The organism is Christiangramia lutea (assembly GCF_022489035.1).
Taxonomy (GTDB): domain Bacteria; phylum Bacteroidota; class Bacteroidia; order Flavobacteriales; family Flavobacteriaceae; genus Christiangramia; species Christiangramia lutea.
In genome coordinates this window covers 1-57,671 of record NZ_JAKVTV010000006.1, presented here as the reverse complement: position 1 = coordinate 57,671, position 57,671 = coordinate 1, and the positions used below count along the sequence as shown (strand labels likewise).

The 57,671-nt window shown below is 38.1% G+C and carries 54 protein-coding genes and 1 tRNA gene (1 of these 55 running past the window's edge); 18 read left to right on the top strand and 37 right to left on the bottom strand.

From position 1 onward, the window contains the following. Positions 1 to 2,245: the 5' portion of a heavy metal translocating P-type ATPase gene (locus tag ML462_RS14915; protein ID WP_240714631.1), read on the bottom strand. The gene continues 176 nt to the left of window position 1, outside the view; the window shows 2,245 of its 2,421 coding nt (coding positions 1-2,245); its start codon is at positions 2,243 to 2,245; its stop codon lies off the left edge, out of view. 200 nt (positions 2,246 to 2,445) lie between these two features. Between ML462_RS14915 and ML462_RS14910 the strand changes: the two genes are divergently transcribed. From ML462_RS14910 to ML462_RS14885, 6 genes are all read left to right on the top strand, one after another. Next, on the top strand, positions 2,446 to 3,024 hold the full coding sequence (locus ML462_RS14910) for a YceI family protein (protein ID WP_240714630.1): 579 nt from the start codon (positions 2,446 to 2,448) through the stop codon (positions 3,022 to 3,024). 23 nt (positions 3,025 to 3,047) lie between these two features. Next, the gene (locus ML462_RS14905; RefSeq protein ID WP_240714629.1) at positions 3,048 to 4,316 is read left to right on the top strand and encodes a hypothetical protein; all 1,269 of its coding nucleotides are present in this window, start codon (positions 3,048 to 3,050) and stop codon (positions 4,314 to 4,316) included. A gap of 92 nt (positions 4,317 to 4,408) precedes the next feature. Next, entirely contained in the window at positions 4,409 to 4,975 is a 567-nt protein-coding gene (locus tag ML462_RS14900) for a YceI family protein (RefSeq protein ID WP_240714628.1), read from the top strand. Positions 4,976 to 5,026: 51 nt separating this feature from the next. Further along, on the top strand, positions 5,027 to 6,304 hold the full coding sequence (locus ML462_RS14895; protein WP_240714627.1) for an acetyl-CoA hydrolase/transferase family protein: 1,278 nt from the start codon (positions 5,027 to 5,029) through the stop codon (positions 6,302 to 6,304). 100 nt (positions 6,305 to 6,404) lie between these two features. Continuing rightward, a complete protein-coding gene (locus tag ML462_RS14890; RefSeq protein WP_240714626.1) occupies positions 6,405 to 6,689 on the top strand; it encodes a hypothetical protein in 285 nt (94 codons plus the stop codon). Continuing rightward, positions 6,690 to 7,085 carry a group III truncated hemoglobin gene (locus tag ML462_RS14885; protein ID WP_240714625.1) on the top strand — a complete coding sequence of 132 codons (396 nt, stop codon included), beginning with the start codon at positions 6,690 to 6,692 and terminating at the stop codon, positions 7,083 to 7,085. Positions 7,086 to 7,166: 81 nt separating this feature from the next. Here ML462_RS14885 and ML462_RS14880 read toward each other — a convergent pair whose 3' ends face one another. The 4 genes from ML462_RS14880 to ML462_RS14865 all read right to left on the bottom strand — a co-directional run bounded on the left by ML462_RS14880 (position 7,167) and on the right by ML462_RS14865 (position 10,561). Continuing rightward, positions 7,167 to 7,934 carry a universal stress protein gene (locus ML462_RS14880; protein WP_240714624.1) on the bottom strand — a complete coding sequence of 256 codons (768 nt, stop codon included), beginning with the start codon at positions 7,932 to 7,934 and terminating at the stop codon, positions 7,167 to 7,169. A 90-nt stretch (positions 7,935 to 8,024) separates the two neighbouring features. Continuing rightward, the gene (locus tag ML462_RS14875; protein ID WP_240714623.1) at positions 8,025 to 9,065 is read right to left on the bottom strand and encodes a response regulator; all 1,041 of its coding nucleotides are present in this window, start codon (positions 9,063 to 9,065) and stop codon (positions 8,025 to 8,027) included. Positions 9,066 to 9,092: 27 nt separating this feature from the next. After that, a complete protein-coding gene (locus ML462_RS14870; RefSeq protein WP_240714622.1) occupies positions 9,093 to 10,343 on the bottom strand; it encodes a PAS domain-containing sensor histidine kinase in 1,251 nt (416 codons plus the stop codon). Between the two features lie 65 nt (positions 10,344 to 10,408). Continuing rightward, on the bottom strand, positions 10,409 to 10,561 hold the full coding sequence (locus tag ML462_RS14865) for a hypothetical protein (protein WP_341481592.1): 153 nt from the start codon (positions 10,559 to 10,561) through the stop codon (positions 10,409 to 10,411). A 222-nt stretch (positions 10,562 to 10,783) separates the two neighbouring features. On the opposite strand from ML462_RS14865, the gene ML462_RS14860 reads away from it, so the two are divergent. The 3 genes from ML462_RS14860 to ML462_RS14850 are packed head-to-tail and all read left to right on the top strand — an operon-like array spanning position 10,784 to position 13,075. Continuing rightward, complete coding sequence (locus ML462_RS14860) at positions 10,784 to 11,080, top strand: HPF/RaiA family ribosome-associated protein (RefSeq protein WP_240714620.1); 297 nt, start codon at positions 10,784 to 10,786, stop codon at positions 11,078 to 11,080. A 19-nt stretch (positions 11,081 to 11,099) separates the two neighbouring features. After that, positions 11,100 to 11,936, top strand: coding sequence for a universal stress protein (locus tag ML462_RS14855; protein WP_240714619.1), 837 nt, complete (start codon positions 11,100 to 11,102; stop codon positions 11,934 to 11,936). 50 nt (positions 11,937 to 11,986) lie between these two features. Continuing rightward, positions 11,987 to 13,075, top strand: coding sequence for a DUF6544 family protein (locus tag ML462_RS14850; protein WP_240714618.1), 1,089 nt, complete (start codon positions 11,987 to 11,989; stop codon positions 13,073 to 13,075). Here ML462_RS14850 and deoD read toward each other — a convergent pair. Genes deoD through hemN form a run of 3 tightly spaced genes read right to left on the bottom strand, consistent with a single transcriptional unit; the run spans position 13,062 to position 15,826 of the window. Continuing rightward, complete coding sequence (deoD, locus tag ML462_RS14845; protein WP_240714617.1) at positions 13,062 to 13,760, bottom strand: purine-nucleoside phosphorylase; 699 nt, start codon at positions 13,758 to 13,760, stop codon at positions 13,062 to 13,064. The genes ML462_RS14850 and deoD overlap by 14 nt on opposite strands. 12 nt (positions 13,761 to 13,772) lie before the next feature. Next, the gene (gene deoC / locus ML462_RS14840) at positions 13,773 to 14,411 is read right to left on the bottom strand and encodes a deoxyribose-phosphate aldolase (protein ID WP_240714616.1); all 639 of its coding nucleotides are present in this window, start codon (positions 14,409 to 14,411) and stop codon (positions 13,773 to 13,775) included. Positions 14,412 to 14,458: 47 nt separating this feature from the next. Next, positions 14,459 to 15,826, bottom strand: coding sequence for an oxygen-independent coproporphyrinogen III oxidase (hemN, locus tag ML462_RS14835; RefSeq protein WP_240714615.1), 1,368 nt, complete (start codon positions 15,824 to 15,826; stop codon positions 14,459 to 14,461). A gap of 194 nt (positions 15,827 to 16,020) precedes the next feature. Here hemN and ML462_RS14830 point away from each other — a divergent pair, with 194 nt between their 5' ends. Next, a complete protein-coding gene (locus ML462_RS14830; RefSeq protein WP_240714614.1) occupies positions 16,021 to 16,782 on the top strand; it encodes a response regulator transcription factor in 762 nt (253 codons plus the stop codon). Positions 16,783 to 16,796: 14 nt separating this feature from the next. Here ML462_RS14830 and ML462_RS14825 read toward each other — a convergent pair whose 3' ends face one another. Further along, positions 16,797 to 17,423 (bottom strand): DUF4403 family protein, encoded by a 627-nt coding sequence (locus ML462_RS14825; protein ID WP_240714613.1) that lies wholly within the window; start codon positions 17,421 to 17,423, stop codon positions 16,797 to 16,799. A gap of 18 nt (positions 17,424 to 17,441) precedes the next feature. Further along, entirely contained in the window at positions 17,442 to 17,882 is a 441-nt protein-coding gene (locus ML462_RS14820) for an MgtC/SapB family protein (protein WP_240714612.1), read from the bottom strand. Positions 17,883 to 18,313: 431 nt separating this feature from the next. Between ML462_RS14820 and ML462_RS14815 the strand changes: the two genes are divergently transcribed. The 3 genes from ML462_RS14815 (at position 18,314) to ML462_RS14805 (ending at position 19,850) form a co-directional block, all read left to right on the top strand. Beyond that, positions 18,314 to 18,727: a hypothetical protein gene (locus tag ML462_RS14815; RefSeq protein ID WP_240714611.1), complete on the top strand. Its 414-nt coding sequence runs from the start codon at positions 18,314 to 18,316 to the stop codon at positions 18,725 to 18,727. Then, positions 18,724 to 18,921: a helix-turn-helix transcriptional regulator gene (locus tag ML462_RS14810; protein WP_240714610.1), complete on the top strand. Its 198-nt coding sequence runs from the start codon at positions 18,724 to 18,726 to the stop codon at positions 18,919 to 18,921. Before ML462_RS14815 ends, ML462_RS14810 begins: the two co-directional genes overlap by 4 nt. A 218-nt stretch (positions 18,922 to 19,139) precedes the next feature. Further along, positions 19,140 to 19,850, top strand: a complete 711-nt coding sequence (locus ML462_RS14805) for a CPBP family intramembrane glutamic endopeptidase (RefSeq protein WP_240714609.1) — start codon at positions 19,140 to 19,142, stop codon at positions 19,848 to 19,850. A 63-nt stretch (positions 19,851 to 19,913) separates the two neighbouring features. Here the strand turns inward: ML462_RS14805 and ML462_RS14800 are convergent, their stop codons facing one another. Beyond that, positions 19,914 to 21,461 (bottom strand): hypothetical protein, encoded by a 1,548-nt coding sequence (locus tag ML462_RS14800; RefSeq protein WP_240714608.1) that lies wholly within the window; start codon positions 21,459 to 21,461, stop codon positions 19,914 to 19,916. A 297-nt stretch (positions 21,462 to 21,758) separates the two neighbouring features. On the opposite strand from ML462_RS14800, the gene ML462_RS14795 reads away from it, so the two are divergent. After that, positions 21,759 to 22,358, top strand: a complete 600-nt coding sequence (locus ML462_RS14795) for a fasciclin domain-containing protein (protein ID WP_240714607.1) — start codon at positions 21,759 to 21,761, stop codon at positions 22,356 to 22,358. A 119-nt stretch (positions 22,359 to 22,477) separates the two neighbouring features. On the opposite strand, the gene ML462_RS14790 is transcribed toward ML462_RS14795, so the two are convergent. The 12 genes from ML462_RS14790 to ML462_RS14735 all read right to left on the bottom strand — a co-directional run bounded on the left by ML462_RS14790 (position 22,478) and on the right by ML462_RS14735 (position 35,384). Continuing rightward, on the bottom strand, positions 22,478 to 22,906 hold the full coding sequence (locus ML462_RS14790; protein ID WP_240714606.1) for a hypothetical protein: 429 nt from the start codon (positions 22,904 to 22,906) through the stop codon (positions 22,478 to 22,480). After that, on the bottom strand, positions 22,888 to 23,367 hold the full coding sequence (locus ML462_RS14785) for a hypothetical protein (protein WP_240714605.1): 480 nt from the start codon (positions 23,365 to 23,367) through the stop codon (positions 22,888 to 22,890). The genes ML462_RS14790 and ML462_RS14785 overlap by 19 nt, the downstream gene beginning before the upstream one ends. Positions 23,368 to 23,409: 42 nt before the next feature. Further along, a complete protein-coding gene (locus tag ML462_RS14780; protein ID WP_240714604.1) occupies positions 23,410 to 23,592 on the bottom strand; it encodes a hypothetical protein in 183 nt (60 codons plus the stop codon). 589 nt (positions 23,593 to 24,181) lie between these two features. Then, the gene (locus ML462_RS14775) at positions 24,182 to 24,670 is read right to left on the bottom strand and encodes an ASCH domain-containing protein (protein ID WP_240714603.1); all 489 of its coding nucleotides are present in this window, start codon (positions 24,668 to 24,670) and stop codon (positions 24,182 to 24,184) included. Then, positions 24,667 to 26,712, bottom strand: coding sequence for a hypothetical protein (locus ML462_RS14770; RefSeq protein WP_240714602.1), 2,046 nt, complete (start codon positions 26,710 to 26,712; stop codon positions 24,667 to 24,669). The genes ML462_RS14775 and ML462_RS14770 overlap by 4 nt, the downstream gene beginning before the upstream one ends. Positions 26,713 to 27,025: 313 nt before the next feature. Then, positions 27,026 to 27,098, bottom strand: a tRNA-Met gene (locus ML462_RS14765). Between the two features lie 57 nt (positions 27,099 to 27,155). After that, positions 27,156 to 27,509 carry a SpoIIAA family protein gene (locus ML462_RS14760; protein WP_240714601.1) on the bottom strand — a complete coding sequence of 118 codons (354 nt, stop codon included), beginning with the start codon at positions 27,507 to 27,509 and terminating at the stop codon, positions 27,156 to 27,158. A gap of 58 nt (positions 27,510 to 27,567) precedes the next feature. Beyond that, positions 27,568 to 27,750 (bottom strand): CPXCG motif-containing cysteine-rich protein, encoded by a 183-nt coding sequence (locus tag ML462_RS14755; RefSeq protein ID WP_240714600.1) that lies wholly within the window; start codon positions 27,748 to 27,750, stop codon positions 27,568 to 27,570. Positions 27,751 to 27,752: 2 nt separating this feature from the next. Then, complete coding sequence (locus ML462_RS14750; RefSeq protein WP_240714599.1) at positions 27,753 to 29,087, bottom strand: TolC family protein; 1,335 nt, start codon at positions 29,085 to 29,087, stop codon at positions 27,753 to 27,755. Further along, positions 29,071 to 32,274 (bottom strand): efflux RND transporter permease subunit, encoded by a 3,204-nt coding sequence (locus ML462_RS14745; protein WP_240714598.1) that lies wholly within the window; start codon positions 32,272 to 32,274, stop codon positions 29,071 to 29,073. The genes ML462_RS14750 and ML462_RS14745 overlap by 17 nt, the downstream gene beginning before the upstream one ends. Continuing rightward, complete coding sequence (locus ML462_RS14740) at positions 32,271 to 33,413, bottom strand: efflux RND transporter periplasmic adaptor subunit (RefSeq protein WP_240714597.1); 1,143 nt, start codon at positions 33,411 to 33,413, stop codon at positions 32,271 to 32,273. Before ML462_RS14740 ends, ML462_RS14745 begins: the two co-directional genes overlap by 4 nt. A 54-nt stretch (positions 33,414 to 33,467) precedes the next feature. Then, positions 33,468 to 35,384 carry an ABC-F family ATP-binding cassette domain-containing protein gene (locus ML462_RS14735; protein WP_240714596.1) on the bottom strand — a complete coding sequence of 639 codons (1,917 nt, stop codon included), beginning with the start codon at positions 35,382 to 35,384 and terminating at the stop codon, positions 33,468 to 33,470. Between the two features lie 68 nt (positions 35,385 to 35,452). Between ML462_RS14735 and ML462_RS14730 the strand changes: the two genes are divergently transcribed. Continuing rightward, on the top strand, positions 35,453 to 35,833 hold the full coding sequence (locus ML462_RS14730; protein WP_240714595.1) for a DUF983 domain-containing protein: 381 nt from the start codon (positions 35,453 to 35,455) through the stop codon (positions 35,831 to 35,833). Here ML462_RS14730 and ML462_RS14725 read toward each other — a convergent pair. The 8 genes from ML462_RS14725 to ML462_RS14690 form a co-directional block, all read right to left on the bottom strand. Beyond that, entirely contained in the window at positions 35,823 to 36,887 is a 1,065-nt protein-coding gene (locus ML462_RS14725; RefSeq protein ID WP_240714594.1) for an NAD(P)/FAD-dependent oxidoreductase, read from the bottom strand. The genes ML462_RS14730 and ML462_RS14725 overlap by 11 nt on opposite strands. A 97-nt stretch (positions 36,888 to 36,984) precedes the next feature. Then, the gene (gene porN, locus ML462_RS14720) at positions 36,985 to 37,878 is read right to left on the bottom strand and encodes a type IX secretion system ring subunit PorN/GldN (protein ID WP_240714593.1); all 894 of its coding nucleotides are present in this window, start codon (positions 37,876 to 37,878) and stop codon (positions 36,985 to 36,987) included. Between the two features lie 12 nt (positions 37,879 to 37,890). Further along, positions 37,891 to 39,432 carry a type IX secretion system motor protein PorM/GldM gene (gene porM / locus ML462_RS14715; protein WP_240714592.1) on the bottom strand — a complete coding sequence of 514 codons (1,542 nt, stop codon included), beginning with the start codon at positions 39,430 to 39,432 and terminating at the stop codon, positions 37,891 to 37,893. Positions 39,433 to 39,485: 53 nt separating this feature from the next. Further along, positions 39,486 to 40,133 carry a type IX secretion system motor protein PorL/GldL gene (porL, locus tag ML462_RS14710; RefSeq protein ID WP_240714591.1) on the bottom strand — a complete coding sequence of 216 codons (648 nt, stop codon included), beginning with the start codon at positions 40,131 to 40,133 and terminating at the stop codon, positions 39,486 to 39,488. A 58-nt stretch (positions 40,134 to 40,191) separates the two neighbouring features. Continuing rightward, positions 40,192 to 41,556, bottom strand: coding sequence for a T9SS ring complex lipoprotein PorK/GldK (gene porK, locus ML462_RS14705; protein ID WP_240714590.1), 1,365 nt, complete (start codon positions 41,554 to 41,556; stop codon positions 40,192 to 40,194). A gap of 116 nt (positions 41,557 to 41,672) precedes the next feature. Next, entirely contained in the window at positions 41,673 to 42,833 is a 1,161-nt protein-coding gene (locus tag ML462_RS14700; RefSeq protein WP_240714589.1) for a formimidoylglutamase, read from the bottom strand. Between the two features lie 3 nt (positions 42,834 to 42,836). Continuing rightward, entirely contained in the window at positions 42,837 to 45,353 is a 2,517-nt protein-coding gene (gene topA / locus ML462_RS14695; protein ID WP_240714588.1) for a type I DNA topoisomerase, read from the bottom strand. A gap of 161 nt (positions 45,354 to 45,514) precedes the next feature. Then, complete coding sequence (locus tag ML462_RS14690; protein WP_240714587.1) at positions 45,515 to 46,531, bottom strand: hypothetical protein; 1,017 nt, start codon at positions 46,529 to 46,531, stop codon at positions 45,515 to 45,517. A 134-nt stretch (positions 46,532 to 46,665) separates the two neighbouring features. Between ML462_RS14690 and ML462_RS14685 the strand changes: the two genes are divergently transcribed. The 3 genes from ML462_RS14685 (at position 46,666) to ML462_RS14675 (ending at position 48,260) form a co-directional block, all read left to right on the top strand. Beyond that, positions 46,666 to 47,397, top strand: a complete 732-nt coding sequence (locus ML462_RS14685) for an SDR family oxidoreductase (protein ID WP_240714586.1) — start codon at positions 46,666 to 46,668, stop codon at positions 47,395 to 47,397. A gap of 101 nt (positions 47,398 to 47,498) precedes the next feature. After that, positions 47,499 to 47,663, top strand: coding sequence for a hypothetical protein (locus tag ML462_RS14680; protein WP_240714585.1), 165 nt, complete (start codon positions 47,499 to 47,501; stop codon positions 47,661 to 47,663). Positions 47,664 to 47,753: 90 nt separating this feature from the next. Next, the gene (locus tag ML462_RS14675; RefSeq protein WP_240714584.1) at positions 47,754 to 48,260 is read left to right on the top strand and encodes a hypothetical protein; all 507 of its coding nucleotides are present in this window, start codon (positions 47,754 to 47,756) and stop codon (positions 48,258 to 48,260) included. Here the strand turns inward: ML462_RS14675 and ML462_RS14670 are convergent, their stop codons facing one another. The 6 genes from ML462_RS14670 to ML462_RS14645 all read right to left on the bottom strand — a co-directional run. After that, positions 48,261 to 50,294 carry a protein-disulfide reductase DsbD family protein gene (locus tag ML462_RS14670; protein WP_423738482.1) on the bottom strand — a complete coding sequence of 678 codons (2,034 nt, stop codon included), beginning with the start codon at positions 50,292 to 50,294 and terminating at the stop codon, positions 48,261 to 48,263. A gap of 647 nt (positions 50,295 to 50,941) precedes the next feature. Then, positions 50,942 to 53,320: a GumC family protein gene (locus ML462_RS14665; RefSeq protein ID WP_240714583.1), complete on the bottom strand. Its 2,379-nt coding sequence runs from the start codon at positions 53,318 to 53,320 to the stop codon at positions 50,942 to 50,944. Between the two features lie 4 nt (positions 53,321 to 53,324). Continuing rightward, positions 53,325 to 54,095 (bottom strand): polysaccharide biosynthesis/export family protein, encoded by a 771-nt coding sequence (locus tag ML462_RS14660; RefSeq protein ID WP_240714582.1) that lies wholly within the window; start codon positions 54,093 to 54,095, stop codon positions 53,325 to 53,327. A gap of 31 nt (positions 54,096 to 54,126) precedes the next feature. Then, on the bottom strand, positions 54,127 to 55,488 hold the full coding sequence (locus ML462_RS14655) for an exopolysaccharide biosynthesis polyprenyl glycosylphosphotransferase (RefSeq protein WP_240714581.1): 1,362 nt from the start codon (positions 55,486 to 55,488) through the stop codon (positions 54,127 to 54,129). A 34-nt stretch (positions 55,489 to 55,522) separates the two neighbouring features. After that, complete coding sequence (locus tag ML462_RS14650; protein WP_240714580.1) at positions 55,523 to 56,362, bottom strand: glycosyltransferase family 2 protein; 840 nt, start codon at positions 56,360 to 56,362, stop codon at positions 55,523 to 55,525. Between the two features lie 233 nt (positions 56,363 to 56,595). Continuing rightward, on the bottom strand, positions 56,596 to 57,671 hold a 1,076-nt coding region (locus ML462_RS14645; protein ID WP_240714579.1), incomplete at its 5' end, for an Ig-like domain-containing protein.

Sequence of the window (57,671 nt, the reverse complement as noted above, 5' to 3'; positions counted from 1 at the left end):
AACTGATCCTGATGATGGAGATCGATTTTTCTGAAAGCCTAAAAAATTTCCCTAATTCGCTGAACCTTCGAGCATCCAAAATACCATCACAAGCCGGAGAAAAAACATTGATATCCTCAGAGATCACTATTCCAACATCACTTTGAGCAAGGGCTCCGGCATCATTTAATCCGTCCCCTACCATCATCACCTTGCGGTTCTTTTCCTGGAGATCTTTGATAAATTGCAATTTGTTACCTGGTTTCTGATCGAAATACATTTTGGTATCTTTCGGAAGGATCTTCTTTAAACGATCTTTTTCCCCATCGTTATCTCCAGATAAAATAATTAGCTGCTTATTTTCTGAAAGCTCATTTAGCAGGTCTGAAAGTCCTTCACGGTAAGAATTGTGGAAACTAAAGCAACCTTTATACTGGTCATTGCAACTAATAAATACTGATGTTTTCTGTGGGTTTACCTGAGCCCGGGCTTCTGTATTAGTATTTTGAGAATTGGCCACGAAAGCATGAGAACCAATCTTTAGGTTTAGCTCCTTATATGAAGTTTCCAAACCCTTTCCGGTGTGCTCCTTAAAACTTTCCGGAGTAGAAATATTATTCCTATCCAGGATTTTATAAAGCGATCTACTTAAAGGATGGTTGGAAGCACGAAGACTACCTCCAAGTAATTGCTTTTCATCTTCAGTGAGTTCAAGGCCCTCATATTCAATACTGCCATTATCATTTGCAGTAATAGTGCCGGTCTTATCAAAAACCACCGTATCTACCTGGGCCATTTTTTCAATGATATTAGCATCTTTCAGGTATAAATGGTTTCTTCCGAAGATCCTGAGCATATTACCGAGGGTAAAAGGTGCTGCCAGAGCGATCGCACAAGGGCAGGCTATAATCAACACCGCTGTAAAAACATTCCAGGCTTTGGATGAATCATAGAACATCCAGAAAATTGCTGCAAGAATGGCTATACCTAAAACCGCATAGGTAAATCTCCTGCTTATCTGGTTGGTAAGGTTGTGAAATTGTGAATTTTTATCCTTGCTAAAGACCTCATCACTCCACAACTCGGTAAGGTAACTTTGCTGTACCGATCTTAAAGCTTCCAGTTCGATGATACCTCCCTGTTGCCTGCCACCGGCAAATACCTTATCTCCCATTTTTTTTGAAACCGGTTGAGCCTCCCCCGTTACGAAACTATAATCGATACTGGCATCTCCCTTAATGAGAATGGCATCCATCGGGATCAATTCTTCATTACGAATAATGATATGATCTCCTTTTTTTATGTTAAAGACCTGAACCTGTTCCTCTTTTGTCTGTCCATTTTCCATCGAAATTCGGGTTACAGCTATAGGGAAATAGGATTTATAATCCCTTTCAAAAGACAGGAAGGAATAAGTCTTCTGCTGAAAAAATTTACCCAGCAACAGGAAAAATACGAGGCCGCTAAGGCTATCAAAAAATCCTGTCCCCAGATCAAGGACAATCTCTGCAGTACTTCTTAAAAATAGCACAGTAATTCCTAATGCGATAGGAACATCAATATTCAGCAATCCAGATCTTAGTCCCTTGAAGGCTGAAATGAAATAATCCTTGCCAGAATAAAAAACTACCGGTAGCGAAAAGGCAAACATTAGCCAACGGAACAAATGCTTGAACTTTTCCAGCCAGAATTCGTTCATCTCAAAATATTCCGGAAAAGAAAGGAACATGATATTCCCAAAAGCAAAACCGGCTACACCAAGTTTATAGATAAGGCTTCGGTCTACACTAGTCTCCTTTTCCTCGTAATTTTCCAGGGAGATATTTGGTTCATACCCTATCCTGGCGAGCATTACTACCAGCTCCTTAAGGCTTAATTCTTCCGAAGAAAAACTTATCCTGATCTTTTTCCGTGGAAAATCTACCTGTGAACTTTTTACCCCTTTATGAAGCCTGCCCAAGTTTTCAAGAATCCAGATACAGGAACTACAATGAATGGAAGGTATAGTGAAGGAGGCTATCTGTGTTCCTTCATGATCGAACTCCAGAAGTTTCTCTGCAATTTCAGAATTATCCAGGTAACTGAACTTGCCTTCGCTCAGTTTTGGGGAGGTTCCGGGAGAGCTTTGCAGGTCATAATAATAAGAGAGATCATTGGAATTAAGGATCTCGTAAACAGTCTTACAACCAGAACAACAAAAAGACTTTTCGTCAAAATTTATTAGCTCTTCCTGGCAGTCTTCGCCGCAATGAAAGCATGATTCCATAACCCTGAATAAATATTAAGAAGCAAAGCTGTGAAATTGAAATTGGTAAAAATATGACGCTTATCAGGGATTGCATTTTTTCCAAACTATAACGTTTTCGGCATGTAAGCGGGATTCAAAATTTACCAAAAGCTGATTTTCATCATTATCTAACAAGTACTCCTACCGCAACTTTGTAATGAAATTAAAAATCAATCGATATGAAACCTTACAGCAATTATAGGATTTTGATAGTAGCCTTGCTCTTAAGCTTCGGGGTAAATGCACAATCCTACAAACTGAATAATGAAGCTTCCAGTTTATTAATAGATGGTACTTCCAATATTCATGACTGGACCATTGAAGCAGAAAATACCGGCGGTAATCTTACTGCGGATTTCAATGCAAGCGAATTAGAGAACATAAGTAAACTGGAGTTTACAGTAGTTGCGGAAAGTTTGATGAGCGGGAAAAGCGGAATGGACAAGAACACCTATAAAGCCCTGAACACAGATAAGCATAAGGAGATCACCTATAAGCTGAAAGACGTGAAAGGCATCGATAAGGTTTCTCCAGGTACATTTAAAGTAAAAACAACAGGAAGCCTGGAGATTGCTGGAACAACAAAGGACATCAATCTTGATTTCAATTTGAAATCAGGTTCAGACCAGATTGTTCTAACAGGGGAATATAAACTGAATATGACAAATTACGGGGTGGAAGCTCCAACCGCTATGTTCGGAACGATTAAAACCGGTGAAGACGTCGTCATCAAATTCGAATCTCATTTTAAAAAATAAAATCAACCTTAAACTAAATAAAAATGAAAACTATAACTCAATTTTTCGGAATAGCGATAATGATCCTGATGGCCCTCCCAACGATGGCACAAAATCAGAGAGATCTTGACAACTTCAGATATCGTGATCAAAGAGGTGTTAACCAGTTTGAAGCTCCTAAGGACACAGTATCTACTTTCGACGGACTTCATGTAAGAGTTGGAGGTGCTTCAACCATACAATTCCAGTCGTTGAGCCAGGAAAACGACGGCCCGGTAGAACTTGTGGATCTTGGTGGAAACTTCAACCTGGCAACAGCAAACCTTGACCTTGACGTTGCCCTTTATGATGGTGTTAGAATGCACCTTAGAACCTATCTTTCTTCTCAACACCACAATGAAGCCTATGTAAAAGGTGGTTATATCCAAATAGATAAACTGGATTTTATTAGTGAAGGTTTTGCAGAAGGTCTTATGGATCATATGAGAATCAAGATTGGTCATATGGAAAATAACTATGGTGACGGGCACTTTAGGAGAACCGATAACGCACAATCTATTTACAACCCATTTGTTGGTAACTATGTTATGGATGCTTTTACAACTGAAGTTGGAGCCGAGGTGTATTACTTTGGTGGTCCCTGGTTGGCAATGGCAGGTTTCACTAATGGAAAGCTGAACCAGAACGTTTCAGATAAAGATCAAACCAGCCCTTCATTCCTTGCCAAGTTTGGATATGACAATAGTTTTTCTGAAAAAACAAGGTTCCGTTTAACCGGTTCTGTGTATCACAGTGCTCATAACGATGCCAGGGGAGTTTATCTTTACAGGGGTGACCGTGCTGGATCACGTTATTACGAAGTGATTAGCGATGTTGAAGGTGGTGGAGACGGATTTAGAGGAGGTATGGTTGTTCCTGACTTCCGAAATAAAATGACCTCTTTTATGATCAACCCATTTGTAAAGTTTGGCGGCCTGGAGTTCTTTGGAATCATTGAAACTACTTCTGGAAAGGATAGTGGTGAATCTGATACAAGAACCTATAACCAGTTTTCCGGAGAGCTTCTGTACAGATTTGGAAAATATGAAGACTTCCATTTAGGTGCACGTTATAATACCGTAAGTGGAGAACTTAAGTCTGGAGAAGATATCGATGTAGATAGATTCCAACTTGCAGCAGGATGGTATATGACCAAGAACATCCTGATGAAATTAGAATATGTAACTCAAAACTACGACGGATATCCGCCGACAAGCTACCAGCACGAGGCTAAATTTGACGGACTCATGGTAGAAGCTGCCATTAGCTTCTAAATTGGAATAGCAATTTCGGGTAGCCTTCTTAAATTTAGTTTTAAGGTTCGCTACCCGAAATAATTTTAAGGTAATCGTAAAAATTCACCATCGTGAAAAAGCTATTTTTAATCGGTTTACTTCTAGGGGGATTTATTGTAAACGCCCAGGCAGACCTTAAAAGAGTAGACATTAAGATACTTCCTGAAAGTGAACTGATCATTGCCGGAAGTACCAATGTGAATAAGTTCGATTGTAAGTTCAATATGAACCTGATAAGCGACACACGTGAGGTAAAGTTTATCAGGGAAAATAAATATCTCACCTTTCAGGACCTGTTGCTTCAATTTGAAACCACGGGTTTCGATTGCGGCCATAAAAGAATGAATTCAGATTTCCAGGATCTTTTAATGTGTGATATATATCCAGTAATAGAGATACAAATAGACCGGGTAGAAACATTTCCGGGGGAATATAACAAGGCATTTATCACCGTTAAACTGGCCGGAAAAACTAATAAATATGATCTGCCGGTTAAGGTAGACCAGGAATATTTCAGCGGGAAATTTGCCATGAACATTCGGGATTTTGGTTTGGAACCCCCAAAAAAAGCCCTTGGTCTTATTAAAGTTGATGAAGAAATTGAAGTCCTGTTCGATTTAAAATTATCCCTGGAATAATATTTTGTTTTCATTAAATTATAAACGGAAACATTTAAGAATTTAAATGCTATGAAAAATTTTCAAGTTGTTTCAGCTCATGAAGCTGTAAGTATAGTAAAGTCTAACCAAAGAGTTTTTATCCAGGGAGCAGCCATGACCCCTAATGTCCTTATTGACGCTTTATGTGAAAGACATAGGGAACTGAAGAATGTAGAGTTCATCCAGATCCATACAGAAGGAAAAGCGCTTTATACACAACCTCCTTACCAGGATTCCTTCAGAACAAATAGTTGTTTTGTTGGAAAGAACGTAAGAGGGGCAGTAAATTCAGATTATGGAGCTTATATCCCTATATTTCTTAGTGATATTCATTTACTTTTCAGAAGGAATATTTTACCTCTAGACTGTGCATTTATCCAGGTATCTCCTCCAGACAAGCACGGATATTGTTCTTTGGGTGTTTCCGTAGATATCACCATTCCCGCGATCCAGAATGCTAAAAAAGTGATCGCCCAGGTAAACCCGCAGGTTCCCAGAACGCATGGTGATGGTGTTATCCATATTAGCAATATAGATGCGGCGATAGAAGTGGATATGCCTATACACTCCACTCTGCATGGTGAACCCACCGATATTGAAAAGCGAATTGGAAAGCATGTAGCCGAACTGGTGGAAGATGGAGCTACCCTGCAAATGGGAATTGGGGGAATTCCGAATGTTGTTCTAAGTAACCTCATGAATCATAAAAGGTTGGGTATTCATACAGAAATGTTTTCAGATGGTATTCTTCCCCTGGTTGAAAAAGGTATTATCACAGGAGAAGAAAAAGAGGTAAAAACCGGGAAACTAGTGACCTGTTTTGCCGTTGGATCTCCCAAACTGTACGATTATGTAGACGATAATCCACTGGTTCATTTCAAGGAAGCAGCATACACCAATGATACCGCGATCATCAGGAAAAACCCTAAGGTAACAGCCATAAATTCTGCAATTGAAATAGATCTCACCGGCCAGGTATGTGCAGATACTATTGGTAAGATCCAGTATTCAGGGGTTGGAGGGCAAATGGATTTTATAAGGGGGGCTACTCTTTCTGAAGGCGGTAAGGCGATCATCGCCATGCCTTCTGTCACCAAAAATGGTATTTCCAAGATAGTTCCATACCTGAAAACAGGTGCTGGAGTTACCACTACAAGGGCACACGTTCATTATATCGCAACAGAATACGGGGTAGTAAACCTATTTGGAAAAAACTTAAAACAGCGTGCAGAGGCTTTAATTTCTATCGCTCATCCAGATCACCGGGAAGAACTTTCCAGGCAGGCTTTTGAACGTTTGAATGCCTAGAATTATATTTTTTTCTGAATTCGCTGAAAGCTGAGATTCATCATATTTAATGAAGTATAACTGGTCTATTTTTGACCCTATAATCATAAAACAAAAAGCGATGAATATTTACCAAAAACAACTTTCAGAATTTACACGTGATTATTATGCCGGAGCCTCTACAGGAATACTTGTTTCCAGCTGTATGGGTGCAATCGCTGCTATGCTGATATTGATGAACGGTCATGGTCTTTCAGAAATGATACAACTTGGTCTTATTGTAGTTGTTTGTATGTGGTTCAACGCCTCTGTACTCGCACAATTAAAATCTAAATTTGTATTCAACTCTTTGATCATCAGTTTACTTGCAAGCAGTATTTTTATCCTGATCAATATACTTTCTTAAATGAAAGAAGATCTTAAGGATAGGGCCGATTTAAAACGACTGGTAATAAATTTTTATACTAAAGTCCGGAAGGACAAAGAAATAGGTTACTTTTTCAATAACAGTATTAAGAACTGGGAGCAACATTTTGAAAAGCTCACCGATTTTTGGGAAAGTAACCTGTTTTTTACCGGTAGTTTTAAAGGAAATCCTGCTCTAGCTCATATTAAAGTAGATAGTGACCATGACAATAGTATTTCCGAATATCACTTCGGAATCTGGCTAAACCTCTGGTTCCAATCCATAGACGAACTATATTCAGGAGAATTAGCCGAGAGGCTAAAGCAGAATGCCCGCAAAATGTCTACTCACCTCTTCCTGAGAATTTACCAGTCCCGCCAGGCGAAGAAAATCTGAATATAAAAGTTGAAATTGAATTAGATACAGCCGGATTCCCGGCTTTTTTTATTGGTCTAGATCCAATCTTGAAATTGGCTATTATCCATGATAGACAAAAATGGGGATATTGATATCCATTTTTACAGAAAACCCATATTGTGTGTGCAGTAACCTGTCACAAATACTAAGATTTTTACCGGCCACAAAAATGATATCGAACTCTTTCTGCAATTCCATGAAAAGTTTCTTAGTAAAAGGTACCGGGGTTTTAATGGGTTCATCTGAATGAGATAAACCAGAATATTCAATATCACCATCCTTTATTTCCAGGAAAGTAAAATCGAGAGGTTCTAGGTAATGCAGATCATTAGCGATCCCACTCTGGGCATTTGTAGAAAGGATCTCTGGATCTACCGGAAATACCGCTTTCTTAGGATCTTTATAGGTACAGCCGGCCGGAACTGCTATTATATTGCATTTTATCTTCCTAACCACCTCATAAGCATGATTTCCTAAAATTGGATGATCATGTTTCTCACGGCTTACCGCACCAATAAAGATGAGATCGATCTTCTTTTCTACCAGGGCTTTTCTAACAGCACTAATAAGACTTTCCGAAGAAAGTATCGTATTGAATTTATGTTGTTTATTCCTGGTATACGCTTTAAGTTCTTTTGTATCCTGCTGTAATTCATCCAGGGTAGACACAAGTTCATTCTCAAGTTTATCACCGGCAGACCTGCTGAAATTGAAATTATGGATATTCAGCAGGAAAAAGTTCGCCTGTTTTTTCTGAAGAAAATCAACGGCGTACCTTCCAGCATTATCTGATGTTTCTAAGAAATCGGTTAGGATTAAGACGTTCATGGATCATCACTTAATAAAGCGAAATTAGGTGAAGTCTACATTGCAAAAAATGATAAAAATCAGTTCTTAATAATTAACCGAGAAAGCAGGTTATTTAATGTTTTTCAGGGCTTCAGAATCCATTAATTTAATGTTACGGCCTTCGATCTCAATAAGTCCTTCTTTTTTGAATTCAGAAAGGGTTCTTATGAGACTCTCTGGCGCCATCCCAGCTACCCCGGCAAGATCGGCCCTGGATATACGTATGCTTTTTAAGGGATGTTTTTCAATTCTTTCAGCAAAAAGCAGTATGGTATTTGCGGTCTTCCTTCTTACAGAACCATATGCCATATTCATGAGTTGTTGTTTCAATTCAGAAAGGTTATGATTAAGAACTTCAACCAATTGCATGGTAATCTTCGGATTTCCCTCCAGGATCTTATGAAATTCCTCCCTGGAAACCGCATACAATTGGGTATCTTCCATGGCCGTAGCATAATCTTCGTAAGATGAATGCAGGTCGTTGACGTGATTTCCGAAAAAGTCATCCTCTTTATAAAGCTCGGTGATAAGTTCTTTCCCCTGGTTGTCCATCCGGTGAGCCTTTACCACTCCTCTTTTCACAAGATAAAAGTAATTTGCATGCTTATCTTTTTCATAAATAATCTCTCCTTTTTTGAAATATTGAAGCTCCTGTCTGGAAAAAATTTCCCTGAGATCATCCAGATCTTTCAACGGTTCTTCCTTAGGTGGAAATTCCTCTTTTCTGTTAGAATTAAGAATGGCCATTTTTGCCAGCCTGCTTTCAATGGCGCTTAATAATTCATCTTCTTCAAATGGTTTGGTGAGATAATCATCTGCTCCCAGGTCCATTCCTTTTCTTATGTCCTTATGTTCGGTTTTAGCCGAAAGAAATATAAAAGGGATATTCAGTGTCTTTGGATTTTTACTCAGGGCTTCCAGAACTCCATACCCGTCAACTTCCGGCATCATAATATCACAAATAATAATATCTGGCACTTCCTCTTCAGCCTTTTCGATACCTTTCTTTCCATTTGGTGCGGTAACTACGTCATAATTGGAAAGCTCCAGAAGTTCAGCGGTATTCTCCCTTACGGTTACATCATCCTCAATTAGCAATAATTTCTTCATATGGCTGTTTAAAATTATTTCTGATTTTTAAGATTTATCCATGGGCACCTTTACACTGAAGGTGGTTCCCCGGTTTTCTATACTTTTAAATTCTATAGTTCCACCCAGATTTTCAAGGTGGGTTTTGGCGATATTAAGCCCAATTCCTGTACCCTCATCGAGCAAAGCATTTTCTGCCCTGAAATACCGCTCAAAAATATGCTTCTGATCTTTTTCTGGTATTCCCCTACCCTGATCCTCGATCTCAAATATGATAAACTCACCATTAAAATCTACTTTGAACTTGATCAAGGTATCCTCTGGTGAATATTTTATCGCATTACCAAGTAAATTAGACAGAATAAGCTCCAAAATCTTTTCATCCATAAAAAGCTCTACATCCTCTAACTCCCTGGGATATGAAATCTCCTGGCCATCCTTTAAAGTGACATTCGCATTGTAGATCACTTCGTTGATAAGTCTTTTAAGACCGAATTTTGAAAACCTGTATTGTCCTCTCCCGCTATCCAGTCTTTCAATTGAAAGAAAATCGTTCAGAATGCTATTAAGGTAATGCACCTTATTCTTTATAGTATTCAAATGTTTTTCCCGCTTCTCCTGTTGCTCTTCCCTGGTATATTTCACCGCCAGGGTTGCTGAAGTGAGGATGCCACTTAACGGAGTCTTGAACTCATGGGAAACAAGTGAAAGGAATTTTGTTTTGAGCTCATTCAACTCTTTTTCCTTCTGGAGGGCATCCTTAATTTTTTTCTCAGCCTTTTCTCTTCTTTTTATCTCCTGCTCCAGGTCAAGGTTTAAATTTTTAAGGTCTTCCACACTATCGCTTAGTTCCTGTGTCCTTATCTTAATTTTTTCCTCAAGCTGAGTATTTAGCTCTCTAATTTGACGTTGACTTTCTTTCCTTACGGTAATATCTATCACGAGAGACATCACAAAACGCTCTCCATTTACCTCAAAAGGATTTAACCCGGCTTCAACTGGAAATAAGGAGCCATCTTTCTTAAGTCCGTAAAGATCCCTGCCGTGCCCCATCTGCCTTTTTTCACTGTCTTCGATGAACTTATCTACATGCTGCTGATGTTTGTGATGGTATTTCTTAGGTATTAAAAGATCGAGGTGCTGATTGTGAAGTTCCCCATGTTCGTATCCAAACATTTCTTCTGCTGCATGATTGGCTGCGACCACAATTTGCCCTGAATTCACTACTATTATTCCTTCTGATGCACCTTGAAATAATAAATTGAAGACGTTTTTATTATCTAGAAAGTTTTCCTGCAATTTAGATTTTGTTTAACGCCATTAAAGGTAAAATGTTTTTGATAAAAAACCTGAAAACATTAAAATTACTCTTCTCTCCTTACAGGTCTGTCCTCATATCCATCCTTGAAGGTCTTATTTGTAGTATAATTATCGGTAAGAACTTTGTAAACAGTAAAGACTAACATCATCTGCCCAAAACACATTAGATAAAAAAGAATTCCAAAGGAAAAGTTCATTGAAGCTAAAATAGTAAGCAACACAAGTATAAAAGTTGTTATTATTAATAGGGTAAGTCCTGAAATATTCATCTTTTCTTTCTAATTTACAGATTATTAGGCCAAACCAATCATAAAAGTTTTCTAAAAAAGGAAGGAAAATATCCTTTGAATGCTGACTCCGGTCATATTTTTTAAGGACACTGAATCATAGCTTTGAACAGTAACCAAATATCAATAGTTATGTTCAACCAGATTCAATATATCAAGATCCCTCAAAGTGAAACGTTAAATAGTTACACTAAAAATAAGCTGGATAAATTGCTTAAGAGGTTTGAAATGATACAGAAGATAAGAGTGAATTTCAAGCTTGAAAATTCAACTCCGAAGAAAGGTAAAGTTTGTGAAATAGAATGCTCTGTCCCTGGAGGAAAATATCGTGCTGAGGCTACCATGGAGCATTTCGAAAATTCAGCAAAACTTGCGTTTGAACTAATTAGCAGGCAGCTTGCAAAAAAGAAGGCATTGTTAAGTGCTTAAAAATTAAAAAACAAATATCATGAAAACTATTCTTGTACCCGTAGATTTTTCAAGTCATTCTGAATATGCCCTTGAAGTAGCAGCCAGCCTTGCCAGGAAACAAAATGCTAAGATCATTGTTCTTCATATGATGGGAATGCACGATTCTTATCTCACCAAGGATGAAAAACAGGAGGTTTTTAATGCTATATATTTTATGAAGTTAGCCAAGCAAAAATTCGAAGAACTACTTAATAAGGATTTTCTCAAGGGAATCGAAGTGACCGAAGTCGTTAAAACTCATAAAGTATTTTCAGAGATCAACGAAGTTGCCAGGGAGTATGAAGTCGACCTTATAGTTATGGGGTCTCACGGCACCACGGGAATGAAGGAAGTCTTTGTAGGTTCTAATACAGAAAAAGTAGTTAGAACTTCAGACGTCCCTGTTCTGGTAATAAAAGAACATATTACAGATTTTAAAATCGATAAGGCAGTGTTCGTAACCGATTTCAATATTGAAACCTTGAAATCCTTTATAAGCGCTCGAAATTTCTTCAGGGTGTTCAATGTAGAACCTCAGATATTATTCATAAATATTCCTGAGAAATTTATGAGCACCAGTGAAATGGAATTAAAAGCCTATAATTTCCTGATCGACGCAGGAATGGACAACAAAGAATTTAAAGATAGAATAACCTTCTATGATGATTATACTACCGAAAGAGGAATCTATAATTTCTGTAATGAAGCCCAGATAGATGCTATCGCCATTCCAACCCATGGTCGCAAAGGTCTTGGCCATTTCTTCTTTGGCAGTATTGGTGAAAACGTTGCCAACCATGCTAATGTTCCCGTGATCACTTTTAAAATGTCCTAAATCCCCGTGAATAGGGAGGTTTTTAAAAGGGATCATTAATAGGTTCCGTTATGAGAGTTCTGTTCGCAATATTGCTCATTATTCATATGCTGATCCATATTTTAGGATTTGCGTGGTCCCGTTTGTATGCTTCTGAATTTGCCCAGGTTCCGGCAACTCAAAGTCTTTTATGGTTCCTGGCCACAGTATTAATATCTGTTACAACAATTCTATTCATAAGAAAAAAACCAACCTGGGTCCTTCTCGCGATCCCTGCCTTGATCACTTCACAGCTACTCATTTACCTTAACTGGGATGCTGCCAAATATGGAAGCATCCTGAATCTTATCATTCTTCTTGTCATCATCATTTCTATTGCCGGATGGAAATTTGAGAAGAGCTTCAAAAAAGATAAAATCGATGCCATTATAGCTAATTCGGTTTCAGGAAAAATAATTTCTGAAGCAGATATTGCCATGCTTCCCCTTCCGGTAAAGAAATATCTAAAGTATTCCGGCTTCCTGGATAAACCGGAAATTGAAAATTTCGAGATACGTTTTTCAGGGCAAATGCGTGAAAAAAATAAAAACTGGTTCAGCTTTACCACCGAACAATTAAATACTATAGATCCTCCGGGCAGGTATTTTTTTATGAAGGCAAATTATAAAGGTGTTTCTACCCAGGGTTACCACAAATATGATGGGAAAACTGCCCGAATGTTGATTAAGCCCTTATCAATTTTTAAGGTGATAGATATAAGCTCAAGGAAATTACTGAAATCTGAAATGGTTACCTATCTCAATGATGTTTGCATATTTGCTCCCGGAGCCTTAATCAATGATAAATTCAGCTTTGAAAATATGGGTAATCATACGGTCAAGGTGACCTATACCTACGCCGAAATATCGATTTCAGCGGTCATGGAGTTTGGGGAAGAAGGTCAGCTAATCAATTTCTTTTCTAACGACAGGTACGATCTGGGTGAAAAGAAAAAGTTCCTGTTCTCAACCCCGGTTGGAGGCTATAAATCATTTAACGGATATAATTTACCCAGCTACGGAGAAACTATCTGGCATTATCCTGATGCAGACTTTGTTTACGGAAAGTTTAATGCTCTTGAGGTGAATTTCAATATAGACCGAAAGATCAATAACAGTTAAGAGCGATCTCGACCATTTCATTCATTTTCTTTTCACGCTTTTCAGGAGAGATCTCTTCCCCACTAACCAGTGAATCCGAAATAGTTAGAATGGAAAATGCCTTCACTCCGTTTTTAGCGGCCAGGGTGTATAACCCGGCTGTTTCCATTTCAGCACAAAGGGTTCCGTGAGAAGCCCATTTTTTATAATAATCGGGGTCGTCATCATAAAAAATATCTGATGTAAGAACATTCCCTGCCCTGAAATTGATCCTGTTCTCGCGGGCATAATCCACAGCTCTCATCAAAAGATCAAAATTCGCGGTTGGAGCATAATCTGCATCGCCAAAAACTCCTTTGTTCAACGCTGAATTGGTGGAAGCCGACATGGCAAAAACCAGGTCCATTAATTTTAGATCTGGCTGAAATGCGCCCGCACTTCCTACTCTTATTAGGTTTTTCACCCCATATTCGCTGATAAGTTCATGGCAATAGATCATGGTTGAAGGTACGCCCATTCCCGTTCCCTGCACAGAAACTTTCCTGCCTTTATAGCTTCCTGTAAAACCCAACATCCCCCGAATATTATTATAACAAACCGGGTGCTGAAGAAAAGTTTCAGCGATCCACCTGGCACGTAAAGGATCCCCTGGTAATAAAACGGTTTCTGCTATCTGGTCTTTTTCGGCTTCTATATGTAGGCTCATCTGTTCAAAATTTTATGAAATAATCTTTATCCCGGAAGAAGTTCCTATTCTCTCAACTCCTAGAGAAATATACTTCCTGACGGTCTCAGCATCCCTTATCCCACCAGAAGCTTTGATCTTAACCTTATCTCCAACTACTTTTTTCATGATCTTGACGTCATTAAGACTGGCTCCACGACTCCCGAAACCAGTAGAGGTTTTCACAAAATCTGCTCCCGCATTCATGCTTAGCCTGCTGGCGATTTCTATTTCCTCATCTGAAAGATAACAGGTTTCTATGATCACTTTTAATATGTTATCACCAATCTCTTTTTTTATTGCCTCGATCTCTGCCTGAACAGCTTCAAAATTCTTATCCTTAAAAAGGCCAATATTCATCACCATATCGATTTCATCTGCACCATCACGAACTGCTGTACCAGCCTCAATTATTTTGGATTCTGTAGAAGAGCCTCCCAGGGGAAAACCAATAGTTGCCGCAAGTTTGACTTCAGAATTAGAAAAAACTTTTTTGGCATATTTCACCCGACTGCTATTCACGCAAACTGCATAAAATTTATACTTCACGGCTTCGTGACAAAGTTTTTCTATTTCAGCAGCTGAGGCACCGGCAGCAAGGAGTGTGTGGTCTATATACTGGTTTAAATCCATTATAAATCTATTTTTAAACAGATCAATTTACAATTTCTCCGGTCAATTTAAACGGTCATGGAGAACAATTGGGTTTCTGGTTTTTTTCTCTGCAAACGAAGGTCGAATGCCATACAAACATTACGAACAAATGACTGGCCCTTATCTGTAATTCTAATAAAATTCGAATCCAGCTCTACAAGCTTATCTTTCTTCATTTCTTCCAGCTTATGCAATACAGAGGGTAGTTCTTCGAAATACTCGTTTAAGCTGAACCACTGGGTTTTGAATTTACACATAAGGTTCAAAATATGTTTTCTTATCGCCAGGTCTTCCTGGGTTAAGATATGTCCTCTGAAAACCGGGAAAATTCCCTTTTGAATTAGATCCTGATACTCTTCCACACCCTTTACATTCTGGGCAAAGCCATACCAGCTATCTCCAATTGAAGATACACCTAAGCCTATCATGGCCTTTGTTTTTGAAGAAGTATAGCCCATAAAGTTTCGGTGTAAGGTGTTCTGTTCCATCGCCTTGAACAAAGAATCTGTTTTCAGGGCGAAATGATCCATGCCAATTTCTGTATATCCGGCCTCTAGTAACATCCTTTTACCAGTTTCATATTGATCGCGTTTCTCCTTTGCTCCGGGAAGGTCTTCCTCCCTAAATCCGCGCTGACCATTCCCCTTGATCCACGGAACATGGGCATAACTATAAAACGCGATCCTGTCTGGACGCAATTCAATGGTCTTATTGATGGTATAAACTATATTTTCCTTTGTTTGAAATGGCAGACCGAAGATCACGTCATGCCCCACAGATTTAAATCCTGCAGACCTTGCCATTTCTGTTGCCAGTTTCACTTTTTCAAACGGTTGAACTCTATGAATAGCCTTCTGCACATTTTCATTATAATCCTGAACTCCGTAGCTTACTCTTTTAAAGCCTAGATCAGATAAGGTTTCGAGGTGTTCATTACTCGTATTATTGGGGTGTCCTTCAAAACTCAATTCAACCTCAGGTGATCTATTTGCAGTTTTAAAAATACCTTCGATCAGGAAGCGAAGATTTTCTGAGGAAAAGAAAGTAGGTGTTCCGCCTCCCAGATGCAACTCTTTAATCACAGGAGTTTCTCCGAATAATTCACGATACATATCCCATTCCTTCAAAACCGATTCAATATATGGAAGTTCCACCCCGTGATTTCTGGTGATCCTCTTATTACAACCACAAAAAGTACACATGCTTTCACAAAACGGAAGGTGAATATAAAGGCTTATTCCTTCCGTAGAATTACTCTCAAGAAAACTCTTTTTTAGTGAACTTTTCCAGCCTTTCAACGAGAATGTCCTGTTTTCCCAATATGGCACGGTGGGATAACTGGTGTATCTTGGGCCCGGAATATTATACTTTTCAATCAATGCAGATGGCAACATATTTTTAAATTTTAAGCCAAAAATAAACTGGTGAAAGTGAAGTAAAAATGACCATTATCAGGTTAGTTTGTAATCCAGGAAAATGGACGAATATATTATTCATTTGGTCTAATAAGGAATAGTGGTTCTTTTTGCTATCTGTTTAAGATTTATTTTATAATTTCGAACAACAGCTATAAAACCAATGAGTCATAATGTTAATTTATGAAAGTGATCTTCTAAGCAGTAGCTTTGAGAAGGAAAATGACTGTTTTGTACAATACTGGAAACACTCACCTGATTGTTATGAGGAACTTAAACGAGAATTTCTGGAATATGCTTCTCTTTACAAAGAATACAGACCTTCAAAGTCTCTTTGGCTTCAACATAATTTCAAATTACCCATTAGTAACCAGGTGCATGAATGGATTGAAGAACACGTGAATATTCCATGTGTTGAACATGGAAATGAAAAAGTAGCGTTTGTTGTGGGAAAGGACGTTCTTGTACACTTAAGCGTTATGAGCTTCTTCGAAGAATCCAATTCTATTATACACCCCATGCATTTCGCTACCGAGAAAGAGGCCAGACAATGGCTGAATGACTCAAAAAATCATCCAAAGGGAAATAATAAACTAAAGGTACTATTTGAAGGTGTAGACAAAGAAGGAAATTCCATTATTAAGATCAAACGTTCTGCGAGTGATATTACGAATACTTTGATGTCTTTCGGAAAGGTAGTGGAAGAAAATAAGTTTATTAAATCGAATATTTCAAGATATTCCAGGCTCACCAAGAGAGAGAAACAGGTAATGATTGAGTTCTCAAAGGGATTACCTCAGCAGGATGTAGCAGATAAATTATATATTTCTGTAGGCACTTTAAGAACTCACTGGAAGAATATTAAAAGTAAACTGGAGATCAAATCCCTGGCCGAAGTCATTAAATATGTGAATGCATTCGACATGTACAAGTAACGTAAGTACCTTAATTACATCTCAAGCTTTTCCAGTTCTACGAGCCCTGTACCAGTTACCGATACAGAAATCCACAATTCATTTTCACCAGCCTTCAAATTAGAAATTTCAATTTTATCTAGTGACCCTATGAGGTGCACTCCATCCTTTGCTTCCAGTTTATTTTCTAACTTATCATTTAAACCGCTGATCTTTTCTTCGATATGCGGCAACAGGTCGAAATTCATCTTCTGCTTAAGCTTTCCATACATCCATTTATTCATAACTGTTTCCAGTAGCTGATCTGCAAACCAGTTCTTTGTCTTTCCATCTACTTCAAAATCCCTTAAAGAAATATGCTGAAGTTCTCGATCCAGTTCCAGGGCCGCATGAAAATGAATGTTCACCTGTTTATTCTTGAAGAGACTGGTAAGGGTTTGCAGGCTAAGATTAAGCTTTAGATCGAAATCCTCTTGGTCACTTTTCTCAATAGACACATCAAGGATCTGGGCATAATTAGATTTCTTCCCTTCTGAATTTTCCTTACTTATGATCTCACCTATTAATTTCTGCCTCAGGTACTTGTCCAGCGTATTATATGAAATTATAACAGGAACTGTAATATTGATATTTTGATCGCTAAATTCATCTTTCAAATACATAGGTCTCTCTTTTAATTTTTAATCATTCTTAGCATGATCTTTCAGCTTCAGATTCAAATATCCAAACACTAAATTGATTATTACCACAAATATTGTAAATATTAACAAAGGCAGATAAAGTGCAAAACCTGCAAAACAACCGGCAGCCGCACTGCACCAGATAGTTGCAGCGGTAGCCAGACCTTCAACTTTTTTACCCTTTTCGCCGTGTAAAATTACCCCTGCACCCAGAAAACCAACACCTACCACCACCTGGCCAACGATCCTCGTCATATCGGTACCTCCGGAATCCCGAAAAAGCAGAGATATAATTATGAATGAAGATGCGCCCAGTGCCACGAGCATATTAGTTTTAAGCCCTGCTGGCTTTCCCTTGGATTGCCTTTCCAGACCCATTAATAAACCGGCCAGGGCAGCAGCGCCATTTTTAAGGAGGAATTCTGTGATATCTATTTCCATCTGGAAGCTTTGGTATATTAAAGCTACTAAAAACCTAAGAGAAAATGTTTAGTTTACTGATTCACAAAACATAAAAAAACAAAAACCTTTCAGATACCTGAAAGGTTTTGTATGATTAATTTAGACTCAGGATTATAGGTTGAGATCAAATTATTCCTACCCTACATTGAAATAATTTATCTAATCCCGATCAATAATTAATACAGCACTAATTTAAGTATAGAAGTGATATCAAAAAATACCCTATTGTAGGTATTTTTTAGTTTGAAATCCTGTTTAATTGACAACCGTTTAAATTATTTAAAAAAAACCGGTAATATCTGTAAAATTTTAAATAAGTAAAGTTTTATTTACTTTTTGTAAAATAAACCATTCATTTATTAAAAAAAATATCTATGTTTGTAAAATAAACTTTACATATAATGGGTATTATGAAAGAAAAACAAGAAAATTGGAAATCGCGTTCCGGAAAAAACACTTTAAAACTTGGCATCTGGACCGGATCCTGGGTTCTTACCACTGCCCTGGTAGCATTCGGGCCAGATTTCATTTGGAATGAGAATAGAACTCTAACGCTAATGGCTTTGATACTGAATCTTGTAATAGGGTTATTGATGATATTAGCCAATAAAAATTATGTAAACAGTCTTGATGAATTACAGCGTAAGATACAACTGGAGGCTATGGGAATGGCCCTAGGGGTGGCTGTGGTGTTTGGAATTGGATATTCAATGCTGGATACTACCAATATCATTACACACGACGCAGAAATATCACATTTAATAATTTTGATCGCACTTACCTATTTCGCCGGTTGTGTAATTGGAAGCCTTCGATACAGATGAAAAATAAGATCAAAGTACTGCGCGCGCAGCATGAATTAACTCAGGCACAGCTTGCCCAAAAATTAGAAGTTTCCAGGCAAACCATTAATGCGATTGAAAAAGGAAAATTCGATCCCAGTTTACCACTGGCCTTTAAGCTTTCCAAACTATTCGCTAAACCAATAGAAGAGATATTTCAAAATGAAGAATCGTAGAATTGAAAAAGGGGTGGATTCCCTACAACATCACACCCCTTAATTCTTTAACTAAATTCAAATACAAATATATTCTGTAAAGTGAAGTTCGCTTAACTCTATAAGGTTAATTATTAGCGCTATTGGAAAGAATTCACCGAATATTTTAGGGTAAGTTTATGTCAAAATTTAAATGCTGAATATTCTCTAATTTTAGCTTATTCGCATTTGTGCTCAAAATGATAGGATTATTATTCATCTTAACTGTTTCCTTTTTACTTCTCAAAGCTCTTAGAATTCCTTTCTCTGTTCTTGGAATTAAACCGAATACTTCCAGGTTAAAAAATTTTCTGGTAGGATTAATTGCATCTGCTCTCATATGTGCGGTTGCTTATATCCTCCTGATAGAACTGAGAGACTATCAGGTAAACCTTAATAAGGATTACACTATCCCAGACTTTCTGTACGGTTGCTGGTGGATCTTTAGATCGGTACTTTGGGAAGAATTACTTTTTCGCGGTGCCTTACTTGTTCTGGCCATCAAATACCTCGGAAAACATAACGCCTGTATACTTTCTTCATTCATATTCGGTATCTACCATTGGTTTTCCTATGATGTTTTCGGAAGCCTGGTACCCATGCTCTATACTTTTACAGTGACTGGAATAGGCGGACTAATGTTTGCCTATGCCTTCGCCGAAACTCGGTCTATATATCTTCCTATTGCTTTACACTTTGGATGTAACCTCTTGACTATCAGCATCTTTTCTGAAGGTCCGTTAGGTGAACAGCTTTTGGTGGTTACTGGAGGTAAGCCGATGGGATACTTATATTTCCCGTTTTTGTTCAATGAGATTCTTATCCTTCCCGTCTTCACCTTCTTTTATTTAAAATACCTGAGAAAGCATACAAAACCTGAGATGAATTTTAATTCCTATAGCTCAAAATAAGCAATTAAATAAAATTTAAAAAGCCACTCATGGAGTGGCTTTACTAAAACAAACTGAAAACAATTAAACGTATTCGGTCCTTACAAGTTCATTATTCTCATAATATTCGGTTTTTTCATAGTTCCCGTTATCATCATAATATTCAATCTTTATTAGATTATAAGAAGGATCCCGAAAATCTATCTGGTAACTTCCACTGCGATCCAAATGCTGGATCACTAATTCGCCATATCCATCTTCATCAAAAGTAGCTACTTCCTGCAGCCAGTCCTGGTAATATGTATAAACAAGTTTCGGATCACCATCAGGATAAAGTTCCAGGTATTCACTTCGCCAGTCTCCCTGGATAATATTAAAAGCAATCAGCTTCTCCTGCTCATCGTAGAAATCTTCTCTAGAAGAAATCCTATTCTGGTCTAATAATAAAATAAGTGTATTCTTCTGCTTTAGAGTATTATCGTCCCTGTAGATATAATCAGACTTTATATTTCTGAAATTGGGTCTTAGCTGCTTGCTTTGAAGCAAGTCCCCACTTTCGGTAAAGCTAAACTCATACCTTATTTCCAGGTCATCGATTTCAGTAGAACTTTCCGATGAATACCTGTTATGGATACTTACATTTCCATTTTCATTTCTCTCAAAGGTTTCACGGTATAGAAACTCTCCCTGTTGATCTTGGACCTTTATATCGGTAACATATCCATCGGTATTGATTGCTTCAAAAGTGCTGATTGAAATCAAAGCTCCATTGGCATCGAAATTCTTGAAACCGATCGCTTGTCTTTCTTCATTATAAATGATTTCCTTTGAAATAGTGAATGCAGGTTCACCTAAATTATACTTGGTTATCTCCATTTTTAGAGGGTAGCCATCTTCACGATACTCGGTATAATCATAAACTGCTGAAATTCTATAAGGGTTATTTTCATAACGTATAGAATTAAACAGCAAGCCTTCATCATTTACCTGATGATCCCAACTAACACTGGAAATAGGTTCAAAAGGATTTACGGTACTTTCAAGAACGGGTAACAGGCTGGCATAGAGCTGGTAATTTTCTCCAAGTGTTTCTGCTAAATGAGAGGCCGCCTGTTCCGGAAATTTTTCGGTTAAGTCAATTCCAGTCTTTTCTCTAACTCTTTTTACCACCTCCAGGATATTAACCCTGGCATTCTCCCTGCCGCGTATAAGGTCTTCATCCAAAGCTTCTAGAACCCGAGGTTCGAGTTTTATTCCATTTTTGGCATTTCCATCTATGTCCAGTGTCTGCAACAGCGCAGCCATGTATTGCACTTCAGGTGTATAAATATTAGCTTTAGGAGTCTGGGCAATTGAGATTGGAGAAAGAACCAGATCGGCTTTGGCCCTACCCAACTCAAAATCTCCAAGGAAAAAGGTTATAATCTCTCCTTCCTGATATACAAATTCACCCAGGTTGTTGGTAAATCCACTCTGTGTTGAAGTTTCATAATATAAACCCTCAACGGCGCTATCAAGAAATACCCCGGTTTTAGGCTGATCATTAGAATTGTGATTAATAGTTTCAACTTCAGAACAACCAATCGCCAAAACACAAAAAAGTAATAGGTAGAATAATTTAAAATCTTTCATAAGAACTGATTATGGGAAATATTGAGCTTTCCGGTTAAATTTATCGACATCTAAAATAATTCCATATAAATCGCTAAGAAATACCCATCCATGGGTAATTTATTTTAGCAACGAATAGAACTTCCAAAGTCATTTTGTACTCTTTTTCTCTCAATAAGAATTTATGAAATAGGATTTTATACACTTTGAAGTGTTAAATGAAAAGTAGATTTCTATTTTGTTTAATGTTTAGTTATTTATATTAAACATTTTTTAAGTAATAACTATATTTACCTCATAATCCAACTTTTAATATTTATGAGAACTTCAATTACAACCCAAAAATTATTATTTAAATCTTTAATTCTGGCTATAGCCATAGTCTTTGCCTCTTGTGAAAAAGATTCGGTTTCAGAAGATATTTCCTCAATAGATGCCAATGCTAAAGCTTCTCCTGCTGCGCAAAAAAGTGATCTTTCTATTGTAGATATCGCTAAAGCCGACGGGAGGTTTACAGTACTATTAAGCCTGCTGGAGCAAACCAATTTAAAACCGATCTTTGAGACCGGAACAGATCAATATACTGTATTTGCTCCTACAGATGCAGCTTTCGCGACTTTCATTGAAGAAAACCCGGGTCTAGACCTTACAGATAACGCCCTTTTAACCGCTGTGCTAACCTATCATGTTACTGATTGTCAAAGATTCAGTAATAGTGCACTGGGAAAAAAGAAACCCAAAGAAATTGAAACTTTAAACGGAGGTTATATCTATATAAACAGTGATGGAAAGATAGATACGAATGATGAAGATACTGCTGCTAACGCTTCAATTCTAGTTGAAGCTGGATTGTTTGACATTGCCGCCAGCAACGGAGTAATTCATGTAATTGATGCTGTACTCGTCCCTACCGAGTAATTAGCATGCCCTACAAACATGAATCGCAAAAAAGCCACTCGATTGAGTGGCTTTTTTAAATATATTAAATCACTAATCAACACCTGGATGTAAAAAGAATCATATAGCCAAGATCAAATCTAGTCAGTTGATTTTTTTAGATGTTCTTGCAGATATTGATACAGACCTTTTTCCGGGTTGTTAAGAAGGCTATCCTTATATTCAACTTTCAGCCTATCTAAGAGCCGCATAATATTGAAACCAATCGCATAATGATAGTCCACGGGAGCTGCATAGGTAAGGTAATCGAACGCCGGCTCCTTTAGATCTACTTCCTTAAATTCGGAATAGGATTTAAACATAGAATCCTTTAAAACCTCCGGCGGATCCTTGCGGCTGGCATAGCCGGAAAACACCTGCATGCTATTATACTCAATATACCTGGCCGATCCTTCCTGGATGACATAATAATTTTCCACCTGCTCCAGGTGAGGATTTTCAATGCTATATTTCTGAATCCGATCCTGACGCTTACTTAGACATTCTGAAATCAGGGAATCCCGAGCCACTTTTTTATCCCCTCTATGTCTTTTAAAAGATATTCGTTCTCGTTTTGAATCATAGCCAGAAATTCCTGGTCTTCCCTGCACAGGGAAATCAGATCCCTTATATTGAACGGTAAATTACTGATCTCAGATCTGGCATACTCTCTGAAGTTCTCATTATTATACTGAAAATGGTGAAACATTTCATGCACCACCATGCTAGCCCACATCTCTGTACTTTCCACGGAAGGAATCATGATACCCACTTCTTCTACTGAAGAATATTGTTCCAGAGGGTTCTGGAAATAGAATCTGGAAGAATCTGCCTGGTCAAAACTAATCATCACTTCCATATGAAATGGTACACTGTCTATTCTTTTAGAAGTCCCGTTATCATCACTGAATTTTTCATAGTCATCCAGCCTTTTAATTACTTGTGGACTGGAAAATAAAACCTCCGATCTGTCCTCATGGAAGTAGATCAAGGTGCCTTCAGGTCCTTTTTCTCCAAATTCGGGCCAGCTTTTCTAGGCAACTTGTCTTTTTAGATCCAGTACAAAAGAAATTCTTCTGCCAGACAAACTGTCGGGCAGGTCGAATAGGCTTACATTCGTTCGGATTTCGGGATTTTTTTGAGCCTTGTTCTTTTGATCTTCGCAAGCGAGAAAAAGCATGCAGGCCATGAAAATTTGTAATAATCTTAAACTCATGCTGAGGGCTTTTAGCTCGTTCTTCAGAAAATAATCAAAGCAGAATAAAATAGAAATTGCTCAAATCTGCTCTTTAAAAACTAATATAATCGATTAGCCCATTGCTAAAATCGTCTACAGGCGTACACCATTAGGTATTTAAGAGAATTTCAGGCCATTTCACAATAGAAGTAAAGGAAATAAAGGATCAATTGAAATAAGCTATTTATGAATTGTAAGTTCATTCTCATTTCTAATCGAGAATCCGATAACTGACTGAAAAAATATGTAATGGAGATCGCTTAGCAATGATTATTAGGAGAAAAGAAAAACCCAATAAAAAAAGCCTTACATCTCTGTAAGGCTTTGCTAGTAGCGGGAACTGGAACCTCTATTGTCAGAATGTATTTTGCATCCATCTAATAACCAAGTTAGTACATTTTAAAAAAGCACCAAAATGAGCCATATTTGATCCGGCGCATCCCGTCAAACCTGAAATTATTCAAGCCTTAAAAGAAATTTCCGTTACATCTTCTAGAAATATTTCAGATTATTTCATCTTATAATGGTGGAAAAATTAAATTATCCGTAGCGGGAACTTTGCGAGAATTCAACTTCTAATACTTGCTCTATTTTCTATTTTATTTAGAATCAGTTTTAGAACACTGAAATTTATCTTATCGCTGTTAATGTAGCTATAAGTCTGAGGAGGCATAAAATTTGGAAACGCCTTTTTTAATTGTTTTAATTCTATTGAATACTTTGAAAAGTTCCTTATATCCTTCAATTCAATACCGAAAGCATTTTGATTAGTTTTATAATAATCCTTGAATTGAGTTTCCGTTATACCTGTTTTATCTCCGTAATTGTTCCAAAAGGTAAATGGATCCTCTTTTATTATATTATTAATCCTACAAATACCCCAAAGCTCCTTTACGGGAGAGGTTACATAAATTAAGATATAACTGTCTTTAGAAACTTTCTTAGGTGCGGATTTTCTTAACTCAATGGTTTTTTCACCATTCATTATCTTTTCGGCGAATTCTGGTTTTACAGAAATTAATAATATTTTTTCCGCTGAAATATTATTGTAGCTCATTCCATCCCTCGTTTATAGATTGCAAGATACATCTCAGGTTTAATTTTCACTGGTGAAAGAACCATAAAATTTTTATCTTCTTTCAGCTCAAATAATTCTCTAAGAAATTTTAAATCCACCGGCTTTTTAAACAATTCAGTATCTGAAAAAATAAATGCCATAATTTTACTTTTACTATCCGCCGTTCTAGAAATATCTCTCCATTTATATATTCCTAATTGCTCAAATTGCCTAAAAAGTTTCTTAGCATCATCTACAAAAATTTCATCGATGTAAGATGCTGCTTTTATATGTCCCTTCTCCTTAGTAACAGGGTTTTCACTTATATACCATAAAATTCTAGCTGGAGCTTTTAAAGATCGTTTTGAGGCTGACCTATAGTAAACATTTTCTCTATTCAATAGAAGTTCATTTTCCGCTTCAAATAAATGCAATTTCTCGTTCGATCGATCATCAAAGAGTTGTTCAGCCCAAACAGGTTTAATAGGTATAACATATGTGGGTATATCAAAATCCTTTATTTTAATAGGTGATAAATGTCTCTCAAGATTATACCTTTTTAGGAAATCATAGTTATCATCTTCTTCCTGCAATTCCATGTTCTCCTCAATTTTCTTAATATATTCCTTTGAAATTAAAGACTCAATTTGGATGAAATCGACGATTTTTTTATAATTAAATTTTTTCCACACATCTCCATCTTTAATAAACCTAGCCTCTTTAATTGAATTCAATATTTCCTCTTCCAAAAAAGGTTCGGAAATTTCAATTAAAGTTCTTGACTCATTCGTTGATGTTAATATTGCCTTGAAAAGTAAATGTTTTGATAAAGTGATTTTTAAACTGCTCTTTAAAAATCTAAAAACCGGTATTGATAATTTTTTATCAACGCTACGGTCAAAAATTATTAAAGCTAATACCTCTTCAGAAGCTGATATTGTAATCAATTCAAACTGCTTAGGAGAAGAAAGAGCCTTCCTTATAGTTTTTTGAAACTGATTTTTCTTTTCGTTGGGTTTAAGAAATTTATTGGTAAAAAAATCTATGTTTTCACTATTTACCCTTTTAGAATCTATATTAGTCCCAATTAGCCTTTGTGGTTTATATTTTGAAACTTGAATATTCTCATCTAAATGAGTGATGAATTCACTAGGACGAGATATTTGTAACTCGAACTTTTTAAAGTAGTCCTTACTGGCTAAAAGCTCTTCATCTCTAGTTATAAAAAATTGTGCTCCTCCTATTATTGAATATGCTAAATGTCTTAAGTCGGATTTATCATTTTTACTTTTAGCAGGAAACTGATTCTTCAACTCTTTTAAAACTTCTTTAAACTCCTGTTCCGCTTTAAAAGGAAGAACTCTAAAGTAATTTAATAGTTTTCTACTGCTTTTCTTAATTTCACTTGTAGCCCCTCTATTTATTTCATTATGAATTTCACGGGTATAATAAAGAATTGCCTCACTGAGCAGCCAATCACTTTTGAGCGCTAAACTTTCTTCCTCTCTTCCATCTTTTATATCTAGAAATACATTCATATCAATAACAGCAACTACCTTATTCTTTAATTCGTATTCCGAGATTTGCGAAAGCAGATCCTCATGATGGTGAGGATACCACCAAACGGTTAAGGGTAATTTTTTACTACTTCTTCCAATCCTCTCTTTCATTGGAACGAAGTTGAAACTCTCCCAGACGTGATCTATTCCATAATCATTTCTGCAACTTAATCTTATACCATCAAATTGTGTTGTACTACTTTTTAGCTCATTTACCAAGGCAAGGGCTACCTTAGAGCCTCTAGACTCTTTTGCCACACATAAATGAACGATTGTAACCCTGTTATAAGAAACTCTATATAATATATAACCGAGTAGATCTTTTGAATCTCTACTATATGCTGCAATTAATTGACCATCAGAAGCGTATTTCGCAAAAGCCGATTCAGGCAAAAAACCCAGTGTTCTGGAATTACTATCTCCGAGATCAACAACCTCTTTATAGGCTTTAGATTTCGGATCTTTAATTTTCTTTAAAATCAAATATTTATTGGTTAGAAATTGGTCAGATAAAACTACAATTTTTTAAATACAAGACAGTCAATAAGGAATTTAGCAAAATTCAAAAAGGCAAATCTAATCTTGGTAATCTTACGGATTAATTAAATCCGACAAAATCTTCGTCATACAACTAAAATCCTAAATGCAATTTATCATGGATGTCTCATTCAACATAAGACACTTTCATTCAGGGTATTAAACCATAAATACAAACTGTTGATGAGCCAAATTTGATCCGCTTTTTTTCCTAAAACGACGAAACCCCCAGTATTTACTGAGGGTTTCAAGGATTTAGTAGCGGGAACTGGACTCGAACCAGTGACCTTCGGGTTATGAGCCCGACGAGCTACCTACTGCTCTATCCCGCGATATTGGACGGCAAATATAATATCATTTTTAGGATTACACCAAACTTTTTTTGAAAATTATATAGAAATCCACTGTATGGCTTCCAGCCGGTCTTTTAAATCGAAAGTACGCACTTCTACATCCAGCAATATATCACTCACATTTACAGCACCTTGAAACCATTTACTATCTGAAACGATCGCTATTTTGCCAAAATGATCGGAATTTGAATATTTATATTTTATTCCTTTGAAAAGAGCTTTTAAGGTAATTTGCCTGTCCTTTTCCAGTTCTACATAAACATTCAGGCTTTTATAAATTTCTAATTTCTCCTGGATTTCGAGTATAACCCGATCCACCATCTCGTCGGTAAGGTCCCGGTCTATGATTAATCCGATCACATGACCGGCAATATCAAATTTAGCTAGCATATCTAGAGTATAGGGTTATAAGTAAATTTAAGTAATAAATTTTTTGCCCGGGAAAATTTTATTGATCAATATCGCTAGCCTGAAACTCCTTCAGCTCCCCCTCTTCAAATGCAACCTGGAATTCGATAGGCCGGCAGCAAACCTCACAATCTTCAATGTAGGTTTGCCTGGTAACTGAGGGATCCAGAAGTACGGAGATCTCCTCCCAGCAATACGGACATTGAAAAAAGTGTTCGAACATTATTACAATTCTACATTCAATAACTGCCCGGTTAACTGCAGGACCTGCAACTCGGCCAGTTTTGCATCATATTTCGCAAGGTTGAGACTGGTGCGGGCATCAAGAAGATTTATCTGAGCCTGCCTGAATTCGATAGAAGTAATTCGTCCAAGTTTATACTGTTCCTCTGAACGATTAAAATTATCCAGATTGGTTCTTACATTCTCTTCCTGTACATCTAAAATATAAAGTTTATTGCGGTAATTACCCAAAGCATTCGCGATATCTCTCTGAATCTCGGTTTGCAGTTGCTCCTTCAGTATCTCCTGATTCTGATAACGTATCTTGGAATTCTTGACCAGAACGCTGGTTCTTCCTCCATCAAAAATATTCCATTGCAGACTCACTCCTGCCGAGAATCCATCCCTGGTAGTTGTAGACCCGGGAAAGAAAGCTGTAGCCGCGCTCCTATTCTTATTCCACCCGTAGGACCCTGTTAGGTCTACTACCGGCAAATATCCAGATTTGTTCACTTTTATATCGTAATCACTAATCTCCAGGTTCTGTTCAATTTGCAACAGGGAAACGTTATTTTTTTCAGCTTCAACAATAAAACCTTCAAGCTGAAGATCTGATACAAAGTTCACCGTTGTATCCACTGCAAACTCATTATTGCTGATGTCACGATCTAAAAGCACATTGAGATCCCTTTTGGTATTTCTTAGCTGCTGTTCTGTTTCTATAAGAGCAATACTATCATTATTAACATCTACCCTGGCATTTAAGACAACAAGATTATTAGACTGCCCGTATTCGAATTGATACTGAGCCCTTGTAACCCTGTTCTGTGAGATCTCCAGGGTTTCTTCCAGAACACCAACATTTTCGGTAAGCCTGGCAATCTCATAATAAACACTCATAATTTGAAGGATCGTGTTTTCCACCGTTTCCCTTGCATCAAGTTGAGAGAGGTCATACTGCTCTTTAAGGCTTTTATAATTATAAAAGCGTCCCAATCCATCGAATAAGGTATAACCCAGATTTATCGAGGCATTATAAGCATTATTTTCAATATTATTTTGGTCTACCCTTTCACCTTCTTCCGGAATTATAATCCTATCATTAATATCATAATTCGCTCCAGCAAGGCCGGTAACATTTGGTAAGTATCCCGAGTTTAAGATACTCTGGTTGTTTTCAGCAATTTCAACCTCATTATTTGCAAGCTGTATGCCGAAATTCTCTACCAAAGCTCTGGAAATAACTTCCTCTTTGGTCAAAACTGGTTCTTCCTGGGACCAAATTGAAGAAAAAGAAAAAACGCTAAGAATAAGGATAGTTCTATGTAATACTTTCATGTGCTTCTTCTTCTTTTTTCTCTTTAATAGCTCTTTCCATCTCTTCCTTAGAGGGCTTTTCACCGGTTCTAAGCCATTTTCCTCCAACTTTTATACTGTTGCTTATCGAGATCAATAATGGCAATAGTAATAGGGTTAGAATAGTTGCAAGAGCAATACCATATGAAATTGAAATGGCCATTGGTTTTAAAAACTGGGCCTGCCTGCTTTTTTCCAGTAATAATGGCGCCAAACCTGCAATGGTGGTAAGCGAAGTTAAAAATATAGCCCTGAACCTAGACCTACCAGCTTCATATAAAGCCTTTTTAAAGTCCATTCCTTCCCTCAGGAAACTGTTGTATTTTCCAATAAGCACAAGGCCGTCGTTTACCATAATACCCACCAGGGCAATAATTCCCAAAGCTGAAAGTACATTTATAGGGAAACCGTGCAGCCAGTGTCCCCAGGCAACCCCAATAATGCTGAATGGGATCATGATCATTAATAGGAATGGCTGACTGTAACTTCTAAACGTAAAGGCGATAGTTGCATAAATAAGGAAAAGTATGATCGGGATCACTGCGGCAGCAGAACTGGAAAGCTTGGAAGCCTCCCGGTTCTGACCTTCATAGGATACAGTGATACTTGGATATTTTTCCAGGATTGGAGGAAGCACATTAGATCTTATGTCTTCCATGATCTCTGTAGAACTACCGTTAGGATCTTCCATATCTGCAGAAACTCGTATTTCCCTCATCCCGTCCAGGTGACTAATAGATTCTGTTCCCCTTACGATCTCATAACTGGCGATCTCAGCAAACGGCACTCTTTCCCCTGAAGGTGTTACCAGCCTCATTTCGTCAAGATCGTTGATAGAAGACCTGTTCTCCAGGTCGTACCTCACCCAGACCCTTATCTCATCCTGTCCTCTTTGAAAACGCTGAGCCTGTGCCCCGAAGAATCCATTTCTAATCTGCCGCATTACCTCTCCAAGGTCCAGCCCCAGAGCGTATGCATTATCCTTGAGATTTACATTGATCTCCTTGATCCCTTTAGGGTCATTATCGGTAACATCTTTTAACAGAGAATTATTTTCCAGGTTCTCTTTTAGCGCCGATTTTGCCGCTTCAAGCTCTTCAAGATTATTTCCAAGCAAGGATACAGAAACTGGGGATCCTCCGAAGTTACCACCTGAACCGAAAGTTAGATTCTCAACCCCGAAAACAGGGCCTACTTCGTCCCTGATCGCATTGGTGATCTCTGGCGAACTAAAGTCCCGCTCTTCACCAGGAAGCAAATTCACCTGAAGCGAAGCTTTGTTGTTACCGGGTCCAACCCGTTTTATAATATTTTCAACAACTTGCTTGTTGCCCGTTTGTTTTTCAGTGTATTCATCATTCACTTTCCAGGCTGCCGCTTCAACCATGGAAATAATTGAGTCTGTACGAGCAGGATTCACTCCTTCCGGCATTAACAGGTCTATGCTCACCCGGTCACTGGCGATACTGGGGAAAAGGGTGACCCTTATCCAGTTTCCTCCTATGGCACCAATTGTAAGAACAAGGACTGTAATTAGAATTCCCAGGGCAAGAACCTGCTGGGTAAGCACAAATCTTAATACCGGGCTATAAATTTTATCACGCATATAAGACATCGCGCGGTCCCCGAGTTTATTTGCCACCTTCATCTTCTGGAAGAATTTGCCTATGCCCTTCTTAGGCGTGCCATTAGAGTTATCTCTTTTCAGAGCTTTGGAATGTGCAATATGAGCCGGAAGAATAACCAGAGCCTCAACCAGCGATATTATCAGGGTTAGAATCACTACCGTAGAAACTTCTCCAAAGAACTCCCCTATCCGGCTATCCAGGAATATGAAAGTTGAAAATGCCAGAACCGTAGTGATAATTGCTGAAAGAATTGGAGGAACTACTTCCATGGTCCCGTCCATCGCTGCCTGGATTGGACTTTTACCCATTTCAGAATGCTGATAGATATTTTCTGAGATCACAATACCATCGTCCACAAGTATCCCAATCACGATGATCATCCCGAAAAGGGAAAGTACGTTAATAGTTACTCCCAGAGATCCTGCAAAAATGAACATTCCCAGGAATGCGATCGGAAGTCCGAAAGCAACCCAGAATGCCAACCTGATATTCAGAAAAAGAGACAGGAAAAACAGCACCAGCAACATTCCCATAATTCCATTCTCAACTAACAGTTGCGTTCTTTGATTAAGGGTAATTGACTGATCGTTCACCACATTTAACTGAACATTGCTGCTCTTCTGGTTGAACTCGTCTACATATTCATTGATCTTTTCAGCAGTAGCCAGAAGATCTTCGCTACTGGTGTTGCTCACTCCTACATTTACGGCTACATTTCCATTAAAATAAAGCGCGTTCGGAGTTTCTGAGAACTGATCCCGTACTGTTGCGATATCTCCCAAACGAACGATCTCACCTGTAGTACTCGATTTTAAAACTATATCATTAAGCGCATCGGCATAATAAGCCCTGTTATTTGCACGAATGAGATAATCCTCGGCATCTGTCTTGATTGTTCCTCCTGTAGAAAGAATATTGGAATTACGCACCGCCTGGGCCACCTGCTCGAAAGTTAGATCATAGGCAAGAAGATCATTTTCGCTTACCGCAATCTCTATTTCTTCCTCAGGAAACCCGGAAATACTTATCTGCGAAACTCCGTCTAATAACCTAAGGTCGTTTTCAATTTGCTGACTTATTTGTTTTAAGGTAGCCAGTGGAACATTATCTCCACTAACTGCAAAATTGATAGTTTCCCTTATGAATTCCTGTTTAGAGACTACCAGAGGTTCCATACCACTAGGAAAAGTAGGCACCCGATCTACTGCGTTTTTTACCTCGGTAAGCATGGCGTCTATATTTTCCCCGCGTTCAATTTCCACGGTAATAGATCCGCCGCTTTCCCTGGCCACAGATGTCACCCTATCTATTCCCTCAAGACCCTTCAAATTATCTTCGATCTTCAGGATGATTCCCTCCTCGATTTCCTCGGGCGCCGAACCAGGATAAGCAATACTAATATTAATAATCCTGGAGTCCTGCAATGGGAAGAATGAGGATTTCATATTCATTATCCCGATGATCCCAAAGATCACAAAAGCCATGATCACGACATTTACCGCAACCCCGAACTTTATAAAGTAATTTATTAGCTTTCTCAAGATTGGTCTTTTTTAAGCAGGTCTCTTTGTCCTTCGATCTTTACCAGCATGCCAGAATAAGCTCCGGGTACGTTGGCCGATAAGATTATTGTTCCGTTATCAAGTCCCTTGATCACTACGGTATTATTCGTAAAATAAACCGGGTTTATATCCACAAGATTCAGGGTGCTATCCCTAACCACGAATACTTTAGACCTTTCAACAAGTAATTCCCTTGGTATTTCAATGGCATTCTCTTCTTCTTTGGCATCAAGCCTGGCTTCCAGGTACATTCCCTCACTCAGCTCAGAATTTTCAACTTTGATAAATACCCTGATACTTTGAGTTTCCTGGTTCACCTTCCCATTAATACGGCTAACCACACCCTCATAGGTTTTAGTCCCTTCCAGGTTTTGAAGCTTTACAGATTTTCCCAGCTCAAGTACATCGCTAAACTTTTTGGCAATACTAACTTCAAGTTCATAAACACTAGGATCTATATATTCTCCCAGTTTCTGCCCTGGTCTAATTAATGTCCCCCTGTTCACCAATGCTTCAGTAAGAATTCCGTTATATGGAGCTACGATCCTGTACTTAGCCAGGCGCTCCTCGAGGTTCTTCACATTGTAATAGGCTGAAACGATCCCTCTACCGGTTATAAAATATTGTTCCTGCTGAGTTTTGGTTTCAGGTAAAGGAGGTACTGGCTTAGTAATATCGAAGCTTTTCAGGTAATTATCCCATTTCTTAAAAGCTTCAGGGTAATCCAGTCGCAAATCTGGCATTATGGAAGTAATATTATTATAAAGATCACTTTTCGCCGATTGAACTGAAGCAGAATATTCTTCAGAATCTATACTTAGTAAGACCTGTCCTTTTTGAAATTTCTGACCAGGCCTGAAATCTTTACTACTATACCTGAAGATTCCCTGCACTTCTGAAAATAGTTCCAACCTATGCAGAGCAGTAATATTCCCGTTGGCAGGCACCACAATAGGAACGGTTGTATTTTTTACAGTGTCTATAAAAACACTTTTAATAGTTTTATTTACAGGAGGTTTCTCCTTTACGTTGCTGTTTATAATTAATTTCGCACCAAAAAAAGCAGCAATTACCAGCACTATCCCTAATGCCGAAAGAATGATCTTGCGTTTATCCATAACAGTCTTAGGACTAAGATCAGTCCCTTTGGTTTAATTGAAATAAAAATTTTATCAGCTAATCTGTTCCAGGTCGAGCTGAAGTTCCTCCCATTCTGCCATCAGCTTTTCAAGTTTCTTTTTCGAAACATTATAATTATTGAGAAAATCTGGTTTGGTCACCGTTTCCTCATAATTTTCAGCCAACTGTTTATCCTTAGTTTTTAGCTCTTTTTCGAGTTTAGTGATCTTGGCCTCCGTTTTACTCAGTCGGTTTTTAAGTCTCTTAATTTCCTTCTGATCTGAAAAAGACCTTTTCTCCTCGGTCTCCTCCTTCTTTTTTGAAGGTTTTGCCTTTTCACTCTTTTCAACCGCCCTCATATCGAGCAGTTTTCTTTGATCCAGGTAATAATCGATATCCCCTAAATACTCTTTAATCTTGTGGTCTCTGAATTCATAAACCCTGCTGGTTAGATTCTGAAGAAAATCCCTGTCGTGCGAAACTATGATCAGGGTACCTTCAAAGTTCTTAAGAGCTTCCTTTAGAACATTCTTTGACTTAATATCGAGGTGGTTGGTAGGCTCATCCATCACCATTACGTTGAATGGTTCCAGAAGCATTTTACACAACGCCAATCTATTTCTTTCACCTCCGGATAGCACCTTTACTTTCTTTTCTACTTCATCCCCTCGGAAAAGAAATGCTCCCAGCATATCACGAACCTTTGTCCGGTTCTTTTCGTTAGATGCATCTTCCATGGTTTGTAGCACGGTTTTCTCGCCATCCAGGTATTCGGCCTGGTTCTGGGCGAAGTATCCTATCTGAACATTATGACCCAATTTCAGTTTACCTTCATGTTCAATTTCACCTATGATGATCTTAGCAAGAGTAGTTTTTCCCTGACCATTCTGACCAACAAAGGCAATCTTGCTTTGACGTTCTATCAATAGGTTCACATCTCTTAAAACCTTTTTATCACCATAGGATTTTTCAAGATGTTCAGCCTCGATAACCACCTTTCCTGGATTCACAGAAACCGGAAAGTTAACCGACATCACTGCATTATCGTCTTCATCAACTTCTATTCGGTCTATCTTATCCAGCTTTTTGATAAGTGACTGGGCCATAGAAGCCTTACTTGCCTTTGCCCTGAACTTATCAATAAGTTTTTCAGTATTTTCTATTTCCTTTTGCTGATTCTTCTGCGCAGCCAATTGCTGTTCCCTTAGCTCTTTTCGGAATTCAATGAATTCAGAGTAAGGCTTTCGATAATCATAAATACTTCCCAGAGAGATCTCGATACTCCTGTTGGTCACGTTATTCAGAAACATCTTATCGTGAGAAACCAGCATCACGCAACCTGCATAATTATTCAGAAAGCTTTCCAGCCAAATTATACTTTCAATATCCAGGTGGTTGGTAGGCTCATCCAGTAACAAAATATCGTTATTCTGAAGAAGTAACTTGGCAAGTTCAATTCTCATTCTCCATCCTCCGGAAAAAGTTTCCGTTAGCCTGTCGAAATCCTCTCTTTCAAATCCAAGTCCCTGAAGCACCTTTTCGGTTTCACCTTCGTAGTTGTAACCTCCAATGATCTCGTACTGATGAGTGATCTCACTAAGATCCTGAATTAACTGATTATAAGATTCACTTTCGTAATCTGTACGGGTAGCCAATTGTTCATTGATCTTTTCCATTTTATCCTCTAGCCTTTTGATCTCCTCAAAAGCCTGATGAGCCTCATCTATCACGGTTCTTCCATGCTCAAAATCAAGATCCTGCTTTAAAAATCCAATTCTAAGCTCCTTGTCTTTCGCTATCTGTCCGGAATCATATTCCTGATCACCAGAAATTATCTTCAGTAAAGTAGATTTTCCCGCGCCATTTTTTCCAATAAGACCAACCCTATCTCCAGCACCTAGCCGGAAACTCACTTCTTTAAAAAGATACTCCCCCTGAAAGGAAACTGAAAGATTATGAATATTAAGCATTATGTAACAATTGTGACTTTAAAATTGCTGCAAAGATGATTAAATTTGAGTTGTAAAAAAAACCTAACATGCTTAAAGGAACCAAGATATATAGCATCTTTACCGGCACCTGTCCCGTATGCCATGAAGAAAGTATGTATAAAGAAAATAACCCTTATAAACTAGGTTCGGTTTTCGAAATGCATGAGCGTTGTTCCAGTTGTGGTACTAAATACAAGATAGAACCATCATTCTTCTATGGAGCCATGTATGTGAGTTATGCCGTGGGAATTGCTTTTGCTGTAGCAGCTTTTATAATTTCTTATTTTTTCTTTGGTGCCGGACTGCTAACTTCCTTTTTTGCAATCGTTGGAACACTAGTCGTCTTTATGCCGGTGATTATGAGATTGTCCAGAAATATATGGATCAATTTATTTTTTAGCTACAAGGCAGACGCTGCTAAGAATTAACCAATTTATAGTGCTTCTTGGTGAACCTTTCCAGATTGACTTCCGAATCAAGTGCATCTCCATCCTCAATATGTCCTATAAGCATGCGCGAGATATTTGGAGAAATTAGCACACCCCTGCTGCCAAAACCATTACAGCAATAAATATTGTCCAATTCAGGGTGGCTTCCCACCAGAGGTCTCCTATCTGAAACGGCTGGGCGTATACCGGCGATCTGGTCTACAACTTCAAAATCACATTTAATAAGTTCTTTTAAAGCTGAAATAAGTTTATTTTTTGCCTTTTCTGTAGGTTCAGCCGTTTTGTCCTGATGGTCGTAAGTAGCTCCTGCTTTATAATAATCATTTCCCAGTGGTATGAGGAAGACAGATGATTTAACTGCAAAATCTAGTTTTAGATCGGGAGCGTGAATCACTATATATTCTCCTTTATTCCCGCGTAGAGGTAAATAATTGAAAAAGGGGTTTTTCTTTAAACCAAAGCCTTCACAAAAAATGATATTTTTGGAGGAAATCCCATTATATTCAAAATGATCGCTATAAACTTTCAGGTCGGCATATTCGAATTTCTCTAATTTCAACCTTCCTTGTTGTTCAATATGCCCTCGGTAGTTATCAAGTAATTTTTCAGTATCTATATAACCGGTATTAAGAACTTTTCCCAGGGAGTATTCTGCAATAAGATTGGAATTGGTATTCTTTTTTAATTCGGGATCCAGAAAAGCAGATAATTTTGGATTATCTGAAGCTATGAACCAGTCGTTCTGTTCTTCAAAAGAATGAAACCTCCGGTAAATATTCCAATTATAAATAATTTCAACCCCTAGCTTTTTTTCCAACGCCTTATAAAAAGGAATTGCAACTTTCATCTGTTCTGCAGCATTCCAGGCAGGCGTAAATCTTTTTAAAATAACCGGATTGAAGATACCACCGGCGACATAGGAAGAGCTTTGAGAATTATCCTCAAACACCACAAAGTCCTTGCTTCTGCGATCCAGTTCTTCAGAAATTGCCAGACCACTCAAACCAAGACCAACAATGATATAATCTAACATGAGCTTAATAAAGGTAAAAAGGGGCTTCTTGTAACTTCAAAGAATTAAGGTAATAAAAAAGCGCCCAAAAAGGGCGCTTTTTATATAAATTTAAGAGTTAATAACTCCACATATCCTGTTCGAAGTTCCGAATCTGTTCCTTTATCCGTTGCGATTCGAGTAATTGCATAAAGGCATTATCGGCGATATATTCATCGATCTCACGATCACCCTGAACGTTATCTTCCTTGTAAATGACTCCGTCAAATCTCCTGGAATTAAGGAGGTGATCAAAGGAAACTACCTGAGAGGTGTTATTGCCGGTAAAGACTTTAGCCTCATGAAGAACTTCCCTTGCGTCTGGATACCATACCCAGAAAAGCTCTACAAGATCTGTTTGCCCGGAATCAATAAAGTTAACATCGGGAGCTACCGGAGCAATTCCCAATAATCGATATTTTAGTTCTGCCAAACGCTTATCGAAATACCAGATACCACGAATGTGATATTCAGCGATATCTGCCGAACCAAGGTCACGGCGGTCTATAAACTGAGGATCTACCTGTTCACCAGCGTTATATTGCTCGATCCCAAGGTCTGTAGTGTCAATTTTCGAAAGAGTAGCTTTTATATCTTTCAGAGTTCTTTTTTCGGTGAAATAAGAATCTGCATAGATGTTTTCAATCTTACCCTGTTTAATGGCCCTTACAAGAACATCATAAAGTGATCTTCTATTAGCCCCAATGTTATTGGTATCAATAGGATAGTAAAGGGGAAAATTCACTCTTTCGTCAAGGTCGATAATCTCCCAGGTTCCTTTAGACCAAAGGATATCTCGATCTCCAACATAACCATATTCTAATGGTTCATCTTCCTCATCGATCAATGCCTGAGCTTCTGATTTCTTCCCGATGTCCTCAGGTTTTTCAGCATTCAGGATATTAGCCTGGCCAAAAGAAGAGGCACCCATCATCATCACAAAACCATATGTAAAAATTTCCTTCAAGCTCATTTTTAATGAATTTTAGTTTGTAAGCTCTATCACAACAGGAGCAACTTTCTTAAGCTTATAGCCAGAGTTTCCTGCCAGTGATGCATTAATATCATAGATCTGAACAGACTCGCCTCTACCAGCACGTCTTAATGCCGCTTTAGCTCTATCATCCAACCTGCTACCATTTACGATGATGGTTGGCTGTCCAGGTACTTTAAATTTAAATCCGGTAACATTCAGATTAAGATCAAAATCGAAGTCTGGTAGGTTAGCACCAACCGTAGCGATCTCAAGACTGTTTCTTTGCATAGAAACAGCTCCGTCTTCTCCACGTATTGTACCAACCGGTCTTGGAATATCCTTAACCCTGAAAGTCTTTTTATCTGAAACGGTTTTTCCTCCTGGAAGCTCACCGCTTACACTAATAGTCACTTCTCTTGCCTGAAGAGTTGTTACATCCATTAGGTATTTTCCAGTTCCACCAGCATTTCTCAATCCGGGTGCATTAGCGCTAACATTGCTAACCCCAGGAATAGAAATGGTCATCGGGTTTTGAACCCCACGGTAAACCACATTCATCTTGTCTGCAGAAATTACCGCAGAATTTGGAAGTGGAATTACATTATAAGAATCGGAAATCTTGATGCTTTTTAAAGAATCGTTTTCCATGTATTGAAGCTCACCAGTGATCTGCTGCTCCCCTACATTTCCTGCAGGAAAATCAAGAACAACCTGTCCCGCTTCAGTATTATCTACTTCCTTGCCGTTAATGACAACATTCTCGAACTGGAGGGTGTTGTCAAAACGTCCTAATACAACTTTTCCCTGGAAATTCTCTCCACTAAAGAAAGCTGGTTTACTAGGAATCACGATAGCTTCGTAGTTCTTTAAAGAAACGTCACTTTGAAGCTGACCTGAAAGCATAGAAGAAAGGATCTCACTTTCGGTACTCTTTACATCAGCCTGCATTTGAGTAAGCTGAGTAATGGAAGCAACCAAAGGAAAGCCTTCAAAACGGTATTTCAACCATGGTACATTTGCACCTTCCACATTTACCGGTTCGGTTGCAAATTCTTTCTGAACGTTTACCTTCTGAGCGATACTTCCATATCCATTCTCAAGAATTTCTGAAACCCCATTCCTGTAACTCTCTATTTGAGCAAGGAATTCTTCACCTTTAGGATTAATTCTACCACTCTGGAAGAACATTTCATCCATAACAGTAGATTGATCCATAGTTTCATAATCTTTTGGATCGTCTACAGAAGCTTTTAATTCTTCTTTGATCCCTTCGATATACTGGGTAAAGTTTGAGGAAAGATCATGAATTCTATCAGCATCCTCTTTAATGCTAGTATATTTCGCTGGCTGTTCATCAACCTTCGTTGCGAGTCCAGCCATAAGTGCGGTATTCCTTTCAGAATAGTTTGCCGCGGTTTTGTCTAATTTTTCGTTCATCAATCCAAAAGCGGTGAGAACCTCTTTGGACATATTTAGTGCCATCATGGCGATGAAAACCAGGTACATTAGGTTAATCATCTTCTGCCTTGGCGATTGTTTTCCGGATGCCATGTCTAATTAGTTGTTTTTAAATTAATATAACAGCTTAATTGAAAAATTATCAATTAGACTCTAACTTTTCCGTTCATTGCTGTTAACATTCCACCATAAACATTATTTAATGATGCCATGTTATCTGCAAGTGAATCCATTTGGGCCTTAAGTTTTCCGGCGTTCTCTGCAACTTCCTGATTAACTTCAGCCTGTTTAGCTGCAGATTCTACCTGAGCTTTATAAATATTATTTAGAGTTTCCATTTGTGCCGCGGCAACGCTTAACTCTTCACTATATTTCTTTTGAGAAGCCATTGAATCTACAGTTGGGGCAATCCCTTTAGCTGCTCCTTCAAAATTTTTGATACTCTCTCCTAAAGAAGCCATAAGATTTGCATCAAGTTTTGCCTCTTTAAGCATAGCATCAAGTTTTTTAGAAAGCATTCCTTCTGCTTCTTTTTCCTCTACTACTACAGCTCCTCTATTTTTTGCAGTTCCTCCAGCCAGTTCAGGATACACTAAAGACCAGTCCAGGTCATCGTCTACCGGCTCAAATGCCGAATAAGCGAATACCAGGGCCTCTACGATAAGTCCTAAAATTAACATTGGATTACCACCAGGCCAGTGCATGATTTTAAAAAGGGCACCCAGTATAACTACAGATGCTCCCAGACCATACACCATATTGGTCACTTTTTTTGTTGATCTTGAATTTGCCATAACTCTAATGTTTAGATTTCTTAGTTGTTTTATTGATAGGTTTAAGTTCCAATTTGTATTATGGATTCTTTTGGTTAAGCGTTACATCGGTACCCAGGTAATCCTGAACGGTTCTAAACCCAATATAACTTCTTGCCGAATCCATATATTCATAATCCCTTGAACTTACTTGAAGAAAATAAGCCACATCTTTCCATGATCCACCTCGAACTACTTTTCTAAGATCCTGAGGATTATTTACCGTTGGGTTCATCGTAGACATATACTCATAAGATCCTGGATCGTATGAAGAATCAACCCACTCAGCCACATTCCCGGCCATATTGTACAATCCGTAATCATTAGGATCGTAAGATTTTGCCTCAACGGTATACAGTGCCTGATCGGCTGCGTAATCACCTCTTAAAGGCTTGAAGTTAGCCATAAAACATCCGCGGTCATTAAGCGTGTAAGGACCACCCCATGGATATGAAGCTCCTTCCAGACCACCTCTGGCAGCATATTCCCACTCCCCTTCGGTTGGCAACCTGTAGGAAGGAACATTTGCATCACCTTTTTCTCTACGGAAGTCGTTATGATATTTTGTTCTCCATTGCGTAAAGGCTCTAGCCTGTTTCCAGGAAACACCTACAACAGGGTAATCGTCGAAAGCGCTATGCCAGAAATAATCATTATGCATAGGCTCATTATATGAATAATTAAAATCTTTGATCCAAACAGTAGTATCTGGGTAAATAGCAACTTCTTCCTTCTTGATGTAATTACTACGCTTTCCGCTCTGCTTGGCTGCAGATTGAATATCCATATAAGAATACTTGAATTTCAGTTTTTTTACATCTATGGTTCGTTGGCCATTGTAAACCTCATCCATTGGAATATACATGGAATCCATTACCTCAGCATAATAAACATCAGGATAATCCTGAGTATCCCAGATAATATCAATATCCTTGTTTAGCCTTCTGTTGGCATAATCGTCTGTTGGACCTCCCTGACCGTAAGTATTTAACATATACTCCTCGTAAGGTGTCATCTCACCCTCCTCGGCATCAGCGAAAGCATATTCTCCAATAGCATCATCACCAGGAGTCGCTCCCTGTAATTCAGCCATTTTTGCTAATTCTACTCTTACTACAGAATCTTTGACGTAGTCTACGAATTGTCTATACTCCGCATTTGTGATTTCTGTTTCGTCCATATAGAAAGATCGAACGGTAACAGTTTTTGGTGGTGCATTCTTCTGCCCGGCAATATCATCATCAGATTTACCCATAATGAATGCGCCTCCCGGAATCAATGTCATACCATAAGGCTTCTCCGGATTCCACTTCTTCCCCTCCGCACCTACAAGCTGTCCACGATCACCTCCTCCACAACTTGAAAGCAAGGCCAGAACAGCAATGAGCGAAATATACTTCTTCATAATTATCTTAGGTTAAGACATTTTGATTTACGGCAGTAAACCTATCTAATTATTTTTTAAAAAACAATATTTCAGATAAAAATACAGTAAATCAGAATAAATGTCTGAATATAATTTTAGACTTCGTTTTTTCTTTTGGCTTTATACCAGCGCTCCGGTATTACCTGATTGCAGGCTTCCAGATAATCTTCTTCGCTGCAAGGTAATAACGTATGCCGTTTTAATTTAGTATTCACATTCGACGAAAATGGAATTTCTATCCACCAACGCCCACTATAGGGGCTTTTAAAGAATACTAGCACCTCATCGTCAATTGGCACCTGATACTTTATAAACTCTTTTTTTGCTGAAATAGTATTTTCATTACTTCGATAATTTACCCCTTCAATGAAATACCATATAATTTGGGCTACCAGCATGTTAGACAGACTGCCCATTTTTTCCTGATATTCATAGATCCCAAATGATGAAACCTTATCGCTTATACCGACATATCTAGAAAGCGCACATATCTCCCTTCCATTAAAGCCATTAGGAGAATTAAAATATGCTGAATTCATAGCAGAAGAATCTATCGCGCCAAGATCCATCCCTACGATGTTTGCACTCCTGAAAATTGGCTCCATGAGCGAGATATCTGAAGTTACTTCACCTAACCTGTATGCTTCGAAGAACAACCTTTCCATCAACTCTATTTCCTCCTGTGAATTGAAATAGGTTTGATATCCCACAGTGGTATAATTAAATAAATTATAAGGTTGATCAACTACGATTTTTCCTACATAGGAATGATTTGAAATCGCTTTTTCGGCATCACCCAAATCAAATCTACTGTCAATATTCACAAGGTTAACCATTTGATCTAAATTATCATAAGCCCTGTATTGAGCATATATTAGATCCTGACTACCTCCAATTATAACAGGTATTATATCCTGTTTAACGAGACTTTCAACGAGATGCTGGACTGCGAAATATGAATCTTCCACCGTGGCCCCGGGCTCTATATCTCCTAGATCAGCAAGATTTATTTTCCAGTTACCCGGGTACAAAGAATAGAACTGGCTTCTTAAATGATTAAAATCTGGTGCATCTGATGGCCTGACAGATCTCCGATTTTCCCACACACCAAAAATAGCCACGTTTACTCCTTCCAATTCGGGCAAACCAGACCTGCTGGTATGAAGTCGAATATTAGCACCTATGGATTGAGGATTTAAACTCTTTATCTCATCCAGCAAATCATCATTTACCGGACTAAGAAAATCGAACTCCATATTTTATTTCTTTTTGGTGGTTTTGCTTTTGGTACTTTTCTTTCGGGTTGTCTTCTTTTTCGCAGGTTTCTTTTTCTTGGTATTCTTCTCAAGAATATCTTTTACCTCTTCGAGAGTCAACTCTTCAGCTTTTGTGGTCTTTGGAAGCTCCACCTTGGTTTTGCCTTTTATCACATTAAATCTTCCCCACCTGGCTTTCTCTACTCTAATACCTTCTTCTTCCCAATGGTGGATAAGCTTTTCACGTTCCTTCCTAAGCTTATCCTCGATCAACTCTTCGATATCATCCCCGGAAAGATTATCGAAATCGTATTTTTTGTTCACGTTAATGAACATATTATTCCATTTTAAGTATGGACCAAATCTTCCCACACCTTTCTGAACAGGTAATTCTTTATATTCATAAATAGGTGCATCTGCTTTTTCCTTTTCCTTGACAAGCTCCATAGCACGATCAAAGTCAACATTCAAAGGATCCTCGCCCTTTTCGAGCGATACGAATTTCTTTCCAAATCGCACATATGGACCATATCGGCCATTGTTAACCTCTACGTTCTCACCCTTATATTCACCCAGTTTCTTCGGAAGCTGGAAAAGATCCATCGCCTCTTCATAAGTAAGGGTTTCCATATTCTGGTCTGGACTTAAGCTGGCGAATTTAGGTTTTTCATCGTCTTCCACGCTACCAATTTGCACCATAGGCCCGAATTTCCCTAATCTCACACTTACCGGCTTCCCTGTTTCCGGGTCTTCACCCAGAATTCTCTCTCCAACTTCCCTGTCGGCATTTTTAGCCACATCCTGAACGTGTGGATGAAAATCCTTATAGAATTCCTTCATCATCGCCGTCCATTCCTTATTCCCTTCTGCGATATTATCGAAACTTTCCTCTACTCTGGCGGTAAAATTATAATCCAGAATATTGGAAAAATGATTTACCAGAAAGTCATTAACCACCATTCCTGTTGCTGTGGGAACCATTTTTCCTTTATCGCTCCCAACGGTTTCGGTTAAAGTTTTCTCCTTTAACTGGTCGTTTTTAAGCTCGAACTGTACATAATTCCTCTCGGTCCCATCTACAGAACCTTTTTCAATATAATTCCTGCTTTGAATTGTAGAGATGGTTGGAGCATAAGTTGACGGCCTTCCAATTCCCAGTTCTTCCAGTTTTTTAACCAGAGAAGCTTCAGTATATCTATATGGAGGTCTCGTAAATCTTTCTGTGGCCGTAATGAATTCATTATTTAGCGGATCATTCACCTTTAGTGCAGGTAACATTCCGCTTTGCTCTTCATCTTCCTCATCGCTTCCTTCCAGGTATACCTTCAGGAATCCGTCAAACTTCAAAACTTCACCATTCGCCGTAAATAGATTATCGTGCTTATCTGCTTCGATCTTTACATTCGTCCTTTCTAGTAGCGCATCACTCATTTGAGAGGCGATCGCTCTTTTCCAGATCAATTCATATAAACGCTGCTGATCTCTATCTCCTGAAATTGAATGCTTAGCAAAATTCGTAGGGCGAATCGCTTCGTGAGCTTCCTGTGCTCCTTTAGATTTCCCTTTGAACTGACGGGCTTTTGCATACTTATCTCCATATGCCTTCAATATCTCTTCCTTAGCTCCTTTGCGGGCGTCTTCAGAAAGATTTACACTATCGGTTCTCATATAAGTAATATGACCAGCTTCGTATAGACGTTGCGCCATGGTCATAGTCTTACTTACGGAAAAATATAATTTTCTGGCCGCTTCCTGCTGAAGTGTGGAAGTGGTAAATGGTGGTGCAGGATTCTTTTTTGCCGGTTTAGTAGTAAGATCGGCTACTTTGAAATTTGCACCAATATTTTCTTTCAGAAACTTTTCAGCTTCTTCTTTCGTCTCAAAATTCTTAGGAATTTTAGCCTTAAAACTCTTTCCTTCTTCAGTAGAAAATTCGGCATCAATTCTATAGGAAGCTTCAGGTTTAAAATCCTGAATTTCGCGTTCTCTTTCAACAATAAGCCTAACTGCAACTGATTGTACTCGCCCTGCCGAAAGGCCTCCTTTTACTTTTCTCCACAAGACCGGCGAAAGCTCATATCCTACCAACCTGTCTAAAACCCTTCTTGCCTGCTGTGCATTTACAAGGTTATAATCTATTCCTCTTGGATTTTCGATTGCCTTTAGAATGGCAGATTTCGTGATCTCATGAAAAACGATTCGCTTGGTCTTATCGTCCTTAAGTTTCAGCTCTTCAGCCAAATGCCAGGCGATAGCTTCCCCCTCGCGGTCTTCATCACTCGCCAGCCATACTGTCTCTGCATTTTTCGCAAGCCCCTTAAGCTTACGCACTACATCCTTTTTATCTTTTGAGACAATATATTTAGGAGTAAAATCTCCCTCGGTATCCACCCCAATTTCCTTGGTGGGCAAATCTGCGATATGCCCAAAGCTGGAAGCAACCTTATAGTCGGTTCCCAGAAATTTTTCAATGGTTTTAGCCTTCGCTGGAGACTCTACAATCACTAAATTCTTAGCCATAAAACTGTCGGTTTGTAATTGCAAAAGTATATCAAATTTTTCTTCCGCTCGTTAAACTTGCATTAAAACCAGGTAACAAAGCCTTGAAAACCCTGAATTTGATACGATTCAGAGAACTAAAAAAATTCGAAAATCTGAAAATGGTCGAAAAAATTAAACTTCTATTCTGTATGAAAAAAAACAGAAGAAACCTCTTGCAATGCATAGGTGAGGTCTGGTGAAATATTTCCCGAAACAGAGGTAGCATTATTAAAAGCCAGGATCCTTCCATTATTGTTTAAAACCTCTGCAACGAAGATGACGTTATAAGCAGAATCATAAACCACATTCACCGGGTTACCCAGTAAAGTATTATTTCCCGATATTCTAAGCTGATCTTCAGCTCCAATAAATCCACCATTATCGGTGTTAGAGAATTTTTGATCAAAATTTTCGATCACGTGAAGAGCCCCATCCGAGCTTGATTCAGCTTCACCAATATCAGACAGGATCATATTTCCACCGTCGTAATCCAACCCATGAGCCCGCACTATTCCCTGAATGGCAATAATCTTATTTGCCGTAACAACCTGGTTGATACGATTTGAATTGAGAAAATCGCGATAAACAGCTAGTCTGCTTGTTTCATCTACAACGGCGAAAAGATCTTCTCCAACAAACTCGATACCCCAAACCTTAAACTTGGTTTGCACAATATTCCTGAGCACAAAACCTGTTGCTGTCCTTATATAAATGAACAATCTCCCTTCAGGAGTAGTTTCGTCCCCATCAAGATCTGTGTTATCTGAAACCACATAATAGTCTCCATTCACAGTTAGATCTCGCGGACTCTCAAGATCAGGACTCCCCACTATAGAGTTTTCAGGATTCACGGTTTCACCACTGCCCAGTTCAGATATATTGAGATAAGATTCCAGTCTCCCGGAGGATCTTGATACAATGGTAAAAGAATCGTCAACGTCAGAATAATAAATTCCTTCAGAATCTGAAGATGAATTCGCATAGGTAGTGATGGTCCCCGTGTTAATATCATACCTTTTCACATCACCATTATGGGTAGTGGCAAAAAGGTAAGCCATTTCGGAAGTCACCACACCGGTATCACTATTGTCATCACTGCTGCAGGACAGCAAAAAAATTACTCCTAAAGCCGATAGTAAGAAATTTGTCTTTTTCAAGGTTTAAACTTTTTACGAAGATATAACGAACAAAATTTCAATATGGTCTACACGCGTTAAATATGTGTTATTTGAAATTATCTTAACGTAGATTCTCCTGTCTATTCTTCATATTATCTCAAAAGCTGAAAAGAATGAGTGAAGAAATGAAAATTGCAGTAATTACCGGAGGAAGCAGCGGAATTGGAGAAGGCATCGCCAGGAAACTTTCAGAAGAAAAATATATTGTGGTTCTGGCCAGCAGAAGCCTGGATAAGATGAAAAAGATCCAAAAAGAACTTCCATCAGAAAGTATGGTTGTTGAAATGGATGTAAGCAGTACAGAAAGCGTAAGCAAAGCCTTTAATGAGGTAATGGAAAAATATAAAAGAATAGATGTACTTGTAAATTCTGCCGGGATCATGCCCTTAACTTATCTCAAAAACAGGCATCTTGATGAGTGGCTGAATACGGTTGAAGTGAATGTAAAAGGAACGCTTCGCTGTATATACTCGGTATTGCCTGTAATGAAACAATTAAAGAATGGCCATATCGTAAACATTGCTTCTGTAGATGGCAAAGAGATCTTTGCCGGAGGAGCCGTTTATGGAGCTTCCAAGGCCGCAGTAATTGAATTATCAAAAGCGATGCGGATGGAACTTTCACCAGAATTCAATATTAGGGTGACCGCTATAGAACCTGGCACCGTTGAAACCGACCTAAGGAACGACATTACGGACCAGGAATTACTCGACGACAAGAATTATGGAGGAGACGAACCAAAGCTGAAAACCAGCCATATTGCAGACGCCGTTTTTTATGCGATCTCCCAGCCAGAGTCTGTAAACGTTAATGAACTATTAGTAAAACCAACAGGAAAATCCTGAAATGGCAGAAAATTTTTAATCAAGATATTATGGGAACAGGACATATGCTAAAACTAGCTAGCAAATTTTTAATAAGAGGAGTATTATACAAAACAGGTAAAATGGCGGCTATCAAAGGCGGAAAAGTAGGTATAGGAATATTCTCAGTTTTTTATGCTGGTTACATGGCATATACCTTATACAACCTACGTAAAGAAAGTATTCAGGAACAAAAACAATTAGCTGTAGACCGGGGATGGGATCGAGAGACTGTGGAAAAAGCTTAGAGGCATCCAAATCGTAAATAGTTGCTTTCATATCAAAATGTAAGATTGCGAAATCTTTATCTGTATATTAGATATTGAAAATCAATTGATATGAAACAACTATTACTTTTTTTCTTGCTGATAATTCCTTCTTTAAGTTTTTCGCAAAGCTCAGATTGTGCCTGTTGCACACCCGATCATAGTCAATTCGATTTTTGGGTTGGTGACTGGGAGGTTTTTGATAAAGACGGTAAGAAAATTGGTGAAAATCTAATCGTAAAGCTGGAAGATAATTGTATCGTCAATGAAAACTGGACCAGTGAAAATGGTGGTTCTGGCAAAAGTTATAATTATTATGATCCGTCTACTGAAACCTGGAACCAGCTCTGGATAAGCAATACTGGTAATATACTTAAGTTAAAAGGCATAGCTTCAGAAAATAAAATGACCCTGAAAAGTGAAATTACGCAAGGGACGAAGGGTAAATATTATAACCAGATCACCTGGACTGAAAACAAAGACGGTAGCGTAAACCAGTTATGGGAGATCTACGACCAGAAAGGAAATCTGCTTAACAATGTATTTGAAGGTATCTACAAAAAGAAAAACAGCGACTGATCATTGAAATACACTCTCAGATTCGACACTTAGCCCTTTGATAGGTGATTCTGAAACCTGCCTGAAATTATCGATCCCTGTTTTTAACCAGTTGTAATATTCATCTGCATCGGGTTGGTAGGCAGATGGTGAAATCAAAATTTCCTCATCATGATCTATTAGTACATAGTAAGGCTGAGCATTAGCCTTATACCTGCTGATCTGAAAGTCGCTCCATTTATTTCCAATACTTTCAATTTCCTTTCCTGTAGTTTCAGAAACATATTGCTCAGATTCCGGCAATTTTCGCTTATCGTCTACATATAATGAAACCAATACCAACTCATTTTTCAATAATTCCAGAATTTGAGGTTCGCTCCAAACTCTTTCCTCCATTTTTCGGCAATTAACACACGCGTGCCCCGTAAAGTCTATCAAAACCGGAAGATCATTGTCGCGGGCATAAGCAAGCCCGGCTTCATATTCATGGAAAGAAACTATATCGTGAGGACCATATTTAGCGCCTTCAGGAAGGCCTTTAGAATTTAAAGCCATACCAGATTTTGAAGAACCAATTCCATCAGGAGATTCGCTGTATTGTAAAGGAGGTGGGAACCCGCTGATAAGTTTCAAAGGAGCTCCCCAAAGACCAGGAATGAGGTAAATAGTAAATATAAGCGCCACAAGACCTGTTATTAATCGGCCCACTGAAATATGTTCTTCCTTAGAATCATGAGGCAATTGAATCTTTCCAAATAAATAAAGCGCCAGCATACCGAAAATAGCAATCCAGATAGCCAGAAATATTTCCCGTTCCAATAAGTGCAATTGTAGAACGAGATCGGCATTGGAAAGAAACTTAAAGGCGAGGGCAAGTTCCAAAAACCCTAAAGTTACCTTTACAGTATTCAACCAGCCTCCAGATTTCGGTAAAGTATTTAACCAACCAGGGAAGGCTGCAAATAAACCGAATGGAAGGGCGATGGCTAATGAGAAGCCTAGCATTCCAACAATGGGGGCTATTCCACCTTTTGATGCAGCCTCCACCAGCAATGTACCCACTATTGGACCGGTACAGGAAAAAGAAACGATTGCAAGTGCCAACGCCATAAAAAAGATACCTATAAGGCCACCTTTATCTGCTTTGGAATCTATTTTGGTTCCCCAACTACTAGGCAAAACAATCTCAAATGCACCCATAAAAGAAACCGCAAATACTACCAACAGGACGAAAAAAGCCAGGTTGAACCAAACATTCGTGGAAAGTGCATTCAGAGAGTCCGCTCCAAAAATAAGGGTCACCAATGAGCCCAGAAGAACATAGATCACTACAATGGAAATACCATAAAAAATAGCATTTCGAATACCTGCTGCCCTTGACTTACTTTGTTTGGTAAAAAAGCTCACTGTCATTGGGATCATTGGAAAAACGCAAGGAGTAAGCAATGCTGCAAAACCGGAAAGAAAAGCAACAATAAAAATGCCCCAGAAAGATCTTTTCCCTTCCGGATTTACCAGGGCTATCTCTTCTTTTTCCTCTGCAAGTACCTGCTCATTTTGAGCTTCAATTCCACTCACCATGTCCTCGTTGATAATGAACTCTAAATTTCTGGAATCAAAAATGCAGGTTTCATCATCACAGGCCTGATATTCAATTTTAGCATTAATTAAACCTAGGCTGGTATCAGTAACCTTTACTTGTTGCGTGAATGTAGCAGCATAAGCAAAGTATGTTAGATCCATTTCAAAAACCTGATCATATTCTGTAATGGATTCGCTTTCCTGGGTTTTACCCACAAGTTCATATTTCTCTCCTGCCTGCTCATAAATAAAAACGGTAGGAAGTGCCCCGCCCTCCGGCAGGTCCTGGGAATACAAATGCCACTTATCCTCAATGCTCGCATTGAAGATCAATTTATATTCATCATCAGAGATTTTTTCAACATCGGTTTCCCACTGCACAGGATCATGAATCTGTGCCTGGGTTAAGAACCCTGCCAATAGCACTAAAAATAATAGAGCTTTTTGAAAGAAATGTTGTGAAGTATGTTTCAAATCCTGATAATTTTAAATCCTGAAATGGGGTCAAATTTAATGAATTTAAAGGGAAATAAATTATCACAGAGTAACCAGAAAAAAGAATCGGGAATTCTATTGAAATTCACAGCAATAATCTAAGTACAGCAGTCTTATCTAAGACAGAAATTTTAAAAATAAATTATAAGAATTATAGTTACTTTCTCCTGTAATGAGTCATTAATAGATAAAAGGAAATTATAACTCCAGGAACAGCGAGACAGGTGGATGCAATTAAAAAGAAATTAATCATAGTATCTGACTTTAAAGGACGGACAAAGGCACCGTTTCAGATGAAAATGCAATCCATGATTATTAATAGGTAAAATTAGCTATTAAGTATCTTAACGAATGTAACATTTGCTTATTTTCTTACCATTATCGCAACAAATTTAAAATACTGTATTTCAATAAAATACACACAAAATAAATTCTAATTCCAGCTAGACTGCTATATACCAGTTCTTCCCGGATTTTACCGCAGCTTTTGATTTCTTAAACGACATTAAATTCAATACAGTATTGAAATAAAAAAAGCCCGTTCAGTTTTAATGAACAGGCTCCAGGTTTATAATTCCTAAATATTCAGATCAGCATGAATTAGTTGGAAAAATCAGTTTAAACTACTAATTCTTTACGGTCTTTGAGTTAAAATATGACTTCCATTCAAACTCGGTCTTTTTCTTTACCCCATAGCCGTATCCATATTTGTTACCATACCCCAATTCGGTTCTTGGAACACTATTCAGGATAAAGTTAATATTAGACATATTGCCAGACCTTTTATTAGCGACCACATATTCCAACAAGTCTTTATCGGTGAACCCGGATTTAACGATATAAAGAATTAGATCTGCATATTTATTAATGATTAATGTATCTGTAACCAACATTGTGGGTGCAGAATCGATAATGATATAATCATAATTATTTTCCAGATCTGTGAACATGGTTCCTAATTTCTCACTCCGCAACAATTCTGATGGATTCGGCGGAATACTTCCTGAACCTAAAATTTTGAGATTAGAATTAAGTTTAGAGTTGGATATAAATTCTTCTATACAATTAATATTACTGGCAAGATAATCGCTTAATCCCAGAGAATTCGAAAAGTTTTCCTGGTACTTTCCTAGTTTTGGATTTCGAAGATCTGCGCCTATAAGCAAAACTTTCTTCCGATTAAAGGCCAGGGTTAATGCCAGATTCATAGCCGTGAATGTTTTACCTTCTCCTTTTATAGTCGAAGTCACCAAAATTTTCCTGGCCTTTTGATTATTTACAGTTCTCAGTAATACGAATTGAAGGTTGGTAATTAAAAATCTAAAAGATTCCGCCAGCATAGATCGGTCATGCTTATCGATGATCAATTCTCTTTTTTCCTTCACTTTTGGAACCTCCCCAACAATTGCAATTTCCTGTGTGAACTCTTCAATGTCAGATCGTTTTCTAACCTTATTATCTATCAAGTTCCTTATATAGATCACAGAAAAAGGTAAAAACAACCCCAGAACCAGAGAACCCAGGATCACACTTTTCTTTTTTGGAGATACAATTAGGCCATTGCTATGAGCACTATCTACGATCTTTGCTTTAGGCGCCGTAACCGCAAGGGCCAGGGAGTTTTCTTCTCTTTTCTGTAATAAGTACAGGTACAGGGCTTCTTTGATACTTTGTTGTCTTTCGATCCCTCTATATTCCCTCTCTTGTGAAGGAACTGCCAGAATTTTAGAACCCACGCTTTGTACCTGTCGGTTTACTTCATTTTGAGAGATTCGCAGGGTACTTCTTAAACTCTGAAGACTTTGCAGAATATTACCCTTTAACTGTTCAATATTGTTATTGATACGTATCACGGCCGGGTTTAATTCTGTGGAGCTTCTCATGATCCTGTTACGCTGAAGCACAAGATTATTATATTCTGAAATTAACTGATTTACTGCACTCTCCTGTATACCGAGGTTGGCTGGCAGAAGTTCTGAATTCGAGCTTGTAGAAAGATAGTCAAGCATGGCATTTACCAGCTCAATCTGAGTGCCTATTTCCTGTCGCCTTTCATTATATTCACTGGCAGTCTGGACGAACATCTGTGACTCAGTTCGTATATCTGTAAGTCGGTTGCTTTCCTTGAACTCTTCTTTTCCGGACTCCACATTTTCCAGTTCATCATTAATAATATCTAAACGCTCATTAATAAAATTAGCCGTGTTACTGGCAATTAGATTTTTATCATCAATGGCATCCCTGTTAAATTCGAAGATCACCTGGTCTATGATGTCCCTAGCTTTATCTACAACTGGATCCAACATCACCAAATTGATCACATTTGAACCCTCCTTCTCCTGGATTATCTGAAGACCGCCTCGATAAGCGGCAGCAACGCTTTCCAAATTTGAAAATTTAATAGTAATATTCGAAAAGCTACTAATTCCTTCTTTCGGGGTGATTACCACGGTGGCAAAATCCAGATCTACGGGAGACCCAGCCTGTGTATTGATTTTAGTAAAATTCCTGAGATTGGTTAAGCTTAGTTCTCCGCTTTCATTTAAATCGGCTTTATAACTTTCTCCCCCAAATTCGGAAGCATTTTTCTCATTGAACTTCAAAATCTTTAAGGTAAACGGATTATTCTTGTACAATTCTACGTCTCTAACCTGGCCGTCTATAAAGAACGTGATGTTCAGATCCAGAGATTTCACTACTTCATGCATTAACCTTTTAGATTTCAGTATAGCGATCTCCTTATCCAGATTGTTTGTTTTCAATCCTGAAGCCAAACCTAGATCTGGCATATCTGAACCTCTATTATTGCTGGTTTCCTGATTAATAATAATACTTGCGGTAGCACTATAAACCGGCGTGGTATATCTCAAATAAAAAATTCCTGCAATAACAGACACAAAAGCACCCGCCACGAACCAATACCAGTATTTCAGGTATCTGCCCAGCTCCTTCCTCAGGTTGAATTTACTTCCCTGAGGACCTGCGTTATTATTCGAAGAATTCATCACCTCAATTCGTTACAAGTAATATGGTTGAAATTAGAAAAGACATAATGGCGATATAACTACCAGCATTATTAAGTACGCTCGCAGACTGCCTTTTTGTTCCTATGGGTTCTACGTATACAATATCATTTTGGATAAGATTGAAATATGGAGAGCTTACCGTTTCAAAATCTGTAAGATCCAGGTATACCTTAGTAGTTTTTCCTTCAATTTCCCTTATCACCATAACATTGTCCCGTTTCCCGAAAATGGTAAGATCACCAGCTAAACCCAGGGCCTGAGTTAAACTGATATAGTCGTCCTGAATAATGAAGGTCCCAGGATTCTTTACCTCACCTAAGACACTAATTTTAAAGTTTAACACTCTAACATTTACGATAGCATCTTTTACATAGATAGAAATGGCGTCCTTGATCTTTTTCGAGAGTTCAAAAGTATTTAACCCTTCCACTTCAATGGTTCCCAGTACAGGGAATTCAATGGTTCCGTTCTCTGAAACCATATAAGTCTCCAACTCCGTATTACCACCGGTACCAGCTTCAGCACCTACCGAGGTGGTTAGGTTAAATGGCAAGGAGGCTTCGGGTTCAGGTGTGGAAACCCGAATGGTAAGCTGATCATTGGGTCTGATCTTTACATTTTTATCCAGGTCGTAATTTACCTTTGAAAGTTCATTCTGGAAATAAACTATCTCCTGTCTGGATACACAAGAACTACAAAAAATAACGAACGTGGTCACCACGAAAGCAAACTTCAGGAATCGGGAGGTTTTCATAATTTATTGGTTTGTTTGATTAAGTCTCGCCTCAAAAAGCTTTTTCTTCGCCTTTGAAAAAATTATAAATCGTGTAATAAATAATTTTGAAGTCAAGAAAGGGACACCATTTCTCTAAATAGAAGATATCCAGCCTTGTACGGTTTATAATATCGGACTTTTTTTTCACTTCTCCTCTATATCCTTTAATTTGAGCAAGACCTGTGATTCCCGGTTTAGCATAATGCCGCACCAGGTATTTGTTTACTGATTTCGAATATTCTTTTGTATGAGCCTGCATATGTGGACGTGGACCAACAACGCTCATATCTCCTCTGAGTACATTAAAAAACTGGGGCAATTCGTCTATACTGGTCCGCCTTAAAAATTTTCCAAGTTTAGTCACCCTGCAATCATTCTTTTCACACATTTTTGTATCGGCATCATCATTCATTCTCATAGATCTAAATTTGTAACACCAGAACGACTCCTGGTTATAACCATGTCTTAATTGTTTAAAAAGAAGTGGCCCTTTAGACTCTAACTGCATTATAATATATACCAGAGGAGCTAGCCAGGACAATATGAAAATGATCACTAGCAAGGAAAAAAACACATCGAATATCCTTTTGCTGCACCTGGCATAATTGAGCTCCAATGGAGAATTCCTCAGGTTAAGCACTGGAATCGTTTCGAATAACTCGGCATTCATGGCCCTGGTGACAATGCCTTTATTGTCTGGAACTAATTTTAATTTTTTGAAATTATTATCGGCGAAATGTATTAATTGTTTCACCTGCTGCTGAGATAATTGTGAAACCAGGCAATAGATCTCATCTACCCTGTTTTCTACTGAATATTGATAGCAACTTGCAATTTCGCCAAGATAATCTGGATTATTTTCGTTCCTCTGATCGAAATATCCCAGATAGCGGTATCCGTAATCGGGCCTGTTAAAGATCTTTTTTATCTTATTGATATTTATTCCATGTCCTACGACCACCACATTTACAAAATTCCCTCCCTTTCTCCTGTACCATTTACGCACCTTAAAGAATAGCCATCTGTAAATTGCAAGCTGGATAAAAATCAGTCCAAGAATTTTAACTTGTTGTGAAATATCAAAATCTATTTTTCTAAAGGCGAAAATGGCGAAATAGGCCAGGCTAAAAATGAAATAATGCATTACGAATTTGTGAAAACGAGTAATAAACCTCTCCTTTCTTTCTAAGGAATAAAAACTAAGTATGGTAGCAATTATAAGCCAACAGCTGTTATAGCTAACAATTGCAAAAAGATTTAAATAGGTCTCCGGTGTGAGGAAATACAAGGTTAGGTTCACAATAAACATATGAACCACAAAAGATATCGGAAGAATGAAGTCCTCACCTTTTATTTTCCTGTTAATCGACATATCAGATTTAGCTTTTCAGATTTAAAAATTTTGATCATAAAAACCTTTTTAAATAGCTGAAATTCCATAAAGAATAAGCAGTTTCAGCTCTTTTTAGTTTCTCTTCCACTCGAAGATTAGGTCTCCTTAGGTGGGGTTTGATATATTGAGGAACTTTCCTGCCAATCTTGAAGACAAGGGTGAAAATCCCGTAAAGATGATGGTCTTTGATAATCCTGAGATCTTCAGATGATTTTCTCTTCTGTAATTGTAGGGTGGTGCTTTTTCCTCCCAACCTCATTTTTACGATCCATTCATTTAAAAAATGTTTTTTTAGCCTAGGGTCTCTGAACCAGCGTAGCGACATATCATAATCACTGGCAATAGTGTAATTCAGACTGTAAAACCCATGCTTTTGGTAAACCTCTTTTCTTACATAGATGGTTGGATGAAGCGGGATCCACCCGAAATTCAGAAAATTTTTCCTATATGATCTGGAGGAATAGATCCTCTTCACCTTATCTGTATCTTCCTGACTTACAAACATGCCATGACCATAGACCAGATCTGCCTTTGAACTTTCAAAAGCTTCGACTATCTTTGAAATTGTATTCGGTTCATAAAGAAAATCATCAGAATTAAGTATCCCGATTATATCTCCTGTCGCCTGACGGATCCCCTTATTATAGGCATCAAAAATCCCGGAATCTTTTTCAGAAATATAATATCCAAGTTGCTCCCTGAACTTTTCAATTTTAAGTTGAGTCCCATCGGTACTGTCACCATCAATAACGATTAGTTCTATGTTCTTATAGGTCTGGTTAAAAACAGATCTGATGCATTCGGTTATTGTATCGGCGTTGTTATACACAACAGTAATAATTGAAACTTTCATAATTTTTCCCTTTTTAAAATTTTAAGATTAATAGGTTTTCATATCATTTTATAATGGTCTCGCATTTCGAGATACAGGTAACATCTTAAATGCAGAGATTTCGTAGGGAAGTATTTTGAACTAAGTAGTTTGATTTGGAATACTACTTAGAAAAGCAGGTAAGCATTGCGCGATTCAATTTTTAATAATGAATAAAGTGAAAAATGGATTTGAGGATAAATATCTCATTAAATCTACCTCTTAATGATCAGCCTGGTAGTTTTATTGGAATCTCTTGTTTTAAGCATGATAAAATAAATTCCATCCGGTAAATAACCGACCTCTATTTCAAAACTATATTCCATACCAATCCTGGCCTTACCCTTTCCAATACTGATTAAATGAGAACCTATGGAATTATATAAGTCAAGAGTATATTCCCTTGTTTTATTAAGTGTGAATTTTATGGTTGTCTCATCTTCTGTAGGATTAGGATAAACAGCCAATTCTTCTTTGTTCAATATTTCATTTGAAAAATCAGGTGAAGCAATACTTGCTCCTGAAAGAGAAATTGCTAAAGTCGTGTTGGAATAATCTGATGATATACTTCCATTCACTGCTTTGATTCGATAATATAGTTTCCCTCCTTTCTTTCTACTATTCAGGTTCCGGTCAATATAGGTAGTGGTATTCGCAGGAATACTAATAGACACAACCCTATTTGAAAAGTCTGATTTTGTCGATCTTTCGAGTATAAATCCATCTTCATTTTGCGAATTATCGTTCCAGTTAAGATATACTTCCGTATTTGATATCCAACGAGCGATTAGTCCAGATGGAGCAATGACGTTTTCCGATGGGTTTACCGTAATTGAAACGATCTCTGAGGTAGTAGTTTCCAGGTCATCATCGGTGGCCACGGCAGTCAGTTCATAATTCCCGGTTGCAACGCTGTTCCAGCTAATACTCCAGCCATCACTTCCGTCGGCATCTACACCAAGTGAATTTGTCCCTTCAAAAAATTCCACCTGGGTCACCGATCCATCTGCATCCGAAGCATCCACGGTGATCTCAATATCTGCTGGTGCGGTAAATACTTCATTATTCAAAGGTGCTGTGATCGCTATTGTTGGTAACTGGTTAGGATCATCAACCGTGATATTGATAATTTCTGAAGTGTTAGTTTCCAGGTCATCATCGGTAGCAACTGCAGTCAGTTCATAATTGCCAGTGGAAACTCCATTCCAATTAAAACTCCAGCCATCACTACCGTCAGCATCCACACCAAGTGAATTTGTTCCTTCGAAGAATTCTACCTGGGCCACCGATC

Excerpts from the sequence above, each read along its gene's own strand:
- ML462_RS14800 (WP_240714608.1), bottom strand. The coding sequence starts at position 21,461 with ATGAAAGATTTTAAATTATTCTACCTATTACTTTTTTGTGTTTTGGCG.
- ML462_RS14730 (WP_240714595.1), top strand. The coding sequence starts at position 35,453 with ATGCTTAAAGGAACCAAGATATATAGCATCTTTACCGGCACCTGTCCC.
- ML462_RS14795 (WP_240714607.1), top strand. The coding sequence starts at position 21,759 with ATGAGAACTTCAATTACAACCCAAAAATTATTATTTAAATCTTTAATT.
- ML462_RS14825 (WP_240714613.1), bottom strand. The coding sequence starts at position 17,423 with ATGTATTTGAAAGATGAATTTAGCGATCAAAATATCAATATTACAGTT.
- ML462_RS14660 (WP_240714582.1), bottom strand. The coding sequence starts at position 54,095 with ATGAAAACCTCCCGATTCCTGAAGTTTGCTTTCGTGGTGACCACGTTC.
- ML462_RS14755 (WP_240714600.1), bottom strand. The coding sequence starts at position 27,750 with ATGTTCGAACACTTTTTTCAATGTCCGTATTGCTGGGAGGAGATCTCC.
- deoC (WP_240714616.1), bottom strand. The coding sequence starts at position 14,411 with ATGGATTTAAACCAGTATATAGACCACACACTCCTTGCTGCCGGTGCC.
- ML462_RS14855 (WP_240714619.1), top strand. The coding sequence starts at position 11,100 with ATGAAAACTATTCTTGTACCCGTAGATTTTTCAAGTCATTCTGAATAT.
- ML462_RS14875 (WP_240714623.1), bottom strand. The coding sequence starts at position 9,065 with ATGAAGAAATTATTGCTAATTGAGGATGATGTAACCGTAAGGGAGAAT.
- ML462_RS14895 (WP_240714627.1), top strand. The coding sequence starts at position 5,027 with ATGAAAAATTTTCAAGTTGTTTCAGCTCATGAAGCTGTAAGTATAGTA.
- ML462_RS14885 (WP_240714625.1), top strand. The coding sequence starts at position 6,690 with ATGAAAGAAGATCTTAAGGATAGGGCCGATTTAAAACGACTGGTAATA.
- ML462_RS14905 (WP_240714629.1), top strand. The coding sequence starts at position 3,048 with ATGAAAACTATAACTCAATTTTTCGGAATAGCGATAATGATCCTGATG.
- ML462_RS14735 (WP_240714596.1), bottom strand. The coding sequence starts at position 35,384 with ATGCTTAATATTCATAATCTTTCAGTTTCCTTTCAGGGGGAGTATCTT.
- ML462_RS14865 (WP_341481592.1), bottom strand. The coding sequence starts at position 10,561 with ATGAACTTTTCCTTTGGAATTCTTTTTTATCTAATGTGTTTTGGGCAG.
- ML462_RS14820 (WP_240714612.1), bottom strand. The coding sequence starts at position 17,882 with ATGGAAATAGATATCACAGAATTCCTCCTTAAAAATGGCGCTGCTGCC.
- deoD (WP_240714617.1), bottom strand. The coding sequence starts at position 13,760 with ATGAGCCTACATATAGAAGCCGAAAAAGACCAGATAGCAGAAACCGTT.
- ML462_RS14665 (WP_240714583.1), bottom strand. The coding sequence starts at position 53,320 with ATGAATTCTTCGAATAATAACGCAGGTCCTCAGGGAAGTAAATTCAAC.
- ML462_RS14675 (WP_240714584.1), top strand. The coding sequence starts at position 47,754 with ATGAAACAACTATTACTTTTTTTCTTGCTGATAATTCCTTCTTTAAGT.
- porN (WP_240714593.1), bottom strand. The coding sequence starts at position 37,878 with ATGAGCTTGAAGGAAATTTTTACATATGGTTTTGTGATGATGATGGGT.
- ML462_RS14725 (WP_240714594.1), bottom strand. The coding sequence starts at position 36,887 with ATGTTAGATTATATCATTGTTGGTCTTGGTTTGAGTGGTCTGGCAATT.
- ML462_RS14750 (WP_240714599.1), bottom strand. The coding sequence starts at position 29,087 with ATGAAAGTATTACATAGAACTATCCTTATTCTTAGCGTTTTTTCTTTT.
- ML462_RS14890 (WP_240714626.1), top strand. The coding sequence starts at position 6,405 with ATGAATATTTACCAAAAACAACTTTCAGAATTTACACGTGATTATTAT.
- topA (WP_240714588.1), bottom strand. The coding sequence starts at position 45,353 with ATGGCTAAGAATTTAGTGATTGTAGAGTCTCCAGCGAAGGCTAAAACC.
- ML462_RS14810 (WP_240714610.1), top strand. The coding sequence starts at position 18,724 with ATGAAAAATAAGATCAAAGTACTGCGCGCGCAGCATGAATTAACTCAG.
- ML462_RS14655 (WP_240714581.1), bottom strand. The coding sequence starts at position 55,488 with ATGTCGATTAACAGGAAAATAAAAGGTGAGGACTTCATTCTTCCGATA.
- ML462_RS14850 (WP_240714618.1), top strand. The coding sequence starts at position 11,987 with ATGAGAGTTCTGTTCGCAATATTGCTCATTATTCATATGCTGATCCAT.
- ML462_RS14650 (WP_240714580.1), bottom strand. The coding sequence starts at position 56,362 with ATGAAAGTTTCAATTATTACTGTTGTGTATAACAACGCCGATACAATA.
- ML462_RS14860 (WP_240714620.1), top strand. The coding sequence starts at position 10,784 with ATGTTCAACCAGATTCAATATATCAAGATCCCTCAAAGTGAAACGTTA.
- ML462_RS14700 (WP_240714589.1), bottom strand. The coding sequence starts at position 42,833 with ATGGAGTTCGATTTTCTTAGTCCGGTAAATGATGATTTGCTGGATGAG.
- porM (WP_240714592.1), bottom strand. The coding sequence starts at position 39,432 with ATGGCATCCGGAAAACAATCGCCAAGGCAGAAGATGATTAACCTAATG.
- ML462_RS14685 (WP_240714586.1), top strand. The coding sequence starts at position 46,666 with ATGAGTGAAGAAATGAAAATTGCAGTAATTACCGGAGGAAGCAGCGGA.
- ML462_RS14815 (WP_240714611.1), top strand. The coding sequence starts at position 18,314 with ATGAAAGAAAAACAAGAAAATTGGAAATCGCGTTCCGGAAAAAACACT.
- ML462_RS14910 (WP_240714630.1), top strand. The coding sequence starts at position 2,446 with ATGAAACCTTACAGCAATTATAGGATTTTGATAGTAGCCTTGCTCTTA.
- ML462_RS14830 (WP_240714614.1), top strand. The coding sequence starts at position 16,021 with ATGTTAATTTATGAAAGTGATCTTCTAAGCAGTAGCTTTGAGAAGGAA.
- ML462_RS14760 (WP_240714601.1), bottom strand. The coding sequence starts at position 27,509 with ATGCTAGCTAAATTTGATATTGCCGGTCATGTGATCGGATTAATCATA.
- ML462_RS14680 (WP_240714585.1), top strand. The coding sequence starts at position 47,499 with ATGGCGGCTATCAAAGGCGGAAAAGTAGGTATAGGAATATTCTCAGTT.
- ML462_RS14880 (WP_240714624.1), bottom strand. The coding sequence starts at position 7,934 with ATGAACGTCTTAATCCTAACCGATTTCTTAGAAACATCAGATAATGCT.
- ML462_RS14780 (WP_240714604.1), bottom strand. The coding sequence starts at position 23,592 with ATGAGTTTAAGATTATTACAAATTTTCATGGCCTGCATGCTTTTTCTC.
- porL (WP_240714591.1), bottom strand. The coding sequence starts at position 40,133 with ATGGCAAATTCAAGATCAACAAAAAAAGTGACCAATATGGTGTATGGT.
- ML462_RS14775 (WP_240714603.1), bottom strand. The coding sequence starts at position 24,670 with ATGAGCTACAATAATATTTCAGCGGAAAAAATATTATTAATTTCTGTA.
- ML462_RS14740 (WP_240714597.1), bottom strand. The coding sequence starts at position 33,413 with ATGGATAAACGCAAGATCATTCTTTCGGCATTAGGGATAGTGCTGGTA.
- hemN (WP_240714615.1), bottom strand. The coding sequence starts at position 15,826 with ATGTTGCCATCTGCATTGATTGAAAAGTATAATATTCCGGGCCCAAGA.
- porK (WP_240714590.1), bottom strand. The coding sequence starts at position 41,556 with ATGAAGAAGTATATTTCGCTCATTGCTGTTCTGGCCTTGCTTTCAAGT.
- ML462_RS14805 (WP_240714609.1), top strand. The coding sequence starts at position 19,140 with ATGATAGGATTATTATTCATCTTAACTGTTTCCTTTTTACTTCTCAAA.